Source organism: candidate division Zixibacteria bacterium HGW-Zixibacteria-1 (assembly GCA_002838945.1).
Classification (GTDB): domain Bacteria; phylum Zixibacteria; class MSB-5A5; order GN15; family PGXB01; genus PGXB01.
This window is the reverse complement of record PGXB01000003.1, coordinates 1-57,671: the sequence shown is the minus strand read 5'-3', so window position 1 is coordinate 57,671 and position 57,671 is coordinate 1. Positions and strand designations below refer to the sequence as shown.

Genomic DNA, 57,671 nt, shown 5'->3' with positions numbered 1-57,671 from the left:
TCAGAAAATCCCTGGAAATGCCTTTTTCCTTGAGCAGTTGCGAGAGTTTGACCGAGGCATCATCCTGGCCCACCGTCCCGATCAAAAACGGCTCATTGCCAAGCGCCGCAATATTGTTGGCCACATTGGCCGCGCCGCCTAGGCTGAGCGATTCGGTAATAATTTCCACCACCGGGACCGGCGCTTCAGGAGAAATCCGGTTGACCTGCCCGTGGAGATATTCGTCAAGCATTATATCGCCAAGAATTAAAATCTTTGCTTTTCCTATATTTGCTGTTATCTTATCAATTCTGTCAATCTTTATTGGCATATGACGAAACCCGTATTAGGTTGTTAAAAATTTTTGCCAATATATAAAAAGATTTGACGTCTTACAAGTTTAATTGAGGAGTAAACATGGATTTAAAACAACAACGCATAAATATCGAACTCGGCGAGAAGGAAGCCGAAGGAACTTATGCCAATATGGTTATGATTGGCCATTCGCCGACCGAGATTATCTTCGATTTTATTCGGATAATGCCGGGAATGCCCAAAGCCAAGGTTCAATCGAGAGTGATTATGACGCCGGCCCACGCTAAAATGATGAACAAAACCCTGACTGAAAACCTGGCTAAATTCGAAAAGCAGTTCGGCGAAATTAAGGTTCATGGCGGGCCGGACGCTCTTCATGGAAAAAATATCGGATTTGAATCCTCAATCTCAAGTGGAGAAAACAAGAATGACTAAGGGTTATTTTGCCTTTGTATTGCATAATCATCTTCCTTATGTGATCGCGCATGGACGCTGGCCGCACGGCATGGATTGGCTCTCCGAAGCGGCCGCGGAAACCTACATGCCGCTCATCAGGATAATGAATGAACTTATTGGTGAAGGAGCCAGACCGAAACTCACATTCGACATTTCGCCTGTTTTGTGCGAGCAGTTGGCCGATGAGTCATTCAAGAGCGAATTTGTCAATTACCTGCAACAGAAAATCAAAGCGGCACAGCATGATGAGGAAGAATTTCATAAATACAGCCAGCCCGGAATGCTTAAAATTGCCCATTTCTGGGAGAAATTTTATGGCGATACTCTGGCCCGATTCAACGCCATCGGGCACAACATTTTAGGCGAATTCAGGAAGCTCCAGGACGCTGGCTATCTCGAAATTATGACCTGCGGTGCGACTCATGGGTATTATCCGCTGCTTTCGCGTGATGAATCGCTGCAGGCCCAGACCAAGATGGCGGTCAAAAACTATCGGAAACATTTCGGGCGCGAACCCCGGGGTATCTGGCTGCCCGAATGCGCCTATCGGCCGCGCTATAACTGGGCTCCGCCGGTCCCGATCGATGGATCTACGGAAGCTTATCCGCGCAAAGGCTCCGATGAATTCCTCTCCGAAAACGGACTCGACTATTTTATTGTCGATTCGGCCCTTCTCAAAGGCGGCAAATCGATCGGCGTTTATCTCGATCGATTTGAGGCCCTCAAAAGGCTGTGGGGACGTTTCGAAGAGCAGTATAAGCCGCGTGAGGTGGATGTCGATAAAACGCCGCGCGATGTCTATCTGGTCAGCTCGGCCGCCGAGGGCAAAAAACCGGTCGCTATTTTCACACGCGACCCCGAAACCGGATTGCTGGTCTGGTCAGGAGAGCACGGTTATCCCGGCGACGGGCATTACCTCGATTTCCATAAGAAGCGGTTTCCCGGCGGGCTTCGCTACTGGGCGGTAACCTCCGCCAAATCAGATTTGGCCGACAAAGTGGAATACGATCTCGGCGGCGCTATTGCGCGCATTCCGGAAAACTCCGGCCATTTCGCCGACAAGGTTCACGGTATTCTGGTGAACCATTACAAAGAACATAAGCAGGCCGGAATATTGATGGCGCCGTTTGATGCCGAGCTGTTCGGGCACTGGTGGTTCGAGGGGCCGCATTTTCTCAAGGAAGTTATCAGGAAGGTCTCGGCCGATCCCGACGTTGAACTGACTTTTTTGGGCGAACATTACGACCGCGTCAAGCCGACCGAAATTATCTCCATACCGGAGGGTTCCTGGGGCGAGGGCGGCAACCATTACATCTGGCTGAATGAGGAAAATGAGTGGACCTGGCGGCGCATTTATGAATCCGAGAAGAAAATGTGCGAGTTGGCTCAGTATTATTTTACTCACAAGAATGATATTGCCAATGAAATCGTGGATATAATGAAACAGGCAGCCCGTGAATTGATGCTGATGTCGGCTTCCGACTGGCAATTCCTGATCTCGACCTGGTCGGCCCGCGATTATGCCGAACTTCGCCTGTCGAATCATTACTCCGATTTCAAAAGACTGGCCGAGATGGCGGATAAGAAGATCAGGGGAGAGGAACCGTCAACCGGTGACTGGGAATTTTTCGGCGACTGCAGCCGTCGCGATTCGCTCTTTCCGGAGATCGAACTGGAGTGGTTCGCCCGAGTCGAATACCCGGTGTAGCAATTATTTTATCCCATTTCCCCGATCGGTGGAAATGATTAATAAAAGGCGGGTTTCAAACCCGCCTTTATTATTGAGGTCTATCAGCACACGGGCGAGGCGCCGCCCTTATAGAGGTATTTAATCAGGTAAGTCACATCGAGAATATTTATAATACTGCTGCCGTCGGCATCGCATACTGACAAATTCTGGGGAACCTGCCCGCCCTTGTATATGTAGTTGATAAGGAATGTAATATCCAGAATATTGATCGTGCCTCCGCCGTCAATGTCGCCGCAAAGCGGTTCGGTGACCGTCATAAACTGATTTACGCCGACACCATAGAGATATTGACTTATGCCGCTCGGCCATTCAATTTTCAGCGTGTCTATAACCATGGCATCACCAAAGCCGAAATGCACATTAAGTTCATTTTGTCCGCAATATCCGGTCTGGCTGGAAATCTCGCGCATTTGCCAGATTTCCTCGCCGCCAATAACCGCCTTCGCCCGCACTTTCGTCCCGATTGCCGACCGATTGGAAAGTGACCCCACACATTTTAGATTCAGCCAGTTGTTTTCATTTCCATTATTAGCATAAAGAGCGTTGTTCTCGTTTCCATTTGTGCACTTGGCAATAAAAAGATCAAGGTCGCCGTCACGGTCGTAATCGGCGCAGGCGGCGCCATAGGAACTGCCGGTATCATTCACGATATCACCTTCAATGACCTTAGCAAATTCACCGCCGCCGATATTTTCATAAAGATAATCTCTGCTTTCTCCGTTCCATGTATAATTGGCCACGAAGAGATCGAGATCACCATCATTGTCAAAATCCCCCCAGAAGCTTCCAAACGAATAGCCGCCGTCAGTGACAACCACGCCTTCGGTGACTCTTGTAAAGGTCCCATCGCCATTGTTGGCATACAGGAAATTATTTCCCGCATCATTCGGGCATACTTTCGTCACGAAAAGATCAAGGTCGCCGTCATTATCATAATCGCCCCAGCTCCCGCCAAATGATGTTCCTGTATCGTTGACAATATTGCCGGCCAATATTCTCTCGAATGTTCCGTCGCCAAGATTTTTAAATAGCCTGTTAAAATTGTTCGGATTGTCCTCACCGGGCACGGCGATGAAAAGATCCTGGTCATTGTCATTATCATAATCGGCCCACGACACGCCATAAGTATTATAATTATCGGTGGCGATTTCCCCGGTAGTCACTTTATTAAAAGTGCCATTGTCGTTTCGGAATAGGGAGTTGGTTCCGTAATTTGAGACAATAATGTCAAGGTCGCCGTCATTATCATAATCGGCCCAGGCCGCTGCCGTGGACCATTTGATTTCGGTGACTATTACGCCTGAAGTTACTCTCGAAAATGTCGCGCCACCCTCATTATGGTATAAATAATTCACCTGGGCCGGCCAGTTGGAGACAAAGGCATCGATCAGGCCGTCATTGTCGTAATCGCCCCAGGTGCTGGTTCGCGAATAATCGTAGGGCGATGTTATTATCTGGTCGGTTATTTTGGTGAAAGACTCGCCTCCGTTATTATGATAGAGGAAATTCTGCTGTCCGGCCGGATAGACAATATTGGTTACATAGAGATCTGGATAATTGTCATTGTCATAATCTATCCAGGCAATCCCAGCCGAACTGGCGCAGTCATTAACCTGAATTCCCTCCGTTATTTTGGTAAACTCGGCAAATAGAACTGCGCGATTATTTGTGTCTGTCTCCGATGAACCCCTGGTTTGGGCATATTCGGCGGATCCCGCTGTCGATTCAGATCGTCCTATTTGAGGAATGGCGACGATCAGCCAGCATATCCCGGCCGCCGTCACGACCAACGCCGAAATCTTATTAAATCGCTTCATGAAAAGGCTGCCTCCCAAAAAAGAAATTATTGCAAGAAACCAACCGGCGGTAATTTGATCCGCCTTCTGCCGGCAAAGATAGATTAGTCGTCTCGGGCCGGTGCCGATTCCCAGTGCCAACCGGACCAAAACCGAAAAAGCGGATGGCCGAAACCGTACATTTTTAAAGCGCGGTGAAATCTTAAGAGTTTTCAATGTTGCCTCCAAAATGGTCAAAATCCCTATAAGTAGGGTAGATTAGGAATGAAATTCTGTCATTCTATGTCCGGCCCGAGGTGATAAAACCTCCATTTTCGACTACCGGTGATTTGTCGCTCCGATTTGGCAGAATTGGGCGGGAGGTGATTTTTCTGTTGCCAAACCCTATTAAAAAATATCATTCTTGACCTATGAGCGTTTCGAGTAAATTATCGATCTGCCCGTATTGCAACGAAGAAATCACTCCCGGAGCGATTCTCTGTAAGCATTGCGGCTCATTATTGAAATTGCCGAAGAGCAAAAAGAGAGTGCCGTTCTGGCGGTCATCCTACATGCTCGGTGTTTATACCGGCATCATCTTCATGGTACTGATGATTTATTTGTATAATAAGACATTCTAATTCTGACAAAATTGTGTCTGAAACGGCCTCTGCTGAAGACATGTTTCTCTTTGACTAATCTTATCTTAATCCATTATATTAAAGTTTTGCAGGAAGCATAATCAGTTATGGAAAACAAGCCGCCTAAAATTCGCGATGATCTGATTATCCAGAAAATCCCCCAGAAGGACGGCTCTTTCCATTATGTTATCAAGGACCCCATTACCGCCCAGTTCTTCAAGGTTGGCGGACCGGAATATTTTATTATAAAAAGCTTTGACGGCAAAACCGGACTTGAAGATATCGCCACCGCCTTTAAGGCCAAATTTGAAACCGATCTCGAACCGGCCGAACTTGAGGCTTTCGCCGGGCAGATGCAGGATCTCTGCTTTCTCGATAACGATTTGACGCGCAAGGAACTTCTCAAAAAGCAGAAAGAAGCTTCCGCCGAAAAACACCGAACCACTCTTGGAAGACTGGTCTTCATCAAGGTCAAGGCTTTCAATCCGGGCAATATCTTCGACCGGCTGATCGAAAAAGTGCGGTGGCTGATGACGCGCAAATTTATTGTTTTGGCCACGCTTCTGATCGGTTTTGCCTTCTTTATCACGATGAATAACCTTCGTGCCATGGCCGACGGCTTCGTCGGGCTGCTTAATGTCCAGGGAATAGTTATTCTGTATTTATCATCATTTGTGGTGATCTTAATGCATGAATTCGCGCATGGTCTGACCTGCAAGTATTATGGCGGGGAAGTGCGCGAGATCGGTTTTCTGCTTATTTATTTTCAGCCCGCCTTTTATTGCAATGTCTCCGATGCCTGGCTGTTCCCGGAAAAGTATAAACGTCTGCTGGTTTCTTTTTCAGGCGGATTCTTTCAAATTTTTATCTGGGCCGTAGCGGTGCTGGTCTGGCGGGTCACCCAGCAGGATATTTTGTTGAACAAAGTCGCCCTGGCGGTGCTTTCGTTTACCGGGATATCGACTCTTTTTAATTTCAATCCGCTTCTCCGCTATGACGGTTATTACCTGCTCAGCGACTGGCTGGAAATCCCCAATCTGCGACTCAAGGCCAAAATGTACTGGCGGGCGGAAATAAAAAAATTGTTCTATCCGCGCGATGAGGGCCTGGCCAATATCCCGGAAAGAGAAAAAAGAATTTATTTTTACTATGGAATTTTGTCTTTTATTTATATACTTTTTGTTCTCGGATACTTTTTTCTGGTGGTAGAAAGGTTTTTGGTATCCGAACTGGGCGGCACCGGATTCTTGATTTTTGCCGCCATAATGGTGTTTTTGTTCAGAAATATAATAGCGGACACAGCCAAAGGAATGGCCGGTTTGGTTAAGTCGAAAACAGGATTTCTCAGAAGAAAGAAAACTCTTTCGATAACAGTAATTATCGTCGCTCTTTTGATCCTGTTATCCGTTTTTGTAAAAATAGAACTAAGGGTCAAAGGCGAACTGGTTGTAAATCCGCGCCATTCGCTTCTTCTGAAATATGACAACATCGGTTATGCCCAGTTGATCCGTTATAACGCCGATCAGCCCAATGCCGAAAATCAGCGGCAGGTGTCGGTTTTCGGAGGGGACTACAGCACCACCAGCCTTATCCCGCTGGTCACTATCGGCGATGATGTCGCCGAAAATCAGGTCATCGCACGTCTGGCCAACAGCGAGACATCACGCTTTATCGAAGAATATTCGGCGCAGTTGAACCAGGCCCGGGAGGAACTTCAGATTCTCAAACTTGGCGCGCGGCCGGAATCAATTGCCCAGGCCAGGAACACGCTGCAGGGACTGGAAGCCCAGTTGGAGTTGTCCACGAGAAATCTGACGCGAAAGAATGAGATGCTGAATAAGAAAGTCATCTCTGTTCAGGATTGGGAAGATTCCCGGACCGATTCGGTCGTCCAGGCGGCCAAAGTGCGGGCGGCCAAAAATGAACTTGACCTTCTGCTGGCGGGCGCACGACCGGAGGAAATCAGGGCCAAAGAAGCCGAAATTGAACAACTGCAAAGCAAGATCGATTTTCACAAACGGCAACGTGATTTCTATGAAATAAAATCGCCCATCAACGGTACAGTTATCAGTGTCGATACCGGCGAAGTAGCCTGCGAGATCGCTAATCTGGATACGCTTGATGCCGAGATTACCCTTTCGGAAAAGGAACTGGCCGATATCGCGCTGGACCAGAAAGTGAAATTCAAAGCGCGCGGCTATCCGTCATTATCATTTTATGGAACCGTATATCGAATCGGCACCAAAATTTATTTGAATAACAGGGGAGACAGAATATTCAAAGTGTCATGCCGTGTCCCCAATGAAGGGCATGTATTGAAGCCGGGAATGACCGGCGTGGCCAATATATATTGCGGCAAGAGGAAAATCAGCGAACATATATATCGAAAATTCTTCCGCACCATACGCACCGAGTTCTGGGATTGGTTCGACTGGATTTAGACTAACGTTCAGTCGAATGATCCCTTGACTTAAACTTTGCCGCTAAATATCCTTAACTTTATGTATTATTTTAGGTATAATGCTTTATGACCGTTAATTTATTGTCGGATCTGGCCTCAAAGGGCTATTGGCCGGCGCTCGCCATGGAATATTTCCTGGAGAAGAAGTACGCGCGGGCAATTGAACTTTGCATGATTCGCCTGAAAGAATATCCCGAAATTCTATCCGGCCGAATTGTTTATGCCCGATCCTTATATCATACGGGGCAATATGAAGCGGCCGAGGAGCAGTTCTATAAAATTCTGCAATACGACCCGGACAATCTTGTCGCCCTCAAATACCTGGGTGATTTGAAATTCAAGGCCGGGGAGGAAACTACTGCCTTTGCGTATTACTCAAAAATTATCGAAATCGAACCCAATACCAACGCCCTGAGCTCTCCGGTCAATTTCGACAAATCCAAGGCCGTAGAATTGACCAGGGTCCTGGTCTTGAAGAAAAAAACGGAAGAAACTGATATTACTGATATTAAGGAACTCCCTCTGCGGGAATTGCCATTTAAAACCGAAACACTCGGTGATCTTCTTTTAAAACAAGGGCACCCCCGACTGGCCCTGCAAATATTCCAGGAACTTGCGGAAAAGAACGGCAATCCGCAATTACTTGAAAAAATAGAAAAAACGCAGCAGTCTATAAAAAAGTAAGGAAGAAAGTAATATGTATCGTGAACGGATTCAAAAATTCCAGAAAATGATGAAAGCTGAAAATCTGGACGGTTTTGTGGTCAGCCGTATGGCCAATATAAGATATCTTTGCGGTTTTACCGGCGACACCGGACTTTTGATAATCACCCAAAAGAATGCCCATATTTTGTGCGACAGCCGTTTTTTTGAAGCAGCCAAAAAAGAAGTAAAGGGAGCCCGGGTAGTCTTAACGAAGGGCCAGCCACTGACCGAACTGAAGGAATTGAAGCAATTTCAAGGCAAAAATATTCGCTATGGCTATGAGGCCGATTACCTGTTATGCAGCCAGCTTGACACGCTTCGCGAAAGCCTTGGTGGCGCTCTTCTGGTTTCGACTAAGGCCGCAGTGGACTTTCTCTCGACCATCAAAGATAAAGGGGAGATTGAACTTATCCAGAAGGCGGTCGACATCGCCGACATCGCTTTCGACAGAATTCTGGGTTATATCAAGCCCGGCCTGCGGGAGCTGGAAGTCTGTGCCGAACTGGAATACCAGATGAAAATGCTTGGGGCCGACAAACCAGCTTTCGACACTATTGTCGCTTCCGGTTATCGCTCAGCTTACCCTCACGGGGTTGCTTCGAAGAAGAAAATCGCCCCTGGTGATTTTGTAACCTTTGATTTTGGCGCAAGTTACAATGGTTACGTATCAGATATTACACGGACAATCGTAATGGGTAAGGCAACCAGCCGTCAGAAAAGGATATATAATCTGGTTCTAAAGGCACAACTCGCTGCCATAAAGAAGATTAGGCCGGGAGCTGACGGAAAAATGATTGATGCGGCCGCCAGAAATATCATCGACCGAGCCGGTTTTAAGAAGAATTTCGGCCATGGAACCGGTCATGGAATAGGCATTTATGTCCATGTCCAGCCGTCACTTGGGCCGAAAAGCATCGATTCTATGAAGACCGGCATGATCGTCACTGTCGAACCCGGTATTTATATTGCCGACTGGGGCGGGGTCCGCATTGAAGATGATGTTCTGGTCACGAATAAAGGGGCTCGTGTAATGAACAAAGCTCCAAAAAAATTGTTGGAGCTATAGTTTTTATATGTTATCTTTTCGGGTCATAATCCTGGAGAGGGTTTATTATGAATGAAAAAACGATTAAGAAATTAATAAAGCTGGTTGAAGATTCAAAAATCGATCAGCTTGAGGTCTCGAGCTGGGGAAGGAAAATCCGTATTACGCGCCGCCTGGTCGGCGATAACGGGCGTTCCGACCAGCCTTTGACGGTTCAAGCGATTCCCACGTCTCCACCGGCACAATCCGCCCCACCGCCCGCGCCGGCAATCTCTAATGTGGATTCGGCGGCGATAGATGCCGAAAAGAAGTATGTAGAGATTAAGTCGCCTATGGTTGGCACGTATTACACCGCTCCGGCGCCCGATGCCCAGCCATATGTGACTCTCAATCAGAGAATTGGAGTGGGCCAGGTGGTTTGTATTGTCGAAGCCATGAAACTGATGAATGAGATCGAATCCGAGGTGGCCGGCCGGGTCGCCAGGATTATGATCGAAAATGCTCAACCGGTTGAGTTTGGCCAGGTCCTTTTCCTGATTGATCCGGAAAGTTAAAAGTTTTTTTTCATTCAGGGGATTGTGCCATGAAGCTCAAACAAATGCTGGTAGAAATGCTCAATCGTGCGGCATCCGATTTGCACCTTCGCGTCGGAATTCGGCCGCACCTTCGAGTTAACGGTATTCTTGAACCTATCGCTACCGATCCGATTACCATTGATGTTATGGAGAATATAGTCGGGCAGATTTTGTCCGAACAGCAACTGGAACGGTTTCGCAAGAAAAATGAAATGGATCTGGCGCTGTCGGTGGCCAAGCTGGGGCGGTTCAGGATAAATCTGTTTCGTCAGCGCGGGACTACGGGTATCGCCATCCGTGCGGTCAATACACGAATTCCTATTTTTGAGGAATTGAACTTGCCGGAAACAATCAAGCGTCTCTCTCACGAAGAACGCGGTTTGATTGTCGTTACCGGAACCACCGGCTCCGGCAAATCGACCACCCTGGCGGCCATGATCGAACATATGAACTCGAATCGGGTCGATAATATCCTGACGGTCGAGGATCCGATCGAATATATTTACCGCGACAAGCAATGTATTATAGGCCAGCGCGAAGTGGGGGCCGATACCGAGTCATTTGCCTCGGCCCTGCGGCATTCATTACGCCAGGACCCGGACATCATTATGATCGGTGAAATTCGTGATATCGATACCATGTCGATTGCCCTGACCGCCGCCGATACCGGCCACCTGGTTCTTACGACACTTCATACGCTCAATGCGGTCGAAACGATTTCGCGTATTATCTCATTTTTCCCGCCGCATCAGCACCAGCAGATTCGGCTTCTTCTGGCCGGCACCCTTAAAGCCATTGTGTGCCAGAGGCTGTTAAGCCGATCCGATATGCCCGGACGGGTTCCGGCGCTGGAAATCATGATCAACACGGCGGCGGTTCGAGAGTATATTCTCGATCAGGACAAAACCCCTGAGATTCTTGATTTAATCGAGCAGGGCGGGCAGCAATACGGCATGATGTCGTTCGATCAGTCAATTATGAAACTGTATCGGAATGGTTTGATTTCGTTCGAAGAGGCCATGAGTCAGTGCACCAATGCGGATGATTTCGATCTGCGCGTCAAGGGTATTACCGGCGCCGCCGATCGCTGGGAAGGGAAAGAGACTGGCGAGCCGGCCGAGCAGAAATCGGAATTCAATAAGTTTTAGCATTTTTTGAAAGATAGGAAAATCATTGTTTAAGAAAGTTTTAATAGCCAATCGTGGCGAAATTGCCCTGCGGGTCATCAGGTCCTGTCGCGAGTTGGGCATCAAGACTGTGGCTGTTTACAGTGAAGCCGACCGGGATTCTCTTCATGTCCGGTTTGCGGATGAGGACGTCTGTATCGGTCCGCCTCTGGCTGCGAACAGTTACCTTGACCCGAAAAGGATCATATCGGCCGCCGAAGTGACCAACGCCGATGCTATACATCCGGGCTACGGTTTCCTTGCCGAAAATGCCGCTTTTGCCGAAATATGCGAATCCTGCGGCATATCATTTATAGGACCGACACCTGAAATGATCCGTAAAATGGGCGACAAGGGTGTGGCCAAGCAGGTGATGCGCGATGCCGGCATTCCGGTCATTCCGGGCTCGGAAGGTGTCGTCGGAACCATCGAGGAAGCGCGATCAATTGCCGTCGAACTTGGTTATCCGGTTTTAATCAAGGCTGTCGCCGGTGGCGGCGGCAAAGGGATGCGGTTATGCCGCGATAATTCCGAATTGGAAACCGGTTTCCAGATGGCCCGTAACGAAGGTGAGTCGGCTTTCGGTAATCCAGATGTCTATATCGAAAAAGTAATTGAAGAGCCTCATCACGTGGAAATACAACTTATGGGGGATTCCTTCGGTAATATTATTCACTATGGCGAAAGAGACTGCTCCATTCAAAGAAGACACCAGAAGCTGATCGAGGAATGTCCCTCGCCGATCGTTACCCCGGAACTGCGGGCCCTGATGGGTCGCACCGCCGTCAGAGGTGCGTCCACCATCAATTATCTTGGCGCCGGAACCATGGAATTTCTGGTTGATAAGGACCGCAATTTCTATTTCATGGAAATGAACACTCGTATCCAGGTGGAGCATCCTGTAACCGAAGAAGCTACCGACAATGACCTCGTTCGTGAACAAATAATGGTTGCTTCAGGCGAAAAACTGGGAATGCGTCAGGAAGATATTATCCTGAAACGCCACTCGATTGAATGCCGTATCAACGCCGAAGACCCCGAAAAGGGCTTCCGTCCCGCCCCCGGTCAGATTACATCCTTTCATGTTCCCGGCGGCCGCGGTGTCAGAGTCGATACCGCTGCCTATGCCAAATATGTCATTCCGCCCTACTATGATTCCATGATTGCCAAGTTGATTGTCAGGGCGGAGAATCGCCAGAAGGCCATTGATAAAATGAGGTTTGCCCTTGAGGAATTTATTGTCGAGGGTATCCCGACCACAATCGACTATCACAAAAAGATTTTGAGCCACCCCGATTTTATTGCCGGCAATTTTGATACCGGATTTATTCAAAAATTGGGAGAGCAGGAGGCGGAGAAATCCGCCAAATCAATTAACCCATAATGGATTTATAAAACAAATAGGACTTGGAGGTGACACTTGGATATTCCTGCCGGACTGAGATATACTAAAGAACACGAATGGTTGAAAATCGAAGGCAATACCGCAACTGTAGGAATAACCGAATATGCCCAGGGAGAGCTGGGTGATATAGTTTTTGTGGAACTTCCCGCCGAAGGTACCATTGTCAAGGCTATGCAGCCCTTTGGGACCATCGAAGCGGTCAAGGCTGTCTCCGATCTCTTTTCGCCGGTTTCAGGCAAAGTCGTTGCGGTCAATCCCAAATTGGAGGATGACCCGATGATTATTAACCGTGAGCCGTTTGGGGGAGGTTGGATGATTAAGCTTGAAATCAGCAATATGGAGGAAGTGAATCGTCTGCTGACGGCAGACAGTTACAAAAAATTGGTTGAATAGGATTCATTATTTCAACATGTCATACATACCCAATACTGATGATGACCGGCGCCGAATGCTCGCAAAAATAGGCGTCGGTAAAATAGATGATCTCCTCAGGCCAATCCCCGAAAATCTTCAAATGAAATCATCACTCGATCTTCCCAAACCGCTCCCGGAAATGGAGCTGATGCGGGAAATCGAGCGGATTTCAGGAGATAATAGGAGCGGCCTGACGATTTTTGCCGGTGGCGGAGTTTATGATCATTTCATACCGGCCGCTGTGGAGACCATTACCGGACGTCCCGAATTTGTCACCGCCTATACGCCTTATCAGGCCGAAGTGGCGCAGGGGACGCTTCAGGTTATTTATGAATTTCAGAGCCACATCTGCCGGCTGACCGGCATGGATGCGGCCAATGCCTCGATGTACGACGGTGCTTCGGCGGCCGCCGAAGCGGCCTCGTTGTCGCTGGGGAAGACACGCCGTTCCAAAATAGTCATCTCGGATACGGTCAATCCTCTTTTTCGGGATGTTATAAGGACGTATCTGTCCGGGCGCGATATTGATATCGTGATTATTCCGTACCGGGACGGCGAAACCGATTTTAATCGACTCGAAGATGCTGTCGATGACAACACCGCCTGCGTCATTCTGGCCCAGCCGAATTTTTTCGGAATTATCGAGGATATCGAAATCGGAGCGGAGATAATTCACAAGGTCGGCGGCTATTTTGTCACGGTCGTCGATCCGATCGCCGCAGCCGTGCTTAAAACGCCGGCCGATTGCGGAGCCGATATCGCCGTCGGCGAAGGACAGCCGCTGGGGATCCCGCTTAATTTCGGCGGCCCGCTTCTGGGCTTCTTCGCAGTCAAACAGGAGCTGGTCCGCTTTATGCCGGGACGTTTGGTGGCGAGGACCGAGGATGAAGACGGCCATCCCGGATTTGTCCTGACGCTTCAGACCCGCGAACAGCATATACGGCGGGAGAAGGCGACTTCGAATATCTGCACCAACCAGGCCCTGTGTGCCACCATGGCGACTGTTTATATGTCGCTGATGGGAAAGCAGGGACTGAAGCAGGTGGCCCTGCTCTCGATGGAAAAAGCGCACCGTGCGGCCGAACAGCTTTTCGGTCTGCGGTCGTTTGAACCATATTTCAAGGGCGATTTTGTGCGCGAATTTGTGGTCAGAACACCGGTTCCGGCCAAAGAACTGATAGAAAAAGTTATCGACAAGAAAGCCATCCTGCCCGGCGTCAATCTTGGCCGGTTTTATCCCGATATGGATTATGCTCTTTTGATTGCTCTTACCGAGAAACGAACCGACCGGGAAATCGAGGCACTTGGCGCAGCTTTGGGGGAATTCTCTACCGATGCCGTACTGTCCAAAATGTGATGAGTCTTTCGATGCCGACCTGACCGCCTGTCCCAATTGCGGCCACGAATTCAACGGCGATGAGGAAGATAGGGGCGGCTATGAATTGATTGCCTATATTAATGAGAAAACCGCCGCTGATTACGCCAGGGAAACGCTTGTTTCGTACGACATCCCGGCCGTAATTATCTCGGAATCGGGTTTCTTCGGACAGGTCGGTCTGAATCTGCCCTCGGTGACCGGAAAAGGTGTCGGCAAGTTCCAGGTGCACGTCCCCTCGGAATTACGCGAGGAGGCGGAAAACATTTTGACTATGATCCTCGGCGACGGCTGGGAAAAAGCTGAAAAGAAAGAATAGGATACAAGAACCGTCAAGACAATAGGAGACAATATGCGCAAGGGTATCAAATTAGCTTTGACAATTACGACATTATTCATCGCCGTCGTTCTGTCGATTATGATCGGCTGTGCCAAAAAGGCTGAGGATGCCGTCGTCAGCCCCAACGAGATCAATTTCGTGACCGATTATGCAACCGCCCTTGAGACGGCTCAGGCGAAAAACCAGAAAATTATCATCGACTTCTATACCGACTGGTGTGTCTGGTGCAAACGTCTTGATTCTTTCACATATTCCGACTCGGCCGTCATTGAGATGTCGAAATCAATGGTCTTTGCCAAAATTAATGCCGAAGTGGATACTCTCACCGCTCAGAAATATATCATCCCCGGCTATCCGACCCTGGTCATAACCGAAAGCGATGGGACCGAAATCGAGCGCATCGGCGGCTTCCTGCCGGCCGAAGAGTTCATTGAAACTGTCAATAACTATCTTAATGATGTCGGAACGCTGGCCGATTATCTCCGCATGGCCGATACCAACGCCACTGTCGAGGTCAATGCCATAATTGCAGAGAAATACGAAAGCCGCGGCATGTATGATATGGCCATGAAATATTACCGGCAAGTCATCGATGCCGATCCTGACAACGCCGAGGGCAAAACTCCCGATGCCATGCTTAGTATCGGCGGCATATTGATGCGCGACAAGTTGTATGATGATGCCATCGCACAGTTTAAAAAAGTCATTAAGAAATATAACGGCAGCGAATCGGCCATTGACGGTGAACTCTGGCTGGGTTACGCTCTTCGCAAAAAGGGCGACACTACCGCCGCCATCAATCATTATGAAACATTCTTGAAGAATTATCCCAATTACGAGGATTCCACAAGAATAAAGGAAACAATAGAGAAGCTGAAAAACCCGCCTCCGCCCGAGGAGGGTTGATCAGTCGGGTTCAAATGTAACATGAACAATAAAGTCCTTATATACGACAAATCATCCTCCGGGATGGTCGGATGCCCGATGCCGAAGACATCCGATTCCGAGGAAAAACTTCTCGGTTTCATTCCCGCGAAGTACCGCCGCCGCGAAGACGCCGCCCTGCCGGAAGTTGCGGAGAGCGAATTAATGCGGCACTATATCGGCCTGTCGGTGAAAAATCATCATATCGACAAGGGCTTCTATCCGCTCGGTTCATGCACCATGAAGTACAATCCGAAGATGAATGACAAGGCCGCCTCGTTGCCCGGATTTGCCGGGCTGCACCCCATGGCGCCCTGTTATACCGCTTCCGGTGCGCTTCATATTATGTATGAACTGGGCGAATATCTGAAGGAAATATCCGGTTTTGATGCCATCTCGCTTCAGCCGACCGCCGGGGCCCAGGGCGAGTTTGCCGGCCTGTTGATTATCCGGGCCTATCACAAGGATAAGGGAAACGCCAGGAAAAAAATACTCATTCCCGATTCCGCCCACGGCACCAATCCCGCTTCGGTGACCCTGGCCGGTTATGAAACCGTGCAGGTAAAATCGAATGAAAACGGCATTATCGATCCGGAAGCGGTCAAGGCGGCGGTCAATGAAGATGTCGCCGCCATGATGCTGACCAACCCGAACACCGTCGGTCTCTTTGAATCCAATGTCAAAGAGATTGCGGGAATATTGCATGACGCCGGCGCCCTCCTCTATATGGATGGCGCCAACCTGAATGCACAGCTTGGAATTTATCAGCCCGGCAAGATCGGTTTTGATATTCTGCATTTCAACCTGCACAAGACTTTCTCGACCCCTCATGGCGGCGGCGGCCCGGGCGCCGGAGCAGTCGCCGTAACGGAGGAACTGGCTCAATTCCTGCCCTTACCGGTGGTGGTTAAGCTCAACGGAAAACTGACGCTGGATTTCGATCGGCCGAAGTCGATCGGAAGACTGCATACTTTCTATGGCAACTTCGCCAATGATGTCCGTGCCTTTGCATATATCCGAACGCTGGGCGCCGATGGGCTGCGAGAAGTCTCGGAAAATGCCATTATCAATGCCAACTATCTTCGGTTCCTGCTAAAGGATTATTTCGATATGCCGTATGAGACATCCTGCCAGCATGAATTTGTCATGTCATGCAGCCGCCAGAAGAAATTGGGCGTCAAGGCGCTCGATATCGCCAAACGGCTGTTGGATTATGGCTTCCATTCGCCTACGGTTTATTTCCCGCTTATTGTTCCCGAGGCTTTTATGATTGAGCCGACGGAAACCGAAACCAGAGAAACCCTGGAAAAATTCGCAGAGACGCTCATTGCCATCTCCAAAGAAGCCGAAACCGATCCGGATATGCTGCATGCCGCTCCGCATACGACGCCTGTCCGACGTCTCAATGAGGTCAAAGCGGCGCGCGAACTGGATATTTGCTACAAGGGTTAGAATTTATTTACCTTGATTATTGCCGCCGATGGTGTTATCTAAGCCATCGGCGGTTTTATTATGATTCGATTCGAAAATGTAACATTCGCTTATCCCGGGGGATCGGCGGCTCTTAATAACCTGAATCTCCATATTGCCAGGGGGGAGAAGGTGGCCATTGTCGGCAACAACGGTTCCGGTAAAACCACCCTGGCCCTGTTGATCAATGGGATTCTTCGCCCGACCTCGGGTACGATCTCAATCGATGGTTTGGATCCTTCGGTCGAACAGGATAACCGCAAACTCAAGCAAAAAGTGGGGCTGGTTTTCCAAAATCCCGACAACCAACTCGTTTCAACCACGGTCGAACGCGAAGTGGCATTTTCCCTTGAAAATATGAATATTCCGTATGATGAGATGCACCGCCGGGTTGAGAGAATGCTTCAATTTTTCGGTCTGATCGATTTTCGCAACAAGCTTACTTCGGATCTTTCAGGCGGAGAGAAACAGCGGCTGGCCCTTGCGGCGGTTATGGTTGCCGAGCCCGATATTCTTATTCTCGATGAGCCCGGCTCATATCTCGATCAGACCGGCAAGCGACTGCTCAATAAAGCGATCGATCTGCTCCTTGCCGAAAAAAAAGATCTTACTGTCCTGAGGATTACGCAGTATGCCGAAGAGGCTGAATTATATAAAAGAATGATTGTCTTTGGAGATGGTCGTGTTGAAGCCGATAATACCCCCGAGCGTATTTTCAGAAATACAACATCTCCTGACTCTCTCGGAATCGATATCCCGCTAAAATATCAAGTCGTCGCCGGGTCGTTGCCGGATTCCGCCAATATTGCTGAATCATCGACAGCTGTTTCAGTTACAGCGGGAAACGCGGCGATATTAATGGATTCGGTCAGTTTCAGTTATGAAAGCGGCCCGGATAATAAATTATTCGACAGGCTCAATCTCAGGCTGGAATCCGGCCGGGTATATGGTCTGGTGGGGCCTTCCGGCAGCGGCAAAACGACTTTGATTCAATTGTTGGCCGGACTCATCAAGCCCGATTCCGGAAGGATCAATTATGAAGGTTTTGCTCCTTCGCCGGGAAAACTGGTCGTATCATTCCAGCAGCCGGAGCGGCAGTTTTTCCTTGAGACGGTTGATAGAGAGATCCGTTTCGGCGCTGAAAATCTGGGATTTGATAACATTGAGCATATCGCCGGGCAATGCTATTCGCTGATCGGTCTGGATAAAGATAAATATTCCGGCCGTAATCCTTTTACGCTTTCGGGCGGGGAGAAAAGAAAACTCGCCTTTGGAACCATCTTGTCACTCAAACCGGAATTTATATTTTTCGATGAGCCGACCTGCGGATTGGACCGGCAGGGCATCGAAAAGTTTAAAAGTATGGTTGCAAGGCTTAAGAAAGACGGTGTCGGCATGATTATCATCTCGCACTTTGGCGACATTATCCTTGATCTTGCCGATGAAATTATTGCCTTGAGCAAAGGCAAAATCGAAACGGTTCAGACTCGCGAGGATTTTTTCCATAATACCGATTACACCGATTATCTCTCCACGCCTGATTTGATAGCATTTCAGCAGGATGTCTTCGGCCGGATCAAATTTCTCGACCGCTCCCCACTTTTAGGCAATGTTTGATTCTTATTATATTCCCCTGTAATTCAATCGATTGGATAACCCATGTAACAAATTACTTTAATTAATAATTAAACTCTTGACCCTCGGCCAATAATTCATATAATCAATACAACTTAACCTTTTAAAGTCGTCCTGCGAGGCGGCTAAAGGCACAAATATGTCATCGCTTTTTGAACATATCACTGAGACAATTAACCATAAGATCAATATTTCATATAACAGGGATGTAACTGCGAATATTTATACCGTAAGGAGGCAAATTGCCCAGGTCCAATGTAGAGATTCTGATGGATGCGCAGAAAATTAATCGCGCCACCACCAGAATCGCACACGAGATTCTCGAAAAAAACAGCGGCGCCGCTGATCTTGTCATCATCGGCATTATCCGCCGCGGGGCCGATTTGGCCAAAAGAGTAGCCGAGCATATCAAGCAGATTGAGGGCGTTGAAGTCCCGGTCGGATTACTCGACATCAACCTTTACCGCGATGATGTCCATACCCGGCTGGCCCAGCCGATTGTCCAGCGAACCGAAATCCTTTTCGACATTGTTGATCGTAATGTGATTCTTGTCGATGACGTCTTATTCACCGGCCGGACCATTCGCTCGGCCCTTGATGCCATCATCGATTTCGGCCGGCCCCGTTCCATCCAACTGGCCGTGCTGATTGACCGCGGACATCGCGAACTGCCGATCAGGCCGGATTATGTCGGCAAAAATATTCCCACTTCCAAAGACGACCGGGTGCTGGTGCGGTTGAGCGAGCGTGATAAAAAGGAAGAGGTTATTATCGAAAAAGCCGGCCTTAAGACAAAATCCGTGAAAACCGGCTCAACCGGGAAATCCGGAGCAAAAGGGGGTAAGAAGAAATGATGCTTAAATCACGGCATTTGCTGGGACTGGAAGGAATGGCCGCCGATGAACTGAAACTTATTCTGGATACGACCGAATCATTCCGCGAAATTATCGAGCGCCCGATCAAAAAGGTTCCCACGCTTCGCGGCATAACCGTTCTCAATCTCTTTTATGAGCCGTCAACACGAACCAGAATTTCCTTTGAACTGGCCGAGAAAAGACTCTCCGCCGATATCATAAACTTTTCCAAGTCGACTTCATCCGTCACCAAGGGAGAGTCTCTAAAGGATACCGTTCAGAATATCGAAGCTCTCAAGATAAATATGATTGTGGTCCGGCATGCTTCTTCCGGCGTGCCGTATTACCTGACCCAATGCACCGCTTCCAACATTATCAATGCCGGCGACGGGCGGCATGAACATCCCACCCAGGCGCTGCTCGATATGTTCACCATCCGCCGCAAGTATGGCCGGCTGGACGGCCTGAGGGTGGTGTTGATCGGTGATGTCAAACATTCCCGGGTGGTTCGCTCCAATATATGGGGCCTGAAAACCATGGGCGCCTCGGTGGCGGTCTGCGGTCCGACCACCCTTCTTCCATACGAGGTGGAAAAATTCGGCGTCGATGTCTATACCAATCTCGAAGAAGCTATCGACGGCGCCGATGTTGTTAATATCATGCGTATCCAGCTCGAACGACAGCAGGCCGGTCTATTTCCTTCGATGCGCGAGTACACCAACCTGTTCGGCATGAGCAGGGAGAGGCTGCCGCTGTTGAACAAAAATTATACCATTATGCATCCGGGGCCGATGAACCGCGGCGTGGAGATTACTTCCGAAGTGGCCGACAGCGCGGCCTCGGTGATCCTGGAACAGGTCACCAACGGACAGGCGGTGCGAATGGCTGTCCTGTATCTGCTATCCGGCAAGAAACAGGAGGAGGAAGAATAGTATGAAAAGCGCAAAATATGATCTGGTTATAAAGGGCGGCCGCGTCATCGATCCTACCCTGGGTTTTGTCAAGGAAGCCGATGTTTTTGTCAAAGACGGCGTAATCGCCAAGATTGCCAAAGAAACGCAGGCTACCCTGAAGGAAATCACTTCGCTCCCGGCCGAAAATGTTATTGATGCTTCAGGAAAAATTGTCTGTCCCGGTTTGATTGATATGCATGTGCATTTGAGAGAACCCGGATTCGAAGGCAAGGAAACCATTATCACCGGCTGCCGGGCGGCCGCTGCCGGCGGTTTCACCGCGGTTTGTTGCATGCCAAACACCTCACCCGCCATCGACAATCAGGAGACAGTCAGATTTGTCCAGTCCAGAGCCGAAGGAGCCGATGCCCGCGTCTATGTCGTGGGGGCCATAACCAAGGACCTCAAGGGCGGCGAACTGGCTGAAATCGGCGACCTGGCCAAAGGCGGCGCCGTCGCTGTCTCGGATGATGGTAACTATGTTCAGAATCCCGAAATCATGCGCCGGGCGCTCGAATATGCGCAGATGTTTGATATCCCCATCATTACTCATGCCGAAGATGAGTTCTTGTGCGGCGGCGGGGTCATGAATGAATCTTTTGAAGGCTCTCGGCTGGGTATGAAGGGCCGCCCCGCGGTCGGCGAGGTGATTGCTGTTCTGCGCGATATCAAACTTTGCCAGTTTGTCGGCGGCCGGCTCCACATTGCTCATGTTTCGACGGCCGGCGCCGTCGAAGCCATCCGCCAGGCAAAACTCGAGGGCGTTAATGTCACTGCCGAAGCTGCCCCGCATCATTTCACGTTGACCGACGATGAAATCGGCAAGGAGTTCAACACCAATCTGAAGGTGAATCCGCCGCTTCGCACCCGGAAAGATGTCGATGCGGTCATCAAGGGGTTGGTGGACGGGACCATCGATTGCATTGCCTCCGATCATGCCCCGCATTCCGAAGAAGATAAGGATGTGGAATTCGATCAGGCACCTTCCGGTATGATCGGTCTCGAAACCACGCTCAGCCTGGTCAAGTCTCAGTTGATCGACAAGGGTTACCTGTCATGGGCCGATGCCATCAGGAAAATGACTCAGGCCCCGGCCCGAATTCTCCGTCTGCCCGGCGGAACGCTCGAAAAAGGTTGTGTCGCTGACATCACGGTCATTGATCCTGACCGAAAATGGATCCTCAAGAAAGAGAATATCCACTCCAAATCGCAGAATTCGCCGTTTATCGGATGGAAACTTACCGCAAAAGTGACCCATACTATTCTCGGCGGAAGGTTGGTTTATACCGCGAAATAAGAAATAATATTTGGCGATTATAGTGCTGCCGCTCAAATAACGGCAGCATTTTTTACTTATAATCCCGGATCCACTATTGAACCAATAAACAGAATCTCGCCGGTTTGTCCATCGACAATGGCACAGACGAATGGGTGATCCACGACCATCTTAAATCGCTCCGGTTTAGAAGAAATGCTTTTGGTCATGACCATTACCGCCGTTGCCGCGGCCGCTTCGGTACCTTCCTCGTTAACTTCGACAAACGCCTTTTGTTTGACATAACTGATCCAGGCCAGACCGGGGCGGGCATTCTCGAGCAGATTCGAGAAATCGGCCACTTCAGGATTAAAGGCCTGGTGGATTCCCATATTCATAAAAACATCGTTCAACAGTTTTTCATATTCAAGTTTGAATTTGGGTAGGAGAATATCGCCATCCATCATGCGGTACATCCTGTTCCACTGTTTCCAGTTGTCGGAGTTGAAACTGTCAAGGAAACTCTTGTAGTCGGTACCGTCTTTGTGTGGAAGAAAAATATGCATGCTCAAACGCTCGTTGCCGTAAGGCAGAACAATTGACTGGAAATCTTCATTCTCGAAATATTTGAATTTCCCGGATTGCGACATTAATGGAATCTTTTTTATTTCCGAGTTCAGCAGATAGAAATTGTCGGTGCGGGTCAGTTTATCATCAAATTTGTATTTCCACTCACCTTTGAAATAAATGGCGTTTATCAACAGCATGATATCATTCGGCCCAATGCGATCGACAATATTTTTTATTTTCTGATTGGTATTTTTGCTCACCCAATCATTGATAACTCCAACATCCTGGGTCCGGGCGACTTCCGCCTCATAATATTTTGTGACCGTGTCGAAGAAACTTTTCTTAAAATCCATATTGGCCAGCAGCCACAGGGAATTGGCAATATTCAGTTTTACTTTGGGGTCAGCCGTTTCCAGGGAATTGCTCATTTCCTGAAAATAATTATTAATCTCATCATCGTTCATATCTCCAAAACCAAGCGCCGCCTTCATTTCCTCTCTGGTTCCGCCGCCGGTGCCATTATAAGCCATAGCCATGGCCAGCCGGGCGCTTAAAGGGGAGACGAAAATATTTTTCTCGCTTTCTTCACTGATTATTTGTCCAAAAAAATCCAGCGAAAATTGGCTGGACTGTGCATATTTACTCATAGGATCCGATCCTTCATCCCCGGCCAGAATGGCCATCGGCATTATTATCGCCATAACCAAAGCCAGAAATAAAATACCTGTTTTTTTTGAAATCATGTCTGCCTCCAAAAGAAAATGATTCGATAGTCTGTTTGGAATACAGCCTTCAAACCATTTTCTTCCGGTAATTTCGTTAAAATTTTTACAATAATTTATAGGTCAGGCCGAGCGCCAGAGTCTCTTTGAGACGTCCCTTTTTGCTGATCTGCTTGTCATAAAGAAGCTGCGTATAAAATGTCACCTGGATATATTTTGAAATAGAGGCTGTTACTGTATTTTCCCAGTTAATATCAACTGCTTTCCAATAATCCTCGGCTTCTGTACCCTTAAAGTCATTTTTCTTCGAGAAAAAGAAGGCCTTGTAAAGAGACAACTTTCCGACATATCCCAGTTTGTCGTTCAGGACCATTTTGACATCAGAGACTGATTCCAGACCGCCATCCATCGAAGATATGGTCTCGGTTTTGGCCGGGTCGGTCGGGGAAACCGCGCCCCTGTTAATGTTTTCCTTAACGGCAAATCCAAGACGGCTCAGAATCTCATCCTTTTCCTTCTTAAATAATGTCTTGGCAATACCGGCCGATTCGGTCAGGAGCATCGGATTTATATATCGCTTGTTGGTGTCCACCGAAGCGTCGAGAAATTGACTCTCAAACCGGAAAGCGACATAGGGATCGACCCAGGCATCAAGCGTAAGCCGGCCCAGTGCTTCCAGGTCAATCTTGTCGGTCGATTTTTGAGGCCTGGACCAGTCCCTGGTCTCCTTGTCCTGTGTCATGGTCTGTCCGAAGGCCAACTTAATGGTATTTTTTAATTTAAATTTGGGACTCATCTGTTTGGTGAAAACCCCGTCCGCTCCGGCCGCCCAGGTCACGTTGCCCTCTTCACCGCCGGTCCAACTATTGGAATAAGAAGATTGGGTCACATTTAATCCCAGATTAAATGATTGTTCCCAGGGCTCGGCCATAATTCCGGGAGCCGCGAGCAAAGACACAAATACAATAATCATCAGTCCATTAATGATTCTTTTCATTATTGCCTCCTGTTAATTTTAGTATTTACATGTGGATATTACCAACAAATTACATGGATTGATGAAAATCAACAAGTTTTTATCCTTTAATGTTCCATGGATGTTAAATAATATTTAATCCTGTTAATCCGGGTTGAATGTTGTTGACAATTATACCATCAAAAATTAATCTGACAAAGTGCCGGATATGAATCTCAATTCGGAAGTGCAGTATCTTAAGGGGGTCGGTCCCCGCAGGGCTGCCATTCTTGCCGGAGTCGGAATAAAATGTCTCCGGGATCTGCTGTATTTTCTCCCTCGGCGCTATATCGACCGTTCCATGATTGTCCCCATCGATTCCCTCAAGGCCAATATGACGGCGACCGTAATCGGGAAGGTAATGGGTTCGGGCATCTTGATGGGCCGCCGCAAAAGACTTGAGGTTGTCCTTGGAGATGATTCCGGTTATATCTCGCTGATCTGGTTTGCCGGTTACAAGTATCTGGAAAAGATGTTTAAGAAAGGCGACGTTCTTTCGGTGACAGGACAGGTCACCTATTTCCAACAGCGGCAAATAGTGCATCCGGAGGTGGAGCGTATCGAAGATGAGGCGGCCGAATTGATCCACACCGGACGTATCGTGCCGGTTTATCCATCTACCGCCGCCCTGAAAAAGGCCGGTATAACCGGGAGAGCTATGCGGCAAATGGTCAGCCGAACACTTGAAATGATTGGCGACATCTCAGATTATTTGCCCGAGAAATATCATCAAAGCAGCGGCCTGCCGCGCCTCGGCGATTCTCTCCGTCTTGTTCATTATCCTGAAAAAATGGAAGATGCCGAAAATTCCCGACGCCGGCTGGCTTACGATGAATTACTGGATCTGCAGTACCTGATCCTGAAGAGCCGCAAGGAAAAAAATCAGGTCAGCAAAAGTCATAACTATGACGAGCCGAGGAAGATGGTCAAAGGATTTTACCGGGCGCTGCCGTTTAAACTCACATCCGATCAGAGTAAATCGACCGAAAGGATTTTTGCCGATTTGCGGTCCGATCGACCGATGCATCGCCTGCTTCAGGGTGATGTCGGTTGCGGTAAGACAGTTGTGGCGCTTCTGGCCTCGGTCTATGCCGCCGAGAATGATCTGCAGACCGCCTTCATGGCCCCGACCGAACTCCTCGCCGAGCAGCACTACCAAAACTGGAGAAAACCGCTTGAAGATATCGGGCTCAATTGCTCATTGATGATCGGCGCCATGACAGCCGCCGAGCGGCGGGAAGCCAATGAAGCGGTCGCCTCGGGTCAAAGCCGGATTGTCTTCGGAACTCATGCCGTCATCTCGGAGTCAGTTCAGTTTCAAAATCTGGGATTGGTAATTATCGATGAGCAACACCGTTTTGGTGTCATGCAGCGAGGCAAATTGATCGGCAAAGGTCAGCACCCCGATACGCTGGTCATGACGGCGACGCCTATCCCGCGCACTCTGGCCCTGACACTTTACGGAGATCTGGATATCTCATCCATTAAAACCATGCCACCCGGAAGAAAACCGACCAAAACGGTCTGGCGGAGTGCTTCCACCAGACCCGAAATTTATAAGTATTTAAGAACCCGTCTCGCTGAACAGGAGCAGATTTTCTTTATATATCCGTTAGTGGAAAAGTCGGAGAAACTCGACCTGCAGGCGGCTGAGGATGAATATAAGCGGCTTAAAAGTGAAATCTTTACCGAATATCGTGTCGGCCTGGTGCATGGACGTATGAAAAGCGCCCAGAGGGAGAAAGCCATCACCGCCTTCCGAAATAAACGGCTTGATATTCTGGTTTCGACAACCGTTATCGAAGTCGGCATCGACATCCCGTCGGCCAATATCATGGTTATCGAACATGCCGAACGATTCGGCTTGTCGCAGTTGCATCAGTTGCGCGGCCGCGTCGGGCGCGGCGGGCAGCAGGGCACCGCTATCGCTGTGGCCACGTCGCCTATCAGTGATCTGGCCCGCCGTCGGCTGGAGATGTTTGTTTCATCCACTGATGGCTTCGAAATTGCCGAAGCCGACCTGGAACTGCGGGGGCCGGGCGAATTTTTCGGGACCCGACAGCACGGCCTTCCCGAATTGACAATCGCCAATCTGGCCCGCGATACTGAACTCCTGACAATGGCGCGCGATATCATCATTAAGCTGCTGGCCGTGGATCATGTTTTGGACGCCGATGACCGAATATTACTGGAATACCTTCAAAAGAAACTTGCCGGAAGAAAATCGCTGACAAGATTCGGATAAAATATTACATTGTATGATTGTTACCGCCACTGAGGATATAATTTTAATAGATGATATGAAAGAATGAGGAAATTATGAACGATATGGAAAAAAAGATTGATGCCAATTTCTTTCATCTGGTAGTATCGCTTCAAATGGCCTCGATGCAGCAAATGGGCAAAATTGCATCCCCGCTTTCGGGTAAAGTCGAAAAAAATCTCGACCAGGCCCGCCTGAGTATCGATATGCTGGCCATGCTGGCCGAGAAAACCGATGGTAACCTGACCCATGAGGAAAAAGATTTAATCGATCGGGTTCTGTTTGAGTTAAGATTGAATTTTGTCGATGAAACAAAAAAGGGCGATGCCGGTCAGAAAACAGAAGAAAAGCATGAAATGGAAGAAAAATCGGAAAATGATTCGGGGAAGAGCCAGGATACAGAAAACGAAGAAGATAATAAATCCTGATGCCTTTGAGTCTGGTTCCGATCGTAATATGGTTGATGATATATTGTGTAAATGCCCTTTTGACTTGCTTTTTGCCGGTTATTCATTTATTATTATTAAGGTAATATAGTGAAGAATAATAGCTGGGATTTTGAAGAAACTTATGCCTTACTGAAGGAGCACTTCGGCAATCGAATTGTGGTCGACAGACCTCTTGCCGATCTGAATACCTTCGGGACCGGGGGAAATGCCAGGTTATTTATCGAGGTTTCTTCCGGAGAAGAATTATCCCGGCTGATGACCGTCGCATCCGGATTGAAAATGCCGATTTTTATGCTTGGCGGCGGTTCCAATGTCCTGGTTTCGGATTCGGGCTTTGACGGCTTGATAATTAAGAATTCGATCCATGGACTGGAAAAGTCTGACAACCAAATAATCTGCGGAGCCGGTGAAGAGCTTCAGAGACTGGTCGATTACGCTACTCAGAACGGCTTGTCCGGCTTGGAATTTGCTTCTGGTATATGGGGAACAGTTGGCGGCGCCATTTATGGCAACGCCGGTGCTTATGGCGGCGAGATCGGGAATACCCTGATATCTGCCGAAGTTGTTGATAGAGAAGGGCATATAAGAGAAGAAAAGGCCGAGTATTTTGAGTTTGCTTACCGCTGGTCAAAACTTAAAAAAACCGCCGAGTTTGTAACCAGGGCAAAGTTTGCACTAAAAGAATGCAATACGGAGGAAATAAAGGGCAGAGTCGATGAAATTATGACCATGCGGCGCGAGAAACTCCCCATCGGTTTGCACTCGGCCGGCTGCTTTTTTAAAAATATTCCTGATAAATCTCAGAAATTCGGGAAACTTTCGGCCGGTAAGCTTTTAGAAGAAGTGGGAGTTAAAGAAATGCGCTGCGGAGGCGCCAGAGTTTTTGAAAACCACGCCAACATTTTGATTAATAATGGCTCGGCCCATTCCGATGATATTAAAAAGCTGGCTGACTTGATGAAAAGTATGGTCAGGCAGAAATTCGGCATCGAACTACAGGAGGAGGTTATCCTGCTGGGCAATTTCGAGGAGGAACGCGTATAGCATCTTTTTAATGGATTGAAATTAACTGACTAGAGTCGGTATGTGCTACGTTTAGAAGGTTTTCACATCTCTGGCTGTTGATGGTGGTCATTCTGACCACGTGTGGAATTGTATCCGCCGCTCCCGGTTTCTATCAGGAGTTGCAATACCCGCCCGCCTATATTTCGCCGTATCCGAAAGAAACATCCGTCTTCTCGGCCTCGATAACCCCGAAAGAATATCCTGAACTGAAAAGAATGTATGTCGGCAATGTCCAGGTCGATCATTCCAGTTATGAACAGAAGTCAATCACTTTCACCGGTTCCTTCTACAAAAAGGGCAAATACTCCTATTACTATACGCCTCGGGCGGTTGATGCCGACGCCTTTATGGAATACCGCACCAGGCTGAATCTGAAAAATGATATGCGCGAAACCAGGGCCAAGGCGCTGGCCAAGGATCAGAAAGACAAAGCCGGAGGACTGCTGGCTATCAATATCCCGATCAAGTCCAAGGCGATGGAATCACTCTTCGGCGAGGGCGGCGCCGGATTGAAAGTTTCGGGTTATCATCAAATTACACTTTCCGGAAGATCACAATGGGATGACCGCACTTCCACCGCAACTTATCGCCAGAATAAGTTTCCGACTCTCAACATGGAGCAGGTCTCTCGATTTGATATTAACGGCACCATTGGCTCCAAAATCACCGTTGCCGTGTCCCAGGACTCCAAAACAGATATTCCGCTGGCCAACCGCATCATGATCCGTTACAAGGGTGATGAAGACGATATCATCCAGACCATCGAGGCCGGCAATACCACCCTGTCGCTTCCCAACACCCAGTTTGTTGGTTATTCAACCAGGATCAAAGGATTGTTCGGTTTAAAAACAACGGCGAAAGTCGGGGGCCTGGAAATGACTGCGATCGCCAGCCAGGAAAAAGGTACCACCGAGCGAACGACCATCACGGCCGGCGCCTCATCCCGCAAGCAGCATATTCGCGATTATGCTTACCTTGACGGCAAGATATTTGATCTCGGACGGCTCGATCCCACCAAATTCGATAAAATTGATTTCGATCCTGCGGCCGGGGATAGTATTCAGCAGATTGCGGTCTATCGGAGGGTCACATCGAATCTCAATAATGCCCTGGGTACTGACGCCAATATGTATGTCAATCCCTTTGATTCCACCGAATTTGCAGGGACCGAAAGCGTCAACAATATTCTGGTTGAAGAAGTCCCGCCGGAAGAATACTATGTCGACAATAATGATTTTTGGATAATGTTCGACAAGCCCAATGCCGGGACCTATGATGCCGAAATCGGCGTCTGGATGGTGGTCCAACGAGGAGGCATCAATGGAACACTGGATACGGTCGGCTCCATCGAAGCTCCGCCTTATCATTTGAAGCTGATTAAGGCCAGAAGCCCCATTGAGTCTCAGCAGACCTTTCAATACGCCTGGCGAAATGTCTACGCTATCGGCTCATTTTCCGGAGGCGTGGATCTTGATGGACTTGAAATCAAAATATTCAAGGGGACCAATGGTACCGAAGGAAGCGAAGATAACCTTGATAAAAATGAACCGGGTGTTCCGTATGTAACCATTCTGGGTTTGGACCGGTATGACCAGAATGGCAATCGGAAGCCGGATAATATAGTTGATGTATATTCGGATATTATAATAGCGGCCCAGGGTCTCCTTATTTTCCCCAGCCGCGAGCCGTTTAATATTACCCGGCCCGATAATGATACCACGCTCGTGGAAACCGTTCCGGAAATTTACACCACCAAACGCGCTTCAAAAGATGCTTTAGAAGCCAGTAAATATTATATTGAGGTTACATCGGTCAGCAAATCCAACGAAATCACCCTCGGCAAACCAAATATTATCGAAGGTTCGGAACGAATTGTCTCCGGCGGCGTGGTGCTCCAGAGAGGCGAGGATTATACAATCAATTATGACTTCGGCCGGGTTACGCTGGGGGATAATGTCAACTTGAATGATGATTTATCCATTGATTTCGAATATTCACCCTTTATCCAGGCTCAGAAAAAAACTCTATTCGGCGTTCGTGGTGAATATGAATACAGCCCAAATCTTAAATTCGGCAGTACGATTTTGTACAAATCGGACAAGGCCACCCAGCGCAAACCGAAGATCGGACAGGAAACTTCAAAAATGTTTGTCTGGGACGGCGACGTCAGTTTTAAGGTACAGCCGAGTTTCCTGACCACCGCCGCCAATGCTCTGCCGTTTTTCAGCACCGAGCAGGAATCCAATCTGGGCGTTACCGCCGAATTGGCCCAATCATACCCGAATCCCAATGTCGATGGTGTCGCCTACCTCGATGATTTCGAGGGCAGTCGTGATTCTTACTCTCTCAGCGTTTACAGAGAGTCCTGGTCCTATTCGTCGAAGCCCTACACCTTGGACGATTTGCATTATCGCGCCTGGATGAACTGGTACAATCCTTATGACCAGGTTTCGACCAGGACGATCTGGAATAAGGATGTTACGGCCAGCAATAGTACGACCCAGGTGTTGCAGTTGTATTTTGAGCCGGGAACACTTGACCGTCGTGTCGGTAATGTTCCGGACACACTGACCGGTGTTGATCCGACTATGTCCTGGGCCGGCATTATGCGTGGTCTGGTCGGCAGTGCCACCGATATGAGCCGCGCCGACATGCTGGAACTTCGTTTAAAAGGACGAAAGGGTATTTTGCATGTTGATATCGGTGAAATTTCCGAAGATATCAACGGCAATGGCAAGACTGACGACGAAGATGTTATCAATAACGGCGTTCTTGACGACAGCGAAGACATCGGGCTGGATGGTTTGGCCGACCTGGACGAACCCGGTTACGATGCCCAGACCAATCCCGACCCGCATGGCGATAACTGGGACTATAAGGACACCGATCCTTATAAAATTCGATATATCAATGGAACCGAAAAAAACAGGCTTGACCCCGGGACCCTGGGACTTCCCGATATTGAAGATTTCAACCGCGACCAGACGGCACAAACAAGAAATAACTATTTTTCATATAGCATAGACCTGGCCGACGAGTTCGATAAGTTTTTTGTCCAGTTTTCGCGCAACGAATATGGCTGGGGCACCTACCGCATCCCGCTGCGTGATTCTTTACTTCTCGATGCTATCGTCGGCAGCCCGGTCTGGGCGAATATTGAATTTGTCCGCTTCTGGATAGAATCGCCCGATGGCAGCAAAATAGACAGCCTGCAGATCGCTTCCGCGGAAATTATTTCGCCCAACTGGGAAGATACCACAATTATTCCAAGCTATGCCGTTACGGCTGATACTTCCACCCAGCAGCGTTTCAGCGTTGCCGTTATAGGTACCCAGGACAATGATCCCGATCATCCCTATTACACATCCCCTCCCGGTGTGTCCGGATACCATGACATCACCGCCGATATCATCGAACCGGAGCAGTCGCTGCTTCTGACCTATGATAATTTCCGGGCCTATGATTCGGCAACGGCCGACACCGGCCTGGTCGAGAGGATTCTTTTTGACACGCCGAATCTGATGGGATACGGGACACTGAAAATGTTTGTCAGGGCTCCCGAGGAACTGGCCGACGGCTCGAGCCTGATGTTTCTATTCCGCGTCGGTCAAAACAATCAGAACTACTATGAATTGAGAACGGCAATCAATTCGAATCAGTGGCTGGATAGTAAAGGCTGGATCGATGTCGGTATGAATTTCGATGAAATAACCGGCCTGAAGGAATTTCTTGAACGGGCGCGCGCCAATAAACCTGACACGAATTATATTGATTCGACCATCAATGGAAGCAATTATCGTGTCTTCGGAAAGCCCAATATCACAAAAATAAAATATCTGGCTTTTGGCGTGGTGCCGCTTAGAGTCGACAACCTGACAAGCGGTGACCTCTGGATCGATGAATTGAGACTGACCGATGTCAGGAATGATGTCGGCACAGCCGCCCGCATTACTTTCAGCGGAAATGTCGCCGATCTGTTTACGTATAATGCCGGCTACAATTATGAAAACGCCTATTTCAGGAAAATATCAAGCTCGACCAGGGGAGGTTCAGCCGATAATCTGGGCAGCGGAAAAGCGACCAATGCCTATAACTACGGCATCAATTTTAAACTGGACAAGTTCCTGCCCCGCTCGCTGGGCGCCAATATTCCTTTTTCTTACCGGTATACACGAAACATCTCGACGCCCAGGCTTAAGTACAATTCCGACATTATCCTTCCTGAAGAATTGCGGTATGAAGAAAGGACCGAAAATATATCCAAATCATTTTCGACATCGGAAAATTTTAACAAGAAAACCAAGAACCCTCTGTTTACCGTCCTGCTGAACAACCTGCGGACAAATTTCTCATATAACCGTTCCGATGGCATCTCACCATCGGCGCCGATGTCGATGAGTGAAAATTACCGGGTCGGTTCTTCATACGGATATAATATTGGCAAAGTCCCCGGTCTCAGGGTCTTTTTCTGGACGCAGCCGATGCCAGTACTAAAACGTCTCAGCGGGACCAAGTTTTACGTTTTCCCGTCCAACTTCAACGTGACCTCCGATATCAACCGCAATCTGCGTATCAGTCGGAATGTCAATGGCATTCTGACAAATAGCCTTACCAAAACTTTTGCGGGCACTTTTAAAACGACTTATAAAATTACAGATAATCTCACGGCCAGCTACAGCATGGACACACGTCGGGATATATCGAACCCCGATCTGGTCAAAATCAGCTTCAATCCCAAAGAATTTAAGCTGGGGCGTGAAACGAAATACAGCCAGGCCTTCAGTGCCAACTATTCTCCGACCCTCTTCGGCTTCCTGACACACAAATTCAATTATTCGGCGTCTTATATCGAGGATTTTATTATAGTTAAGGATAACCGGAACATGTCGGCCAGCAAGTCCTACGGGGTCGGCGGTACCTTCGATCTGCAAAAGCTTTTCGGTGGACAGTCATCGTCCCGCCGGTCGACCCCGCGCAAGCGTACCCAACAAGGTGTAACCGTGGCCCAACCGGAATCCAAGGGAAGTGTGATCAAGAAGGTTTTGGACAAGCCCGCGTGGATGATGCGGTTCCTGACCGGCTGGATCGATCCCTTTACCTATGACTTCAAGGAAGCATACCGTTATTCATATATCGGGCTGTTGGAACGGGCCCAACTGAAATTCAGATTCGGGTTGACGGATGCTATCGGGGCGAAGATAGATCCTGAAGCGGGGGCGGCCGGACAATCGACCGTTTCGACCAAAGTAACCAGCTATTCACTCGGCTCGGGGACAAAGCTTTTTGGAGGGCTGAAAACCGGCGTGTCATTCAGCCGCACTATTAATCGGGATATCAAAAAGGCGGTCAATCCGCAGAAGAGTATATCGACCACGTTTCCCGATTTTAATTTTTCGATCAGCCAGATGACCACTTTCAAATTCCTGAACCCCATTATCCGGAAATTCTCTCCCCGGACCAAATATACCAGAAGTACCAAGGAGTCCTACAACCTGACGACCGGCTACAAAACGGTGGAAGAGGTTACTGTCTCCCAGAATCCGCTGCTTTCATTCACCTTTGATGTGACTCGCGGACTTACCATTGACGTGCGCACCAATCGTTCCGTCAGCGATAACACATCCTATAATTCCAGCACGGGAAATGTCACTCGCAAACAGCGCAGTATAAATTCCGGTTCCTCAGCCTCGACAAAATATTCATTCTCCTGGCCGACCGGCGTCCGGTTCCCGCTGTTGGGACGCTTGAAATTCCGGTCGACCATGTCGATTTCTCTCGAAGTTTCCACCCGTACTCAAAAAAGAGAAGAATCGACCGGCGACAACCCCCTGATCTCCGCCGGAGAAAACAAGGATTTCATGGTGACACCGACCATATCATATACTTTCTCCAATCAAATCAAGGGCGGCGTCAGCGCCCGCTGGCAGGACACCAACAATGTTCAGCAAAGCCGCAAGTCGCATGTCCGGGAACTTCGTATCTATGTCGATATTCGATTCTAAAATATTTCATTGACTTTTTTGAGCGCCCGACATTCTTTTCATAATATGAAGAAAATGAAGTTTTATTTTATACCGTATATTATCCTTGACGTATGTTTTTTTCTTCTGATTGCATGCGGAGATAAACCGACGGTGTCGGCGCCTCGTTTCAACGGCGAGAGAGCCTTTCAATATATCGAGAAACAGGTTTCATTCGGGCCGCGTGTACCCGGCAGTGAAAATAGCCGGAAATGTCGTGAATATCTGATGCAGTTCTTTGACAGTCTGGGTGCGGATATTAATACCATGCAATTCGTGCACAATGACAAGAGAACCGGAAAACCGATTGAGATGATTAATGTTTTAGCGTCATTCGCAGGATCCGACCCTGGTGATCAAAAAAAATATTTATTGGCCGCGCACTACGACAGCAGACCGCGCGCGGAGTACGATCCCGATTCGACCAAACGCGAGAATTGGATAGATGGAGCCAATGACGGTGCTTCCGGAGTGGCGGTCCTGATGGAACTGGCCAATCTGTTTGCTGTACAGAGGCCGCGTGTCGGTATCGACCTCGTGCTGCTGGACGGTGAGGATTACGGTCCGCCCGGACGCCTGGACGAATATTTCCTCGGTGCCAAAGAAATGGTTAAAAGAAATATCAAAGACAAGTACCATTTTGCTCTGGTCATCGACATGATCGGCGACCGTGATCTGAAAATTTACAGGGAAGAGTTTTCGAATAAATATTCATCTCAAGTGACTGATATGGTTTGGAAAATCGCCGCCAATCTTGGTGAGGCCGCCTTCGTCGATTCCGTCGGATATGCCATCCATGACGATCATCTCAGTTTTATGACCATAAGACTGCAGGCGGCAGTCATTATTGATTTTGACTATAAATACTGGCATACGACCGAGGATACTCCGGACAAGTGTTCGCCGCAGTCCCTTCAGTCGGTCGGTAATGTTGTCGCCAACCTTTTGTACAGATTATAATATGACTGAAAATATTATCAAATCGAAGCGCGATATTCCGGCCGTCGAAATCATGGCTTCGGATAAAGTCATCCTGGAAGCCGCTTCCGGACTGGCCCGGCCGCTTATTGTCGAAATCATTCGGACGACGATTGATAATTTCAAGCAGAATCTGGATGAAAGCTTCGAACCGATAAGCTATGACCGGTTTCGGGATATTATCATTGACAATATCAGGCTGATGAAATTGAAAAAAATCGGCCGTGTTATCAACGGCGCCGGCATCATGGTGCATACGAATCTGGGCCGGGCACCGCTTTCGGATACCCTGTTCGATAAGATCAAGAATCATGTCACCGGTTACGGCAATCTCGAATTCGATGTCGCCACGGGAAAGCGCGGGAAGAGAGGCATCCTTGCCGAAAAATATCTGTCGCTGATATCGGGGGCCGAGGCGGGCACCATTGTCAATAATAATGCGGCCGCCCTGTTTCTTATTCTGAATACCCTGGCCAACCGCCGGAAAGTTGTCATATCCCGCGGAGAGCTGGTCCAGATCGGCGGCGGTTTTCGCATACCCGACATCATCAGAAAATCAGGCGCCGGAATCATCGAAATCGGCACGTCCAATATCACTACCATTGATGATTACAAAAACGCGCTCGAAGCAAACCCGGCTCTAATCCTGAAGGTCCATAAAAGTAATTTCGCCGTTACCGGTTTCACCGAAGAGATCGACATCAAGGCGCTCGTTGCGCTCGGCAAAAAACATAATGTCCCGGTCGTCAATGACCTTGGCAGCGGCGTCCTGGTCGATACCACTGAGATCGCCGGAATCAAGGAACCGACCGTTCAGAATTCCGTGCGTGATGATGCCGATCTGACATGTTTCTCCGGCGACAAACTGCTCGGCGGATTCCAGGCCGGCCTGATTGTCGGGAAAAAGGAGTTGATTGACCGGATCAGGAAAAATCCCGTCTATCGCGCCATGCGCGTGGATAAAACCGTCTTTTCGGCGGTCGAAGAGATGCTTGGTTATTATCTGGACAATACCTGGAAAGAAAACATAAAATTGTGGCGGCTTGCGACAAGAAGTGAATCGGAGCTGTATCAAAAGGGACGTACCCTCCTGGATAAAATCGGAGCTGGAGATAAGATTTCGCTCGAGGGCTCACAGGGGGAAATGGGAGGCGGTGCTCTGCCCGGTGTCCCGCTTCCATCAGTGGCGCTGGTTTTCAACAGCCGGGTTTCTCCAGGCAAACTGGCGGCCATGTTCCGCGGCACCGAACCGCCCGTAATCGGAAGAATTTCCGAGAACCGCTTCATGATTGATTTGAAAGCGGTCGATGATGAAGATGCCGAAATACTTGTGAAAATCATAATAAGTCTGTCAGACAGAATTTGATATGTTTGTAATCGGAACCGCCGGACATATCGATCACGGGAAATCCGCAATAATTAACCGCCTCACCGGGATCGATCCCGATCGCCTGCCCGAGGAAAAAGAACGCGGCATGACCATCGACATCGGGTTCGCTCATTATGACACCCCCGACGGCCGCCGTATCGGCATTATTGATGTCCCCGGTCATGAGCGCTTTGTCCGGAACATGATTGCCGGAGCCGGCGGTATCGATGCCGTTATCCTGGTTGTGGCCGCCGATGACGGCTGGATGCCGCAGAGCCAGGAACATCTGCAAATCACAAAACTGCTTGGAATCAAGTACGGCCTTATCGCCATTAACAAGATCGATCTTGCCGAATCAAGTTGGCTCGATTTGGTGGAAGAGAATATCAGGGAAAAAGTCGCCGGTTCCTTTCTGCAGGATGCGCCGATTGTCCGGCTGTCGGCGATTACCGGTGAAGGCTTCGATAATCTCAAGGATGAGATCCTTAAATTAGCCGATCGCATTATCGAACGAGAGGATATCGGCAAACCAAGGTTATACATCGATCGCTCTTTCGTTCTTTCCGGCATGGGCGGAGTAGTGGCCGGGACGCTTCGAGGAGGAAAACTTGGTGTCGGCGATGAAGTCGGCATTTTCCCGGCGCGCAAAATCGGAAAAGTGCGCACTATTCAATCCCACGGCCGACAGATGGATCGGGCCGAACCGGGCCAGCGGACTTCGATCAGCCTGACCGGCCTTGATAAGGAATTTCTGCATCGAGGGGGAGTCATCTCAACCCCCCATATAATCCGCAGTTATCCGGATGGTAATGTTTTTGCGCTGTCGACCGCCGTTATTCCCGAATCCCCTGTCAGCCTCGATTCCGGCCGCAGGCTGCTGATGATTATCGGGACGACGGAGGTCGAAGGAGAAATCAGGATGGCCCATAATCCGATTATTCACCCCGGTCAGCAGGGCCTTCTTTTTTTCCGGCCGGAAGAACCGGTCCTGGCTTTTGTCGGCGATCGTTTTATCTTTCGCCTGCCGACCCCCCAGAGCACTGTCGGTGGCGGCATGATTCTTGACCATCTGGACAAGTTCCCGCGACGGCGCGAAATACCGGAGTTTCAGTATCTTGAGGACAGAGAGGACCTGACTCCTTACAATCTCGTTTACAGCGAATTGAAAAAATCGATTTTTATTAATAAAAACATCGATTTCATCAGTGCCGATTTTTCGCAATTGGAAATCGATCAGGCCGTGGCTAAATTGATCAGTCAAAGAAGAATCGACGAACATGACGGAAAGCACTACCTGATATCCGAAATAACCCCCGGTATTGATCTCGTGCTGTCGGCCGTCAAGAGTATTTTCGAGAGCCATCCTCATTATGACGGCATCGGGGTCGAGTTGATTTCCGCCAAAACGGGGAAAAAGGCGCAAAATCTGGGACCCATTCTGGATCTGATGTGCGGGAAAAAACAACTGATTAAGAAGAAAAATAAATATGATTTGCCGGGTCGATCCATAGACGTCAGGGGAGATGTTCAACAGGCTGCTCAGAAGATAGAAATGGAGTTGTATAAGGGAGGCTATGCCCCACCGACGGTGAAGGAATTGATTGGCAAGGAAGCTGTGCGTCGCGAAGCTCTGGAATTTCTCATTAATACCGAGAAGGTAGTAAAAATTGGACAGTTGCTTGTCTTTCATGTCGATCGCTGGAACGAAATTATTAAAATCATTCGAAGTATGCTTGACAGCGGTGAAAGTGTTTCGGTCGGGGTGCTGCGGGAAAAACTCAGCAATTCCCGGAAGTTTGTCGTGCCTATATTGGAGGAAACCGATCGCCTGGGCATAACCGAGCGGCAGGGTGATGTTCGTATCAAAGGAGAAAATTTTGAAAAAGAATAAACTATTCTTCAACGGCCTTATCTATATTCAGGCCGGTGAAAATATAACCGCCGATTCCATGGCTGTCTCCGGAAATAAAATAGTCGCCGTCGGCAAAAAGCTTCAAAGCGATCCCGATTTTGCCGGATTTGAGAAGTACGACCTGAAGGGCCATACCGTTATTCCGGGGTTTACCGATTCGCATACACATTTCTATTTCCTGGCCATGTCCCTGGGAAATGTGAAACTCGATGGCATGAAGACGATTGAAGAGACGCTTGAAGCCATCAGGAAACATGCCATAAAGCTGGGACGGGATGAGTGGGTTTTCGGCGAAGGATTTTCTCCCGACCGCTGGAAAAAATATGTCCTGCCGGATAAATTCATGCTCGACAACGTCACCGGCGGCCGTCCCGCGGCCTTCTTTTCCAAGGACCAGCATGTTATGTGGGTCAATTCCCGCGCCCTGGAACTGGCCGGTTACAATGCCCGAACACCCGAGCCGGAAGGCGGCCGCATCGATCGTCTTGACGGCCATGAACCGTCAGGTATCCTGCGCGAGATTCCCGCTTATTTCCCCGTGTTCAAGCTTTATAAGGGCCCGGCTCCATCCAAACGCCCCGCTCTATTCAATGAGGCCCTTAAGATGGCTTATGCCAAAGGTGTAACCGGTGTTCATTCTTTCGATGGGCCCGATGCGCTTGGTTTTTTTGACAAGCTTTCGCGCGAAAAGAAGCTTGGCCTCAGAATCAGCTATTACCCTCCCGCCGCCATGATTCCGGAGTTGCGAAAAGCCGGAATAAAGTACGGATATGGCAATGACTATTTCCGTATTTCAGGGATTAAAATATTTAGCGACGGTTCTCTGGGCAGTCAGACGGCTCTATGTTTTCAAAAATATATGGGCTCGAAGGAAAATTTTGGCGTCGAGACCAACCCAAAAGAAGTCCTGCTAAAGCATATCATTGGTGCCGCAGGGCTCAACCTGCCGACCGCCATTCATGCCATAGGCGATAAAGCCGTGTCCAACGTCCTTGACTGCTATGAGCAGGCCCCATCGCTACTGCCCGGGATCAGACGGCGCATCGAACATTTGCAGATGATTCGCCGATCCGACGTCAAGCGCCTTAAATCGCTCGGAGCCGTAGCTTCCATGCAGCCATCACATTGCCCTTCGGATATCAGTTTGATTGAGAAATACTGGGGCAAAAGAGGACAAAATTGCTTCATATTTAATACCCTCCTCAAACAGGGTATCCCTCTTACTTTTGGATCGGATGCGCCGATTGAAGTGCTTGATCCGATTGCCGGCATCGATGCCGCCGTCAATAGAAAGGCGCCCGGCAGGAAAGAAGTTTTTTATCCCGAGGAAAGAATCTCGGTTGCGCAGGCCGTCGATGGTTTTACCGCCGCCCCGGCTTATACCGTCAGTCGCGAGAATGAGTTGGGTCGTTTGCTCCCTGGATTCTTCGCGGATTTCGTGGTATTAACGGATAATATTTTTAAGGTTTCGCGAACCCGGATTAAAAATGTCAATATACTGGCCACTTTTTTTGACGGTAAACCTGTTTTCCTGAGAAAAGATAAGAGACTTTCCTTCTAAAGGCGCTCTGGCAATTAAAACTTTTATTTGACATTCTCATACTGCCTGCGCTAACTTGCCTATACAGTTACCGATGGGGTGCTGACAGATTTCATTATAAAATTAACCATTATGTATAGACAATTGATATGAAGAAGATGAAAGAGTTGCCTGGAATCGAACCGTTCGCGTAAATCTATGGCAGACTTAGTAAATATTTTCCGGGCATTAAGGTCTTATTAAAATAAATTCCGGATGGAGGCGTGATGAAAATAAAATGTCTTATAATATTACTTGTCCTTTTATATGCTTTACCGGTTGCGTCACAGGATGAAATGCCGCCGCCTGATTCGACCGATGAAATGAAGGCTCAGGCTGAATCATCGCTGGTATATATCCTTAATATCGATGGCGCCATCGGAACCGTAACCGCCGACCGTGTTATCGAGGCTGTCGAAATGGTCGAAGATGAAATGGCCGACCTGCTTTTGATTACCATGGATACCCCGGGCGGTTTCAATGAATCGATGTGGTCGATAACAAAGGCGATGATGAATTCATCCGTGCCGGTCGCCGTTTATATATCGCCCTCCGGCGCCAAAGCCGCTTCGGCGGGGGTATATATAACATATGCTGCCCATATCGCGGCCATGGCCCCCGGAACCAATATCGGCGCGGCTCATGTTGTCTCTATGGGGGGCGAAATGGATTCGGTCATGATGGAAAAGGTTATGAACGATGCCGTGGCCTCACTGAAGGCGATGGCTGAACGGCATGGGCGCAATGCGGAATGGGCCGAGGATGCCGCCCGTAAATCGGTTTCTATCACCAGCAAAGAAGCCCTCGAACTACATGTCATCGACCTGATTGCCGACGATGTCGATGATTTGCTTGAAAAAATCGATGGCTTCGAAGTGAACACCATACTCGGCAAAAAAGTCGTGCATACCGCAAACCCGGAAAAAATACCGATCAAGAAAAGTTTTATCCAGTCATTGCTCGACATTGTCTCATCACCCAACATTGTATTCATCTTGTTTTCCCTGGGCAGCATGGGCCTTGTTTTGGAGCTGTATAATCCCGGCGCGATTCTTCCCGGTGTCGTCGGAGGAATCTGTATTATTCTGGCGCTCTATGGAATGAGGACCCTTCCCATCAATTATGCCGGGGTTCTGTTAATATTATTTTCAATAATCCTTTTTATACTGGAGATTAAAATCGTGAGTCATGGCTTATTGACAATAGGTGGAGTAATCTCGATTATAATCGGCGGGCTGATGCTTGTCGATACCGCCGATCCGGAGCTGAAGGTGTCTCGCTCTATCATCTATACCGTGGCGATTGTCGTCGGCGCCTTTGTCATTCTCGCCTTCACACTGGCCTATAAAGCAAGGGTCGCCAGGCCGACAACCGGCGCCGAAGGCCTGATCGGGGTCACCGGAGTCGTTAAAACAAAAATCGATAAAACCGGCTATGTCTATCTGGCCGGGGAATTGTGGGAAGCTTTCGCTGACGAAATAATCGAAGAAGGCGAAGAAGTCATCGCTGTCGAAGTAAATAACCTGAAAATGAAAGTCAGAAGAAAAATCTAATTATAAAGGAAGGATTAAAATGGCTTTACCAAGTATTGTTGTTGGCCTGTTTTTGGCTCTTATCATCCTGACCAATGCCATCAGGATTTTGAAAGAATATGAACGGGGTGTCGTTTTCCGCCTGGGCCGTCTGATTGGCGCCAAGGGCCCCGGCATTATCCTGCTTATCCCGCTGGTCGATCGTATGACCCGGGTCGATCTGCGCACCATCACTTTTGACGTCCCGCCGCAGGATGTCATTACCCGCGACAACGTTTCCGTCAAGGTCAATGCCGTGCTCTATTTCCGTGTCATGGATCCCAACAAGGCAATTGTTGCCGTGGCCAATTTCTTCGAGGCCACTTCGCAGATAGCCCAGACCACCCTGCGTTCCATATTGGGCCAGGTGGATCTGGATGAGCTGTTATCAAACAGGGAAAAAATCAATCAGGAACTCCAGAAAATTATTGATCATCAAACCGAACCCTGGGGAATCAAAGTCTCCGTGGTCGAAGTCAAGAATGTCGATCTGCCGCCCGAGATGACCCGCGCCATTGCACGGCAGGCGGAGGCCGAACGTGAGCGGCGCTCCAAGGTAATTCATGCCGAGGGTGAGTTCCAGGCGTCGCAAAAACTTTCCGAAGCAGCCAAAGTTATTGCCACTGCTCCCCAGGCCATCATCCTGCGTATGTTGCAAACTTTGACCGAAATCTCTGTAAATAAAGGTTCAACAATTGTTTTCCCTATACCGATTGAACTATTGGAGTCATTCGCCTCATTTGGAAAACCGCGTGACAAGGTAGAATAAACAGCATCTTAGTGAAGATTCAGCGGCCGCCGGATTCATCCCGGCGGCCTTTTTACTCCATTCAATTCGCTTTTGTTATGTTTTACAATTTATTGAATTGGCCGAGGTATGTCTGAGATTTCGATGTAGTATATCTTATCAAGTATCTCCATTTTGGAGGTCCGGGATCCGTTTGTCCTTGACATTTCATCATAAATCAGCTTAATTAAAATATCAAATGGGAGGGAAGGACCCTCCCGTATCTTTATAAGGGAGCCCTAAAATGACAATCAGAGTATTTTTTATATCATTGTCTCTGATTTTTACATATATGACTGCTTACAGTATACAGGATGAAAATGTGAAGTCCTCTAAGCACGGGGAGGATCAAATGCAGCTATCCAGTCCTGCATTCAAGGATGGGGAAATGATTCCCCGGAAGTTCACCTGTGATAATGTTGATATTTCCCCGCAATTGTCAATTTCCAATGTTCCAAAGAAAACGAAATCGCTGGCTTTGATCTGTGATGATCCTGATGCGCCGATGGGTGTCTGGGTCCATTGGATCATTTTCAATTTGCCGCCGGGTATAACTGAACTGCCTGAGGGTATTTCCAGGGATATTTCGCCGGTTATTGGACCTGATTCCACTGTCAAAGTAACCCAGGGTATCAACGATTTCAGGCGGTTTGGTTATGGGGGGCCGTGTCCTCCCAGAGGATCGACGCATCGTTATTTCTTCAAGCTTTATGCGCTCGATATCCTTCTTGATTTTGACCGGCAACAGATCAGCAAAGGGATCAGCGCCGAAGTTTTGAGCCAAAAAATGGAAGGCCATGTTTTGGCCTCAACACAATTGATGGGAAAATATAAACGGTAAAACCGGGTGGTTATTCAACGCTTCTGAAAGCTCGAATTATATCAAAAGGTTTCTCAGCCTGCATCAATTCTTCACGGAATGATTCATATTGAAGACTTTCGGCGAGGGCTTTAAAAACTCGAAGATACAAATTGTCGTCATACGGCGGCGCCGCCATTATGAAAAACATATGGGTCGGCTGCTTGTCCAGAGAATCAAAATCATACCCGTCGGCATTACGGGCAAAGCCGAGAATAAATTCCTTTGCCTGCATACTCCGAATGTGAGGAATGGCTATCCCGTTACCGATGCCGGTTGTCGCTTTTCTTTCCCGGTTGATAAAATCAGTCAGCAATTTTGTATCATTGCCGGTTCGGCCCGAATTACCAATCAGTTTAACCAGCGCCGCCAGAATATGTTCTTTATTGCGCTGGCGCCATCGGACGGTCGAAGTTTCCTCTGACGGTTCTTCCAGATCGACCTGAAAATTCAGGTCAATCAAATCCTCTGATAAAAATCGCGATATATTCATATTCAATATAAATATCGGCCTTAAGCCGTTACACTTGAAGCAATTATACTATATGCCCGGCTTTTGTCAAGCCAATATTAGCCTCCTTTTTTCCAATCGTATAACAAAATCGTATAATTTCTGTTCCTATTGACATTTTGGTTATGTTTACTTAATTTCGACCGCTGAGCGTAATCATTGTATATTTAAATTGGCAGCTTATTTGCCGAACTAAATATTGAAACGATAAAAAGTTATTGGAGATTAATTGTATTCGTTCAAAAGCCTTAAGCGCACTCACAACTGCGGTCAATTAACCATTGAAAATGTCGGAGAGCAAGTTACTCTGAACGGCTGGGTCCAGGAGTATCGTAATCTTGGCGGATTGCTCTTCCTGGATCTTCGCGACCGCTACGGCCTTACCCAGGTTGTCTTCAATCCCGAAAAAGTCGCTGCGGTTGTTTTTGAAGCGGCCTCGAAAATGCGCCATGAATTTGTCATATCGGCTTCAGGTATCGTTAACCGCCGTCCCTCCGGAACCGAAAATGAAAAAATGAAAACCGGGCAAATCGAGGTTGCGGCCGACAAAATATCCCTGCTTTCGGATTCCAAGACACCGCCGTTTGAAATTGTCGATGACGTTGATGCCAGCGAAGTTTTGCGCCTTGAATACCGCTACCTCGATTTAAGGCGCCGCCCGCTTCAGGAAAGAATAAAAACCCGGCACCGCGCCGCCATGACCGTCCGAAATTACCTTTCGGCAAATGGATTTTTGGAAATCGAAACCCCTCTCCTGATTCGCTCCACTCCCGAGGGTGCGCGCGACTATGTTGTCCCCAGCCGGGTGCAAAAGGGCAAATTTTATGCTTTGCCCCAATCGCCGCAATTGCTCAAACAGATTCTTATGATTTCGGGATTCGACAAATATTTCCAGCTTGCCCGGTGTCTGCGTGATGAGGACCTTCGCTCCGATCGTCAGCCCGAACATACCCAGATCGATATCGAAATGTCTTTTGTCACCAGGGAAGATATCTTCGCCGTGGTTGAAGGCATGATGACCGACCTTTTTGATAAAGTGCTCGGCGTCAAATTGGAGACACCTTTCCCGCAATATGAATATTCCGATGCTATGAACCGCTGGGGTATAGATAAGCCCGATCTTCGCTTTGGAATGGAAATTAATGATATTACTGATATTGCCGGAAATACTGAATTCAAGGTTTTTTCGGACAATGTTAAAAACGGCGGCGTCGTCAAAGCCATCTGCCTGAAAGGCGGCGGCAATTATTCCCGCAAACAGATTGATGAGTTGACCGAGCTTGCGAAAAAACTTGGAGCCGGCGGATTGGCTTATATCCTGCGCCAGGAAGAGGGCGATAAATCTCCCATTTTAAAATTCATCGGCGACTCGGCCAAGGAGGATATCTTCCGTAGAGTCGATGCCCATACCGGCGATGCGGTGTTTATTATTTCCGATGCCCGCTTGAAAACGGAGATGATTCTCGGCCAGCTTCGCCTGCATCTTGGCCGATCCCATAAGCTGATCGACAGCGGCAGCTGGCGTTTCTGCTGGGTTCAGCATTTTCCGTTATTCGAGTATAACGAAGAGCATCAGCGGCTGGAAGCGATGCATAATATTGTCTCATTGCCGATTGAGGAGGACCTGCATTATCTGAACGAAGCGGCCGAAACCACCCTGCCGGTCAGCAGCGTCCACCACCCTCTCAGAAAAATAAGGGCCGAGCAGTATGACCTGGTGTTGAACGGGGTCGAATTGGCCTCAGGAAGTATTCGTAATCATCGGCGCGAGATGCAGCAAAAAATATTGAACATTCTGGGCATGAACGATGAGCGGGCCGAAAAAATGTTCGGTTTCCTTCTTCGCGCTCTGGAATACGGCCCGCCGCCGCATGGCGGTATCGCGGCCGGGCTGGACAGGATTGTTGCGCTGATGACCGGGACCGACAGCATCCGTGATGTCATCGCCTTTCCCAAAACGGCCACCGCCCAGTCGCTTATGGATGGCGCGCCGTCCGATATCGATTCCGAACAGCTCAAAGAGTTGGGCTTGCAAAAATCTTAGAATGGCTTATATTAAGGTTTGAGATGCAATCAAAATCGTTGGAAAAAATATCACAGACATATATGATCGAAGATATCGATCCTCGCTTGGTCTTCGGCCAAAATGATATTTATTTGAGAATGATCGAAAAGTCGTTCGTGGCATCCATTGTCGCCCGCGGCAATAAAATCATAGTCGAAGGCGGTCAGGACGAAGTCCGACAAATCATCGATCTTATCGAGGATCTGGTGACACGCGTTCGCCATGGAAATTATATTACCGAGCAATATCTTAACTACTCCATGGAAATGGTCCGGGAAGGTCAGGGGGGACCAGCTTCGATAATTGATGATGTCCAGACGCTGGCCCATCTGAAACGGGAGGTGCGCCCCAAAACCGTCGGGCAGAAACTCTACTTGAACACTATCAATGATAATGATATCGTCTTTTCGATCGGCCCGGCCGGCACCGGAAAAACCTATCTGGCTGTTGCTGTCGCTGTCGCCGCTCTCAAAAATAAACGCGTTAATCGAATTGTCCTGGTGCGTCCGGCCGTTGAGGCCGGCGAATCACTGGGTTTTCTTCCGGGGGATATCCGGGCCAAAGTCGATCCTTATCTCAGGCCGGTCTATGACGCTCTCCATGAGATGATGCAGGCCGAGAAAATCAAGAAACTGATCGACCTCGGCATCATCGAAATTGTCCCGCTCGCTTTTATGCGCGGGCGGACATTGAATAATACTTTTGTCATTCTCGATGAGGCCCAGAATACCACCCCGGCGCAGATGAAAATGTTTCTGACCCGCCTGGGCGAGGGTTCCCAGGCCGTTATTACCGGAGATATTACTCAGATCGATCTCGACGAAAATAAATCCTCGGGCCTGGTCGTCATTCAGAAAATTTTAAAGGACGTCAGCGGCATTGAATTTGTATATTTAACCGACAAGGATGTCGTGCGCCATCCGTTGGTGCAGAAAATTATTCGTGCTTATGAAAAGTACGAGAAGAAACGTCGAAAGGGGTAAAGAGGGACCTCCCCGGACATATGTACAAAGTCCTGATAAGATTAAAAAGACTGATCAAAAGGTTTCTGAAGGTCAAGGCCGAAACGCGTCAGCTGCCGACCACGCGCACCAGCAGTAAAATAAATAAATATTTGATGGTGCTGCTGGTATCCGCCGCCATCGCTTTTCTATATCCGGTCGAAAATTTCCTCCGACCCTTTGACTTTCCTCGCAAAGGCGAAATCTCCCAAAAGGATATTTTAGCGCCGTTACAGTTTACGATGCTTAAAACGAGCGATGAATTGCGCGAGGAGAAGGAATCCGCCGCCAATGCCATTCCTACCATTATTGAATGTGACACCGTTATAGTCGATTCCACGCTTCAGAATTTCGACCGCTTTATGAGTCGCGGAAGACAAGTTGCCGGAATCATCGATTCCCTGATGAAATCGCAACGGCTGCCTCCCCAAACCTTGGACTCCATTGTCGATTCGTTAAAGCAGACTTATATGCTGGAATTTCCATCGATTCGACCGGCCACCTTCGAAAAACTTCTTAAAAATCAGAGCATTAATTTTACTAAATCCATAATTGAAGATATCTTGAAAAATCAAATATACTATACCGGCGTCCTGCCTGATCGAAGCGGCCTTCCGGAGGCAAAAAACCGTTCTGTTATCGTGAGAATCGGAAATCGCGAAATATTCATGGTTCGTGACAAGCTTCTGGATCTGTCACTGGCCTATGTCAATCTCCTGGCGGCATTGAACAATCGCTACCTGATCGACTCTTTCAATGTCGATGAGTACTATGAATACGGCCGTGATTTTATTGTTCCCAATCTGACCGTTAATATCGAAGAGATGAACACCCGCCGTCTGAATGCCATGAATGAGATTTCCGATACCAGTGAGGTTGTTGCCGTCGGTGATGTCATCGTTCGCGCCGGATCCCAGGTCACCCCGAGACAGGAAAAAATTCTGGAGGAGATGTATCGTCAGGAAAAAGCTTTGTCCGAAGAGAAAAACTGGCTGACGCCCTTGATTCCCGCGGTTGTACGATTTCTGCTTATCATCGCCTGTTTCCTCGCTCTATATCTCTACCTTTACTATTTCCAGCAGAAAATCTATATGTCCAACCCCAAATTGCTGGCCCTGTTCTTCGTTTATGGTCTGGAGCTGATCCTGATATACTTTATCGGCCTGAGGTGGGACTTGTCCATCTATCTGTATCCGGTGGCCATATTCGCCATTTTGATAACCGTCCTCTTCGATGCCGAGGTCGGCACCTTTAATATCTTTATTCTGGCGCTGCTTCTCGGAATATTACAGCGGTTCAATTTTTCGATATCATTGATCGCCGTTATCGTCGGCCTGGTATCCTGCTATTCCATTCAGAAGGTCCGCCATCGCTCCGATTTCTTCAAAGCGGTACTTTATCTGTTGCTCACGTACACGGCCATGATCTTTATCCTTGAATCCTTTAAGGTGGTGCAGGGAGAAAAATTACTTAACCTGCTTGGCTTCGGCTGGGCCAATGCCGTCCTGTCGCCGCTTCTGGCCATGGGTATATTGCCCGTATTCGAATCACTATTCGGTTTCACCACTAATATCACTCTGCTTGAGTTGTCCGACCTTAATAATCCGCTTCTCAAACGGCTCGCTCTGGAAGCACCAGGGACATTTCATCATTCGTTCCAGATCGGCAACCTGGTCGAGGCGGCCGCCAAGGCTATCGATGCCAACCCGCTGTTGGCCAGGGTCGGCGCGTATTACCATGATATCGGGAAAATGGAAATCCCCGAATATTTCGTCGAAAACCAGCTGGGTATAAAATCGAAACATGAAAGTCTTACGCCGACCATGTCGGCCATTGTTTTGGTCTCGCACCTGAAGAAGGGAAGACAGATCGGGGAAGAGGCCGACATTCCCGATGAGGTCCTCAATTTTATCGAGGAACATCATGGGACGATGATTATGACCTATTTTTATAATAAAGCCAAAGAAATGGGGGTAGCTAATCCGCCCGAAGATGAATTCCGTTATCCCGGCCCGAAACCACAGACAAGAGAAACCGCCATCGTGATGCTGGCCGATTCGGTCGAGGCCGCCAGCCGGACCCTGACCGATCCCAAACCGGCACGAATCAGGAACCTGGTGCAAAATATTATAAATGACCGTTTTCAATCGGGTGAACTCGAGGAATGTCCGCTGACGTTGAAGGATCTGGCCATGATTCGTGAATCATTCACGCAGGTCCTTATCGGCGCCTTCCACCACCGCATCGAGTATCCCGACAAGGATGAGAAAAAGTAATGCAGATAAATATCATATCAGAATCGAACCGCCGCATTCCCCGCAAGTCGATCATAAAATTGATCGAAATGATCGAAGAAGACGAGGAACCCCCGGACAGTACGGTCAATCTCGTCTTCATCCGCGACCGCCGCATGGCCGTCCTCAACCGGGACTTTCGCGGGAAGAAGGGGGCGACCGATGTTCTGTCATTCAATATCGATGATGAGCCGGGGGAGGATGCCGTGTTCGGCGAAATCTATATTTCCACCGACACCGCCGCCCGAAATGCCGACGACGACGGCGTCAGTTTCCGGGACGAAATTCAGCATCTTTGCTGTCATGGATTCCTGCACCTGCTTGGCTACGACCACATGAAAAAGCGCGATGCCGAACTTATGCAGGCGACAGAGAAATATTATCTGGGGAGGATGAGCCGATGATTATTGCGGCTTATATCCTCATGGCGGGTCTGATCTTTTACATCGGTTATGTCCTTGCCTTGTACTCATCGGTGGCCTATATCGAACCGGAACGCATCGAACATGTTGCCGAACGATTGTCCGACTTTCGCAAAAAACATCTGACCGAGATTCTCGAGTCGCCGCGAATTTCTATCCAGTTGATCATTGTCTTTAAGTCATTGGCGCTCCTTTTGCTGACCTTTCTGGCGATCCTCGCCGCCGACTATTTCATAGACACGTTTAATTTTCGTGTCAGTGTCACTTATGCCGCTGTCCTGGTTACGGTCTGGGCGCTTTATTTGATATTCTTCGAAATCCTGCCGCGGCGCCGGGTGCTCCGGCTGGGTGACCGGCAAATCGTCAAATATTTGCCGCTTTATGTCGGCATATATATTCTCTTCAAACCGATCGTCATGATTTACGGCCAAATTTTTGTTCATGACAAGAATCAGAAGATTCCCGACGAACAGAAGGAAGATATTATCGAACGGGCCCTCGAAACCCTCGCCGACCAGGCCGGTGTCTCCGAGTCGATGATCGAGGAAGACGAAAAAGAGATGATCGGCCAGATATTTCAGCTCGATGTCACCGAAGTGCGCGAGGTGATGGTGCCGCGCGTGAATATTAAAGGCATCGACCGAAAAACCGGTATCGATGATATCCGGTCACTGACCCGCGATGTCGGCTACTCGCGCTATCCGGTTTATGACGACACCATCGACAACATCATCGGTATCCTCTATGTCAAGGATCTCTTTACCGGTTTCACGAACGGCACCGCCACATTCGATATCACCAATTACATGCGCGAGCCGCACTTTGTCTCGGAGAAAAAGAAAATCAGTGATCTCCTGGCCGAGTTCAAGGCCAACAAGGTGCATATCGCGATTGTTGTCGATGAATTCGGCGGCACGGCCGGATTGGTTACGCTGGAGGACATTCTCGAAGAGATCGTCGGCGAGATTCAGGACGAACATGATTTCGAAAATGAAGCCATTATCCGCCTGTCCGACAATTCTATCCGCGTCGATCCCGGTCTGGCCATCGAGAAGCTGGCCGAAGAGTTCGATCTCGACTATGACCTCGGCGAATTCGAAACGGTCGGCGGGTTGATCTATGATCTGGTCGGCTCGGTGCCGACCGCCGGGACCGTCCTGCGCTGGAAGGATATCCTGCTGGAAGTCGAGCGGACCGAGGGCCAGCGCATTATTTCGGTCAAAGCGTGGGTCAAACGGGACACCGGCGATTAGTATCGATCATTTTACAAGTCATGATATTTTATTCTGCTGTATTTCGTAATTCGCCCAAACAACTTCAACATAGTGGACGTAACATATCCACGATGATGGGTCTGCTTTGAGAAATTAATTCGTCGGGCCCATGATTGCATATTACTGTAAATCGAGAAGGTTGCAGATTTGTATTATGCGCCTTCGCGTTGAAAACCTCAGCAAAAGGAAAATAATGCCATGAAATTAAAAAAAGAGGAAATACCGGTCGCTCTGAAATTACCTGTCGCCACATTTCGCGTATCCGAATGGGACGATATGGCGGTGGCCTATGTCAAACTGGCAGCCGGCGCGGATGCCACCCCTCTGCTCGAGGGACTTCAGGGTGATAAATGCCAGTGCCCGCATTGGGGTTATATGCTTGAAGGAGCTATCCACGTCCGTTACTCCAATGGTGACGAAGAAGTATGTAAAGCGGGTGAGATGTTCTACTGGCCCGCCGGGCATACGGTCTGGGTGAAGGAAGATACTGCCTTTGTCGAGTTCAGCCCTAAAAAGGAACTGAAGAAAGTTTATGACCATATCGGCAATAAAGTAGCCTCGGTTTCTTAACGGTTTTATTGTTTGCCGAGTCGGCCCAATTGGTTTGAGAAGGCGCCGATAACATTACGGGATGCCTGAGATTTTTACGGAAATGTCAGGTTTCTCGCTTATTCGCCCGCGCTCATGCACCCGGAACCGCGACCTGCGCTCACTCATATCTATGCAGAATAACGGTTGTGTCTTTGGGATCGAATTTGGGATGCCAGTCCTGATAGGGAAGTCTGGGATATTTCTCTTTTGAAACGTGGCCGAAATTATTCCCACCACAATAGCGAAGCTTGCCATCGTCGTCAAATATAAATCCGCATGCAATGCTCTGGCGTTGATATTTTCTCTCGCTGTTCAAAGAGCGGTCATTGAAAACAAGGTTTATACTACATCTCTCTCGCGCAAGTCTCGGCACAAACTTTACCGGGATGACGAGATTATCCCCCGCCGGTATATTAAAATTAATATTCTTTGATTCAAAAGATATATCTGTACTGTTTGTTCCTATCGCAATATCATATTGAGGAGTAATATGTGAATTCGCATGAAGATTAAAGATAATGGTGGAGGTGTCATCGATATGAGGAATGGGGGTAATAATCATATCATAATCACATAATTCCAAGCCCCGTCTATCAGAAAATTGCGGGAAATGCAATGTGTCTGGCGTTATGAAGACAGCCCTAGATACTGAACAAGATGGGCCCATATCAAGTTGGTTTAAATATTGCAACTCGCCATTTTCATCTATACACCATTGAAAGGAAATTCCCCGGTTGAGCATCATATCCGGGACAGGGACTTTTCCGATACAGTTGTTAGCCAGGACCATTGTCCACCTGCCGGCCATCAGAGGAATGAATTCAAAAGAACCGGAATATCTGTCACCGCGTTTATGCGGACCGGGCCAGTTGAACAAAGTATCACCTATCACCCTTGCGACATTATCATGATTTAAAAGCCTTATTTGCCAATTACTGACCTCAACCTGATTAATATCTTCACGAACCGCCTCAAGTTCAAAATTCACTCTCGTAGTTTTTAATGGCTGAGGAAGAGACTGGAACTCAAAAGTGCCGACATAAGCCCATCGCGGAGGCGGTGAAAAGTGATAGATTGTTGTATCAAAGACAATTGTCTGATTGATCTGCCCAAAGGTCATTGAACAAATAAAAAGAAAGACAAATAAAGCAATATTAGTTCGCATGAGTCAGTCTTTAGTGTTAATCAGGCCAATTTCTTCAAAAAGATCTTCATTGAGCGATATTATTTATACATAAATAATACCAATAAGTGCCATATAAAATTATCAGGAGATTCGGTTGCCACCCAGGTCTCAATGCTCACACCTGTTCAGATAAACGGAGGTATCCTTGCGATCATATTGAAGATACCATTCCGGATAGGGAAGCTTGGGATATTTATCTTCCGGAACGTGGCCAAAATTACTACCGCCGCAATAACGCAGGTTGCCATCATTGTCAAAAATAAAACCGCAGATAATGCTTTGGTGTTCATATTTTCGGTCGCTATTAGATGAGCGGTCATTAAAATCGAGATTGATGCTGCAAATTTGCTGCGCTAGTCTGGGGATGAATTTTATTGGAATAATGAGACTATCCCCAGGGTACATTACATAATTTATATTACATGGCTCGTATGAAATATCAGCGCTACTTGTTCCAATCGCAATATCATAATACGGAGTGACAAGTGAATTTGCATGAAGGACATAAATGATGGTCGAAGTGTCATCAATATGCGGAATTGGTGTAACAAATATGTCATAATCACATAATTCTGAACCTCGTAAATAAGTAAATTGCATTATATGTAATGTGTCAGGGGTTATAAAGACAGCTTTAGCAATGGAGCACCATGGGCACGAATCAATTTGATCCAGATATAGTAATTCGCCATCCTCGTTTAGACACCATTGAAAGGAAATACCATGATAAATCATCATTTCTGGGATGGGCACTTTTCCTGTACAATTGTTTGTCAGGACCATTGTCCACTTATCAGACATTAGAGGGATAAACTCTATATAACCAGAATATTTGTCGCCGCGTTTATGTGGACCCGGCCAATTGAATAAAGTATCGCTGAGCATCCTTGCGACATTGTTATGATTTAACAGTCTTATTTGCCAATCCGTTGCATCATCGCGAATTGCCTCCAATTCGAAATTGACAAGAGTCTTTTTCAAGGGTTGGGGAAGAGAATTAAACGCAAATGTACCCACAAAATCCCAATGTTCTTTATCAGAACCTGAAGCCGGATACCTTGTAGTATCAAAAACAATTGTCTGATTGATCTGGCCAATGGCAATTGGACAGATAAAAAACAAAAGAGACAGAAACAACTTAATTTTCATTATTTCCCTCCAAATTGACAACAACGGACTCTTGAGATGATTTTCATTATATTGATATATTTTATACACACAGTCTTCGCAATGGTGTCGATAATTTATCGGATTATATATAATTCTCCTGTTTTGTGGATGGGGCAGATGGGGCATCGCCGCGGCGGGCCGCCCACAAAAATAGATGTTGTCGGAAGTGTTGGCAGAACCACTGCATCCCACATTGGCGGGATTTCGGGTTCTGCCCTACCGGGACCTGCCGAAACATCGGAAAGTGGATTTCCGCCTTCGCGGAAATGACAAATGGGCGGTTATGATAGGCAAGGGAATTCTCGCCAGAGTTAATCCGCCGGGACGGGCGGGAATGACATCATCTGTTTATAGCGACCCGTAAAGATAATCTATTTTCTCCAAGTGCCTTAGGTGTTTTTTGCCGGTTTTGATAATTCTTCGCAATAATGAAGATTTAATCAAATATAATCCCCAAAAATCCGTTTAATTGTTTTCTTGTTTTTAAATTGCGTTGGGGGTTATAATTTATAAATTGCCTCTTTCAAAATTTAATTGGAGGGCGCTGCGGTGACCAAGTCCAAAGAGGATATTTTAAGGATTATCAGTGATTCCGAAGTTCACTATGTCAGACTGAATTTTACCGACATTCTGGGACGGTTGAAAGGTATTGCGATTACTAATTCGGAAGTTGAAGCGGTGCTTGAACGCGGGCAGGGATTCGATGGCTCCTCGATTGAGGGTTTTGTGCGGATAGAGGAATCTGACCTGATCGCCGTGCCCGATTTGCGGACATTCCGGATTATGCCGTGGGAAAACGGCGGCCAGAAAACAGCTATGATGTTCTGCGATATTCAGAACCCGGACGGCACTCCGTATGAAGGCGACCCGCGCTGGGTGTTGCGGCGGGTACTAAGCAAGCTGGAAAAGAAGAAACGTATTTTCTATACCGGGCCGGAGCTGGAATATTTCTATTTTGCCAGTGAAACCGAGGCCGAGCCGATAGACCGTTCGGGTTATTTCGATTTCGGGCCGGCCGATCTGGGCACGCAGCTGCGTAAATACACCAGCGCCGCGCTGGAGTTTATGGGTGTGCCGGTGGAATGCTCGCATCATGAAGTCGCCCCCAGTCAGCAGGAAATAGACCTGAAATACCAGGAAGCGCTGGTGATGGCCGATTTTGTGCAGATTTACAAGTATGTTGTCAAGGAAGTCGCCATGCAGAACGACGTGCACGCTTCCTTCATGCCCAAGCCGATTTTTGGCGAAAATGGTTCCGGTATGCATGTCCATATGTCGGTATTCGAAGAAGGGCGCAACATATTCTATGACGGCAAAAACCCATATAATCTGTCCGAGTTTGCACGTTATTTCACGGCCGGTATCCTTAAGCATGTCAAGGAAATGGCCCTGATACTCAACCAGTGGGTCAACTCCTATAAGCGACTGGTGGTCGGCTATGAAGCCCCGGTTTATATTTCATGGGGAACGCGCAACCGCTCCAGTCTGATCCGGGTGCCGATGTTCAAATCGGGGCACGCCGAATCGACGCGCATCGAACTGCGCTCGCCCGACCCGGCCTGCAACCCGTACCTGGCCTTTGCAGTAATGCTGGCCGCCGGACTGGCCGGTGTTGAAAACAAGTATGAATTGCCCGATCCGATCGAGCAGAATATTTTCACAATGACCAAAAAAGAGCGCCAGGCGCTCAATATCGATGCCTTGCCCGATTCGCTGGAGAACGCTATCAAGGCCATGAAGGATTCGAAGCTTCTTCGTGAAACACTGGGCGATCATATTTTCGATGCCCTGATCGCCAACAAAAAAGTCGAGTGGGACGGCTATCGGGCCAGCGTAACCGATTATGAGTTAGACAAGTATCTGTCATTTTTATGATGCCTGACTATGGACAAGCGGCTGCTAAAGACATAACCGACGGATTGCAGAAGAAAAGATTTTCTGCCGTTGAGCTATGTCGCGCCGCGCTGTCCGCTGTCGAGGAAAAAAATCATAAGCTGAATGCCTTTATCACGGCGACCGAAAGTCTCGCCCTGAAGCAGGCCGAACAGATTGACCGCAAAATCAGCCGGGGTGAAAACCCCGGCTTTCTTGCAGGTGTTCCGATCGCCATCAAAGATAATATCTGTTTGACCGATTATCCGACCACCTGTGCCTCAAAAATTCTCGAAAATTTTATCCCACCCTTTAATGCCACCTGTATCGAACGGCTTGTCGATGCCGGCGCCGTTATTGTCGGTAAGGCCAATATGGATGAATTCGCGATGGGTTCCTCCAACGAGACTTCCTATTTCGGCCCGACGCTTAATCCGCATGGCGAGAATCTGGTACCGGGCGGCTCATCGGGCGGTTCGGCGGCAGCGGTAGCGGCCGGCATGGTTCCGGTCGCGCTCGGCTCCGACACCGGCGGCTCGATCCGTCAGCCGGCGGCATTTTGTGGTATTTATGGCCTGAAACCGACCTATGGGGCAGTCTCGCGTTATGGGCTGGTGGCCTTTGCGTCATCGATGGATCAAATCGGGCCGATGGCTCGCAATATAGATGATCTTGCGGCGCTCTTTTCGGTTATTGCCGGGTTCGATGAGAATGACGCCACTTCCGCAAAACATGATTACTCCGGCATAACAGGCAATCTGGATGTTGACATAAAATTCCGGATCGGCTTGCCGCGGTCATTTTTTAAAGAGGGAATCGACAGGGAGATCGAAAATATATTCGAACAGGTCGTTTCAAGATTAATTGATGACGGGCATCAGCTTGTCGAAATCGATCTGCCGCATATCAACCTGGCCATTGCGACTTATCATGTGATTGCCAACGCCGAAGCTTCATCCAATCTTGCCCGGTATGATGGTGCCCGATATGGGTTGCGTATTAATGATGATGAGCCGGGTGAAATGATGTGCCGGACCAGAAGTGAGGGATTCGGGCGGGAAGTCAAACGGCGGATTATTCTGGGGACCTATGTTCTGTCGGCCGGTTGTTGTGAGGCGTATTATAACCGCGCTACTCAGTTAAGGAATCTGATAAGGAATGATTTTGCCGAAGCTTTTAATGAGGTCGATTTGATCCTTACTCCGACAACACCGACGGCTGCTTTCAAAATAGGGGAGAAGATACATAATCCGCTGGATATGTATCTTTCGGATATTTTCACGGTGCCGGCCAATCTGGCCGGTATTCCGGCCATATCTATTCCGTATGGAAAAGTCAATGATGGGCGTCCGGTCGGGATTCAGCTTATGGCGGGCATGTTTGATGAGCTGTCGCTGTTTCAGATCGGGCGATGTATTGAAAGGATGACCGGAGAATAAATGCCATACTTTAACTCGGAAAATATTCGCATTTACTATGAGATGTCGGGAAGCGGAGAGCCGCTGGTTCTGTTGCATGGTTTCTCGCTTGATCGGCGAATGTGGCGGTATCAAATTGAATCTTTTACAGAAAAATATACGGTGATAATTTCGGATGCCCGGGGACATGGCTTGTCGGATGCTCCTTCGACCAATTATGCCCGCGAGGATAGAACCAGTGATCTTGAAAATCTGGTGAGGCATCTTGGCTTTGATCGGTTTCATTTGCTTGGATTTTCCATGGGTGGCGGCGATGCAATGGCTTATGCCATCGATCATCAGGAAAAGCTTCTCTCGCTGACCCTGGCCGCGACAGTTGCCGCCGGATGGCGGCCCCCAAAAAGATTTCGCGATTTTGCGGCTCCGGCCAGGGAGAAAGGGGTGGTGGAAGCAAAACGGCAATATATGGAGTCGATTCTGTCATATTATGACAGGAAACATACGCATCTTCGGAAAGAAATGGAAGAGATGATGAATGATTTCGGCGGGGCACCCTGGCTCGACCCGATGAAAGGTAAATATATAAAGCGAGATGATATCAGTCTTTGTAATAGGTTAAGAATTCCGACCCTGGTCGTTGTTGGTCAGCGAGATATATTTTTCAGGCCACTGGCCGAGCAGCTTTCCGGCTTGATAGAACATGCAAAGCTTGAGATTATCAAAGAGGCGGGGCATATGGTAAATATGGAGGCGCCCGATCAATTCAATGCGGTTGTTATTGATTTTCTTGAAAAATGTGAATGCAAAAATGAATAATGATGATGGCTAATGCGAAAACAATAGATGGTTTTGAGGTGAATATCGGGCTTGAGGTGCATGCCCAATTGAATACCGCCTCCAAAATATTCTGCGGCTGCAAAGTTGCCTATGGCGCCCCGCCGAACAGCCTCACCTGCCCGGTTTGTCTGGGTCTGCCGGGGGCGTTGCCGGTGCTCAATCAGAAAGCGGTCGATTACGCCATTATGATGATTCTGGCGGTGGGCGGCGATGTCAAAAGTCAGTCGCTGTTCGCGCGGAAAAATTATTTCTATCCCGATCTGCCCAAAGGGTACCAGATGTAATGCTCCCCATTTAGCAAGCCTTTTCTAAGAGAGTCCTCGTGGTTAAGTTATAGGTTTCTGCCATTTGATTTGGCGTGCGATAGCCCAGCGCCGA

46 protein-coding genes (1 of these 46 running past the window's edge) are annotated in these 57,671 nt (G+C 48.4%); 39 read left to right on the top strand and 7 right to left on the bottom strand.

Annotated elements, in window-relative coordinates; translation table 11 throughout:
- On the bottom strand, positions 1-310 hold the 5' portion of the coding sequence (gene rfaE1 / locus CVT49_02220; protein PKK84658.1) for a D-glycero-beta-D-manno-heptose-7-phosphate kinase. It extends 704 nt beyond the left edge of the window; 310 of the gene's 1,014 nt are visible here — the first part of the coding sequence; the start codon lies at positions 308-310; its stop codon lies off the left edge, out of view.
- 86 nt (positions 311-396) lie between these two features.
- On the opposite strand from rfaE1, the gene CVT49_02215 reads away from it, so the two are divergent.
- Complete coding sequence (locus CVT49_02215) at positions 397-729, top strand: DUF3467 domain-containing protein (GenBank protein PKK84657.1); 333 nt, start codon at positions 397-399, stop codon at positions 727-729.
- Complete coding sequence (locus CVT49_02210; GenBank protein PKK84656.1) at positions 650-2,458, top strand: DUF1957 domain-containing protein; 1,809 nt, start codon at positions 650-652, stop codon at positions 2,456-2,458. Before CVT49_02215 ends, CVT49_02210 begins: the two co-directional genes overlap by 80 nt.
- A gap of 83 nt (positions 2,459-2,541) precedes the next feature.
- Here the strand turns inward: CVT49_02210 and CVT49_02205 are convergent, their stop codons facing one another.
- Positions 2,542-4,512: a hypothetical protein gene (locus tag CVT49_02205; GenBank protein PKK84655.1), complete on the bottom strand. Its 1,971-nt coding sequence runs from the start codon at positions 4,510-4,512 to the stop codon at positions 2,542-2,544.
- Positions 4,513-5,023: 511 nt separating this feature from the next.
- Here CVT49_02205 and CVT49_02200 point away from each other — a divergent pair.
- The 15 genes from CVT49_02200 to CVT49_02130 all read left to right on the top strand — a co-directional run bounded on the left by CVT49_02200 (position 5,024) and on the right by CVT49_02130 (position 21,535).
- The gene (locus CVT49_02200; protein ID PKK84654.1) at positions 5,024-7,357 is read left to right on the top strand and encodes a hypothetical protein; all 2,334 of its coding nucleotides are present in this window, start codon (positions 5,024-5,026) and stop codon (positions 7,355-7,357) included.
- 86 nt (positions 7,358-7,443) lie between these two features.
- Positions 7,444-8,061 (top strand): hypothetical protein, encoded by a 618-nt coding sequence (locus CVT49_02195; protein ID PKK84653.1) that lies wholly within the window; start codon positions 7,444-7,446, stop codon positions 8,059-8,061.
- Between the two features lie 13 nt (positions 8,062-8,074).
- Positions 8,075-9,148, top strand: coding sequence for a Xaa-Pro dipeptidase (locus tag CVT49_02190; GenBank protein PKK84652.1), 1,074 nt, complete (start codon positions 8,075-8,077; stop codon positions 9,146-9,148).
- 47 nt (positions 9,149-9,195) lie between these two features.
- On the top strand, positions 9,196-9,681 hold the full coding sequence (gene accB / locus CVT49_02185; GenBank protein PKK84651.1) for an acetyl-CoA carboxylase biotin carboxyl carrier protein: 486 nt from the start codon (positions 9,196-9,198) through the stop codon (positions 9,679-9,681).
- A 29-nt stretch (positions 9,682-9,710) separates the two neighbouring features.
- Entirely contained in the window at positions 9,711-10,850 is a 1,140-nt protein-coding gene (locus CVT49_02180; GenBank protein ID PKK84650.1) for a type IV pili twitching motility protein PilT, read from the top strand.
- Positions 10,851-10,875: 25 nt separating this feature from the next.
- Positions 10,876-12,252 carry an acetyl-CoA carboxylase biotin carboxylase subunit gene (accC, locus tag CVT49_02175; GenBank protein ID PKK84649.1) on the top strand — a complete coding sequence of 459 codons (1,377 nt, stop codon included), beginning with the start codon at positions 10,876-10,878 and terminating at the stop codon, positions 12,250-12,252.
- A gap of 36 nt (positions 12,253-12,288) precedes the next feature.
- Positions 12,289-12,666, top strand: coding sequence for a glycine cleavage system protein H (gcvH, locus tag CVT49_02170; protein PKK84648.1), 378 nt, complete (start codon positions 12,289-12,291; stop codon positions 12,664-12,666).
- Positions 12,667-12,682: 16 nt separating this feature from the next.
- Positions 12,683-14,044 carry an aminomethyl-transferring glycine dehydrogenase gene (locus tag CVT49_02165; GenBank protein ID PKK84723.1) on the top strand — a complete coding sequence of 454 codons (1,362 nt, stop codon included), beginning with the start codon at positions 12,683-12,685 and terminating at the stop codon, positions 14,042-14,044.
- The gene (locus CVT49_02160) at positions 14,022-14,381 is read left to right on the top strand and encodes a hypothetical protein (protein PKK84647.1); all 360 of its coding nucleotides are present in this window, start codon (positions 14,022-14,024) and stop codon (positions 14,379-14,381) included. Before CVT49_02165 ends, CVT49_02160 begins: the two co-directional genes overlap by 23 nt.
- Before the next feature lie 33 nt (positions 14,382-14,414).
- Positions 14,415-15,308, top strand: a complete 894-nt coding sequence (locus CVT49_02155) for a hypothetical protein (GenBank protein PKK84646.1) — start codon at positions 14,415-14,417, stop codon at positions 15,306-15,308.
- Between the two features lie 21 nt (positions 15,309-15,329).
- Complete coding sequence (locus CVT49_02150) at positions 15,330-16,778, top strand: glycine dehydrogenase (aminomethyl-transferring) (GenBank protein PKK84645.1); 1,449 nt, start codon at positions 15,330-15,332, stop codon at positions 16,776-16,778.
- 60 nt (positions 16,779-16,838) lie between these two features.
- On the top strand, positions 16,839-18,413 hold the full coding sequence (locus CVT49_02145; protein PKK84644.1) for a hypothetical protein: 1,575 nt from the start codon (positions 16,839-16,841) through the stop codon (positions 18,411-18,413).
- Positions 18,414-18,700: 287 nt separating this feature from the next.
- Entirely contained in the window at positions 18,701-19,285 is a 585-nt protein-coding gene (locus tag CVT49_02140; GenBank protein ID PKK84643.1) for a bifunctional pyr operon transcriptional regulator/uracil phosphoribosyltransferase PyrR, read from the top strand.
- Positions 19,282-20,217, top strand: coding sequence for an aspartate carbamoyltransferase (locus CVT49_02135; protein ID PKK84642.1), 936 nt, complete (start codon positions 19,282-19,284; stop codon positions 20,215-20,217). The genes CVT49_02140 and CVT49_02135 overlap by 4 nt, the downstream gene beginning before the upstream one ends.
- A gap of 1 nt (position 20,218) precedes the next feature.
- Positions 20,219-21,535, top strand: coding sequence for a dihydroorotase (locus tag CVT49_02130; GenBank protein ID PKK84641.1), 1,317 nt, complete (start codon positions 20,219-20,221; stop codon positions 21,533-21,535).
- A 56-nt stretch (positions 21,536-21,591) separates the two neighbouring features.
- On the opposite strand, the gene CVT49_02125 is transcribed toward CVT49_02130, so the two are convergent.
- On the bottom strand, positions 21,592-22,806 hold the full coding sequence (locus CVT49_02125; GenBank protein ID PKK84640.1) for a proteinase inhibitor I4 serpin: 1,215 nt from the start codon (positions 22,804-22,806) through the stop codon (positions 21,592-21,594).
- 85 nt (positions 22,807-22,891) lie between these two features.
- Positions 22,892-23,782 carry a hypothetical protein gene (locus tag CVT49_02120; GenBank protein ID PKK84639.1) on the bottom strand — a complete coding sequence of 297 codons (891 nt, stop codon included), beginning with the start codon at positions 23,780-23,782 and terminating at the stop codon, positions 22,892-22,894.
- 187 nt (positions 23,783-23,969) lie between these two features.
- On the opposite strand from CVT49_02120, the gene CVT49_02115 reads away from it, so the two are divergent.
- The 11 genes from CVT49_02115 (at position 23,970) to CVT49_02065 (ending at position 42,634) form a co-directional block, all read left to right on the top strand.
- On the top strand, positions 23,970-26,045 hold the full coding sequence (locus CVT49_02115) for an ATP-dependent DNA helicase RecG (GenBank protein PKK84638.1): 2,076 nt from the start codon (positions 23,970-23,972) through the stop codon (positions 26,043-26,045).
- A gap of 74 nt (positions 26,046-26,119) precedes the next feature.
- The gene (locus CVT49_02110) at positions 26,120-26,491 is read left to right on the top strand and encodes a hypothetical protein (GenBank protein ID PKK84637.1); all 372 of its coding nucleotides are present in this window, start codon (positions 26,120-26,122) and stop codon (positions 26,489-26,491) included.
- Between the two features lie 105 nt (positions 26,492-26,596).
- Positions 26,597-27,556, top strand: a complete 960-nt coding sequence (locus CVT49_02105; GenBank protein PKK84636.1) for a UDP-N-acetylenolpyruvoylglucosamine reductase — start codon at positions 26,597-26,599, stop codon at positions 27,554-27,556.
- Positions 27,557-27,636: 80 nt separating this feature from the next.
- Positions 27,637-33,579, top strand: a complete 5,943-nt coding sequence (gene sprA / locus CVT49_02100) for a cell surface protein SprA (GenBank protein ID PKK84635.1) — start codon at positions 27,637-27,639, stop codon at positions 33,577-33,579.
- Between the two features lie 45 nt (positions 33,580-33,624).
- A complete protein-coding gene (locus CVT49_02095; protein PKK84634.1) occupies positions 33,625-34,557 on the top strand; it encodes a hypothetical protein in 933 nt (310 codons plus the stop codon).
- Positions 34,526-35,941, top strand: a complete 1,416-nt coding sequence (locus CVT49_02090; GenBank protein PKK84633.1) for an L-seryl-tRNA(Sec) selenium transferase — start codon at positions 34,526-34,528, stop codon at positions 35,939-35,941. The genes CVT49_02095 and CVT49_02090 overlap by 32 nt, the downstream gene beginning before the upstream one ends.
- 1 nt (position 35,942) lies before the next feature.
- A complete protein-coding gene (gene selB, locus CVT49_02085; protein PKK84632.1) occupies positions 35,943-37,835 on the top strand; it encodes a selenocysteine-specific translation elongation factor in 1,893 nt (630 codons plus the stop codon).
- A complete protein-coding gene (locus tag CVT49_02080) occupies positions 37,798-39,417 on the top strand; it encodes a hypothetical protein (protein ID PKK84631.1) in 1,620 nt (539 codons plus the stop codon). Before selB ends, CVT49_02080 begins: the two co-directional genes overlap by 38 nt.
- A gap of 245 nt (positions 39,418-39,662) precedes the next feature.
- Entirely contained in the window at positions 39,663-40,988 is a 1,326-nt protein-coding gene (locus tag CVT49_02075; GenBank protein PKK84630.1) for a serine protease, read from the top strand.
- A gap of 19 nt (positions 40,989-41,007) precedes the next feature.
- On the top strand, positions 41,008-41,775 hold the full coding sequence (locus CVT49_02070; GenBank protein ID PKK84629.1) for a hypothetical protein: 768 nt from the start codon (positions 41,008-41,010) through the stop codon (positions 41,773-41,775).
- Between the two features lie 370 nt (positions 41,776-42,145).
- Complete coding sequence (locus CVT49_02065) at positions 42,146-42,634, top strand: YbhB/YbcL family Raf kinase inhibitor-like protein (protein PKK84628.1); 489 nt, start codon at positions 42,146-42,148, stop codon at positions 42,632-42,634.
- 10 nt (positions 42,635-42,644) lie between these two features.
- On the opposite strand, the gene CVT49_02060 is transcribed toward CVT49_02065, so the two are convergent.
- Entirely contained in the window at positions 42,645-43,145 is a 501-nt protein-coding gene (locus CVT49_02060) for a hypothetical protein (GenBank protein PKK84627.1), read from the bottom strand.
- Positions 43,146-43,392: 247 nt separating this feature from the next.
- On the opposite strand from CVT49_02060, the gene CVT49_02055 reads away from it, so the two are divergent.
- From CVT49_02055 to CVT49_02030, 6 genes are all read left to right on the top strand, one after another.
- Entirely contained in the window at positions 43,393-45,207 is a 1,815-nt protein-coding gene (locus CVT49_02055) for an aspartate--tRNA ligase (GenBank protein ID PKK84626.1), read from the top strand.
- A 23-nt stretch (positions 45,208-45,230) separates the two neighbouring features.
- Positions 45,231-46,211: a phosphate starvation-inducible protein PhoH gene (locus tag CVT49_02050; GenBank protein ID PKK84625.1), complete on the top strand. Its 981-nt coding sequence runs from the start codon at positions 45,231-45,233 to the stop codon at positions 46,209-46,211.
- Between the two features lie 20 nt (positions 46,212-46,231).
- Positions 46,232-48,505 (top strand): hypothetical protein, encoded by a 2,274-nt coding sequence (locus CVT49_02045; protein ID PKK84624.1) that lies wholly within the window; start codon positions 46,232-46,234, stop codon positions 48,503-48,505.
- Positions 48,505-48,927: an rRNA maturation RNase YbeY gene (ybeY, locus tag CVT49_02040; GenBank protein PKK84623.1), complete on the top strand. Its 423-nt coding sequence runs from the start codon at positions 48,505-48,507 to the stop codon at positions 48,925-48,927. Before CVT49_02045 ends, ybeY begins: the two co-directional genes overlap by 1 nt.
- Complete coding sequence (locus CVT49_02035; protein PKK84622.1) at positions 48,924-50,198, top strand: hypothetical protein; 1,275 nt, start codon at positions 48,924-48,926, stop codon at positions 50,196-50,198. The genes ybeY and CVT49_02035 overlap by 4 nt, the downstream gene beginning before the upstream one ends.
- A 219-nt stretch (positions 50,199-50,417) precedes the next feature.
- Positions 50,418-50,789: a hypothetical protein gene (locus tag CVT49_02030; GenBank protein ID PKK84621.1), complete on the top strand. Its 372-nt coding sequence runs from the start codon at positions 50,418-50,420 to the stop codon at positions 50,787-50,789.
- 139 nt (positions 50,790-50,928) lie between these two features.
- Here CVT49_02030 and CVT49_02025 read toward each other — a convergent pair whose 3' ends face one another.
- Together CVT49_02025 and CVT49_02020 are read right to left on the bottom strand one after the other, a co-directional pair.
- Positions 50,929-51,975 carry a hypothetical protein gene (locus tag CVT49_02025; protein ID PKK84620.1) on the bottom strand — a complete coding sequence of 349 codons (1,047 nt, stop codon included), beginning with the start codon at positions 51,973-51,975 and terminating at the stop codon, positions 50,929-50,931.
- A gap of 129 nt (positions 51,976-52,104) precedes the next feature.
- Positions 52,105-53,145: a hypothetical protein gene (locus CVT49_02020; protein ID PKK84619.1), complete on the bottom strand. Its 1,041-nt coding sequence runs from the start codon at positions 53,143-53,145 to the stop codon at positions 52,105-52,107.
- A 175-nt stretch (positions 53,146-53,320) separates the two neighbouring features.
- On the opposite strand from CVT49_02020, the gene CVT49_02015 reads away from it, so the two are divergent.
- From CVT49_02015 to CVT49_01995, 5 genes are all read left to right on the top strand, one after another.
- Entirely contained in the window at positions 53,321-53,530 is a 210-nt protein-coding gene (locus tag CVT49_02015) for a hypothetical protein (GenBank protein PKK84618.1), read from the top strand.
- 185 nt (positions 53,531-53,715) lie between these two features.
- Positions 53,716-55,041 carry a glutamine synthetase gene (locus CVT49_02010; GenBank protein PKK84617.1) on the top strand — a complete coding sequence of 442 codons (1,326 nt, stop codon included), beginning with the start codon at positions 53,716-53,718 and terminating at the stop codon, positions 55,039-55,041.
- Entirely contained in the window at positions 55,041-56,477 is a 1,437-nt protein-coding gene (gene gatA / locus CVT49_02005; protein PKK84722.1) for an Asp-tRNA(Asn)/Glu-tRNA(Gln) amidotransferase GatCAB subunit A, read from the top strand. Before CVT49_02010 ends, gatA begins: the two co-directional genes overlap by 1 nt.
- Positions 56,478-57,272 (top strand): hypothetical protein, encoded by a 795-nt coding sequence (locus CVT49_02000; GenBank protein ID PKK84616.1) that lies wholly within the window; start codon positions 56,478-56,480, stop codon positions 57,270-57,272.
- A gap of 5 nt (positions 57,273-57,277) precedes the next feature.
- Positions 57,278-57,577, top strand: coding sequence for a hypothetical protein (locus CVT49_01995; GenBank protein ID PKK84721.1), 300 nt, complete (start codon positions 57,278-57,280; stop codon positions 57,575-57,577).
- The last annotated feature ends 94 nt before the right edge of the window (positions 57,578-57,671 follow it).

Excerpts from the sequence above, each read along its gene's own strand:
- CVT49_02215 (PKK84657.1), top strand. The coding sequence starts at position 397 with ATGGATTTAAAACAACAACGCATAAATATCGAACTCGGCGAGAAGGAA.
- CVT49_02210 (PKK84656.1), top strand. The coding sequence starts at position 650 with ATGGCGGGCCGGACGCTCTTCATGGAAAAAATATCGGATTTGAATCCT.
- CVT49_02200 (PKK84654.1), top strand. The coding sequence starts at position 5,024 with ATGGAAAACAAGCCGCCTAAAATTCGCGATGATCTGATTATCCAGAAA.
- CVT49_02195 (PKK84653.1), top strand. The coding sequence starts at position 7,444 with ATGACCGTTAATTTATTGTCGGATCTGGCCTCAAAGGGCTATTGGCCG.
- CVT49_02190 (PKK84652.1), top strand. The coding sequence starts at position 8,075 with ATGTATCGTGAACGGATTCAAAAATTCCAGAAAATGATGAAAGCTGAA.
- accB (PKK84651.1), top strand. The coding sequence starts at position 9,196 with ATGAATGAAAAAACGATTAAGAAATTAATAAAGCTGGTTGAAGATTCA.
- CVT49_02180 (PKK84650.1), top strand. The coding sequence starts at position 9,711 with ATGAAGCTCAAACAAATGCTGGTAGAAATGCTCAATCGTGCGGCATCC.
- CVT49_02165 (PKK84723.1), top strand. The coding sequence starts at position 12,683 with ATGTCATACATACCCAATACTGATGATGACCGGCGCCGAATGCTCGCA.
- CVT49_02160 (PKK84647.1), top strand. The coding sequence starts at position 14,022 with ATGCCGTACTGTCCAAAATGTGATGAGTCTTTCGATGCCGACCTGACC.
- CVT49_02155 (PKK84646.1), top strand. The coding sequence starts at position 14,415 with ATGCGCAAGGGTATCAAATTAGCTTTGACAATTACGACATTATTCATC.
- CVT49_02150 (PKK84645.1), top strand. The coding sequence starts at position 15,330 with ATGAACAATAAAGTCCTTATATACGACAAATCATCCTCCGGGATGGTC.
- CVT49_02145 (PKK84644.1), top strand. The coding sequence starts at position 16,839 with ATGATTCGATTCGAAAATGTAACATTCGCTTATCCCGGGGGATCGGCG.
- CVT49_02140 (PKK84643.1), top strand. The coding sequence starts at position 18,701 with ATGGATGCGCAGAAAATTAATCGCGCCACCACCAGAATCGCACACGAG.
- CVT49_02135 (PKK84642.1), top strand. The coding sequence starts at position 19,282 with ATGATGCTTAAATCACGGCATTTGCTGGGACTGGAAGGAATGGCCGCC.
- CVT49_02130 (PKK84641.1), top strand. The coding sequence starts at position 20,219 with ATGAAAAGCGCAAAATATGATCTGGTTATAAAGGGCGGCCGCGTCATC.
- CVT49_02125 (PKK84640.1), bottom strand. The coding sequence starts at position 22,806 with ATGATTTCAAAAAAAACAGGTATTTTATTTCTGGCTTTGGTTATGGCG.
- CVT49_02120 (PKK84639.1), bottom strand. The coding sequence starts at position 23,782 with ATGAAAAGAATCATTAATGGACTGATGATTATTGTATTTGTGTCTTTG.
- CVT49_02115 (PKK84638.1), top strand. The coding sequence starts at position 23,970 with ATGAATCTCAATTCGGAAGTGCAGTATCTTAAGGGGGTCGGTCCCCGC.
- CVT49_02110 (PKK84637.1), top strand. The coding sequence starts at position 26,120 with ATGAACGATATGGAAAAAAAGATTGATGCCAATTTCTTTCATCTGGTA.
- sprA (PKK84635.1), top strand. The coding sequence starts at position 27,637 with ATGGTGGTCATTCTGACCACGTGTGGAATTGTATCCGCCGCTCCCGGT.
- CVT49_02095 (PKK84634.1), top strand. The coding sequence starts at position 33,625 with ATGAAGAAAATGAAGTTTTATTTTATACCGTATATTATCCTTGACGTA.
- CVT49_02090 (PKK84633.1), top strand. The coding sequence starts at position 34,526 with ATGTTGTCGCCAACCTTTTGTACAGATTATAATATGACTGAAAATATT.
- selB (PKK84632.1), top strand. The coding sequence starts at position 35,943 with ATGTTTGTAATCGGAACCGCCGGACATATCGATCACGGGAAATCCGCA.
- CVT49_02080 (PKK84631.1), top strand. The coding sequence starts at position 37,798 with ATGTTCGTATCAAAGGAGAAAATTTTGAAAAAGAATAAACTATTCTTC.
- CVT49_02075 (PKK84630.1), top strand. The coding sequence starts at position 39,663 with ATGAAAATAAAATGTCTTATAATATTACTTGTCCTTTTATATGCTTTA.
- CVT49_02070 (PKK84629.1), top strand. The coding sequence starts at position 41,008 with ATGGCTTTACCAAGTATTGTTGTTGGCCTGTTTTTGGCTCTTATCATC.
- CVT49_02065 (PKK84628.1), top strand. The coding sequence starts at position 42,146 with ATGCAGCTATCCAGTCCTGCATTCAAGGATGGGGAAATGATTCCCCGG.
- CVT49_02060 (PKK84627.1), bottom strand. The coding sequence starts at position 43,145 with ATGAATATATCGCGATTTTTATCAGAGGATTTGATTGACCTGAATTTT.
- CVT49_02050 (PKK84625.1), top strand. The coding sequence starts at position 45,231 with ATGCAATCAAAATCGTTGGAAAAAATATCACAGACATATATGATCGAA.
- CVT49_02045 (PKK84624.1), top strand. The coding sequence starts at position 46,232 with ATGTACAAAGTCCTGATAAGATTAAAAAGACTGATCAAAAGGTTTCTG.
- ybeY (PKK84623.1), top strand. The coding sequence starts at position 48,505 with ATGCAGATAAATATCATATCAGAATCGAACCGCCGCATTCCCCGCAAG.
- CVT49_02035 (PKK84622.1), top strand. The coding sequence starts at position 48,924 with ATGATTATTGCGGCTTATATCCTCATGGCGGGTCTGATCTTTTACATC.
- CVT49_02030 (PKK84621.1), top strand. The coding sequence starts at position 50,418 with ATGAAATTAAAAAAAGAGGAAATACCGGTCGCTCTGAAATTACCTGTC.
- CVT49_02025 (PKK84620.1), bottom strand. The coding sequence starts at position 51,975 with ATGCGAACTAATATTGCTTTATTTGTCTTTCTTTTTATTTGTTCAATG.
- CVT49_02020 (PKK84619.1), bottom strand. The coding sequence starts at position 53,145 with ATGAAAATTAAGTTGTTTCTGTCTCTTTTGTTTTTTATCTGTCCAATT.
- CVT49_02015 (PKK84618.1), top strand. The coding sequence starts at position 53,321 with ATGTTGTCGGAAGTGTTGGCAGAACCACTGCATCCCACATTGGCGGGA.
- gatA (PKK84722.1), top strand. The coding sequence starts at position 55,041 with ATGCCTGACTATGGACAAGCGGCTGCTAAAGACATAACCGACGGATTG.
- CVT49_02000 (PKK84616.1), top strand. The coding sequence starts at position 56,478 with ATGCCATACTTTAACTCGGAAAATATTCGCATTTACTATGAGATGTCG.
- CVT49_01995 (PKK84721.1), top strand. The coding sequence starts at position 57,278 with ATGGCTAATGCGAAAACAATAGATGGTTTTGAGGTGAATATCGGGCTT.